Genomic DNA, 55,054 nt, shown 5'->3' with positions numbered 1-55,054 from the left:
CTGCACTCGGCGATCGACGTCCTGCTGGACGGTGTGGTGAGTGCGCGCGGGCGGGTGTGGCTGGCCACCCAGCCCGGGGAAGTGGTGTGGCTGGAGTCCGCCGGTGGGGGGATGCGGATCGGCGGGGCCGGAAAGTGGCTGGCCGCCATGACTTCCGAGGAACTCGAGCAGGTCGATCCGGAGCGCCGGACCATGGCCGCGCTGCGCTGGCACGAGCACTTCGGCGATCGGCACACCTCGATGGTGGTGCTGGTCCACGAGGCCGACGCCCAGGAGATCCGGCACGCCCTGCACTGGGCGCTGGTGGACGAGGACGAACTGCGCCAGGTGCGGTTCGCGCCCGAGCGGGTCGCGCTGTGGGAGGACCCGTTCGGTGATCAGCACGAGGAACCGTGCGACACAACGAAATCGACTCCGGTGTCCGGTGACGGCAACACCCGGAAGAACGAAAGGTGATGCGATGAAGCCAGGAATCCACCCCGATTACCATCCGGTCGTCTTCCAGGACGGCAGTACCGGAAAGCAATTCCTCACGCGATCGACCGCGGTCTCGGATCGAACCGTCGAATGGTCGGACGGCAATACCTATCCGCTGCTCGTGGTCGACGTGACCGCCGATTCGCATCCGTTCTGGACGGGCGCGCAGCGACTGCTCGATACCGCGGGACGGGTGGAGAAGTTCGAACGCCGCTACGGCAAACGCGTACGCGCCGGTAACAATTCGACCGATCGACAGGAGAACTGAGAGATGGCTGTCCCGAAGCGGCGGATGTCGCGATCGAATACCCGCAGCCGCCGTTCGCAATGGAAGGCGACCCCGCCGGATCTGGTGCCGGTCACGGTTGCCGGTGTGGTGCGGCAGGTTCCGCGCCGCCTGGTGCGGGCGGTGCGCAGCGGTCTGATCGACCTCGACAGGATCTGATCGCGCGCGGCCGCCGCGGTGCGAGAGGCTCGGGGGTCCGGCCCCCGGGCCTCTCGCGTCTCCGACCGGGAGACGAGCCCGTGAAGTGGCTCAGCCCGCCTTGGTCTCGAGGTCGACCAGGGTCGCCGCGAGCCGGAAGAATTTGTTCTTGCCGAGGTCGGCGATGGTCTTCACACCGAGGGCCTCGAGCAGTTGGGTGTCGTGCTTCTCGGTGAGGCCGGCCAGAGCCGACGGCGGCGCGGCGAGAATCTCCGCGAGTTCTTTGCCTTCATAGGCCTTGTCGAGAGCCTTGTCGAGTACCACGCTGACGGCCACGGAATGCCTCCTGGGTTAGAGCATGATGGGACATGGCCGACGATAGCGGGAAAGTGGCTGCGTCACCATAGATCTGCCGATGTGTTGCTCGTCTGTGCGTCGGCTGTGAACCGGTCGCCCGGTGATGTGAAGGGTTTGAAAAAGTCTTCTCAAAGTTGTGAATTCGTGCCCTTGCGACGGTATTCTCGTGCACTGAGGGCGGGTTCTTCTGAATACAGAAGAACCCGCTCATCGCCACTTCAGGGGGCGGTTCACCGACCTCATCGCCGACGCGTGCGGCGGCACATCCCGCTCGCACATCCCTCGCGCACAAGGCATTTGCGACAGCGCCGTACTAAATCCGGCATTTCAACCAAAACGGCTGTCCTAGACCTCTATCCGGTCGTCCGATCCGGCAATCTGTCCGCTTTGAGCGACTTTGGTGGAATGTCCGTTAGGGCCCTCGCCCCAGCCGGGCAGCGGCAGGTCGGGAAGCAGCTGTTCCAGCTTCGCCAACTGTTCGGCCACCACGGTGGCCGGACCCTCGATGAGCGAGAAGGGGAACGGCCAGTGCCGACCGGACAGACGTGCGACCTCGTCCGACAGCTCGGCGGTCGTCGCCTCGAGGTCGCTGACCTCCGTGCGTAATTCGTCGATGCGGGTCAGCGCCGCGCCGAGCGCGTCCACCACGGTGCGATGGTGGCCCTGCGCGTCGTCACCGAGCTGTGGCCAGCCCGAGAGTCCCGGGCCGCGCAGCTGCGTCTGAATGTCGCGCAGAATTTCGTCCTGTTCGGGCGTCAAGTCTGCTTCCTCCTGTTCGAAATCCCACTGGCCGAAATCGAGTCGATCGGTCTCGTTCACGTCGCACTCGACGCCGTCCACGTACACCTGCCGGCCGGTCTGCAGGATCGACCGGCGTGGCTCGAGATTCGCGCCGGACCAGGCGATGGTCTGCCACGCCCAGGTCGCGGTGCCGGCGTCCAAGGCCCGGCTCAACGGCCAATACCCGCCGTAGATGCCGACATTCGCGCGACCGATCACGGTCGCGGCGCCGTCGAGGTAGGCGTTGATCGGCCCCTGCTGCTGCGGGGTGGCGTCGAAATCGGCGGAGAAGTAGATCGGGCGGTCCGTGCGGCCGCCGCACCGCAGCACCTGCGCCTGCGCGGCCCGCGCGTCGGTGACGCCGGCGCCGAAGCCGTCCAGCATGCGCGCCGCGGTGGTCTCCCAGTTGGACACGATCGAAACACCGTGTGCGCGTAAATCGTCCGCCTCGGCGGGCGTGAGGAGTTTGCCCGGCAGGCTCGGCCCGCCCGAAGACAGATAGCGCACCACGAAATCGAAACCGGCCGCGCGGATCGCGCTCGCGGCGGGACGGCCTGCGGCGTAATCCAGCCCGAAACGCATGACACCCACTGTAATTCGCCCGGCGCGGCGGCGGGGAGGCAATCGATAAGTCCGATTCCTGCCGAAAGACCTCAACTTGGGCGAAGCCCTCTCGCACCTGTACCAGCGTGGTTGACTGGCCGCCACAGGAGACCGCGACAACCTTTTTCGCATGGTCGGGGTGGTTCGACCGGGACGGTCGAGATGTGATCGGCCGCAACCGGACGCAGGCATGCACGAGTGGCGGCCGGCTCAGAGCCGGTGCCGAAGTCGCGGAGAGGCGGAACGAGACGAGGAGGACCGATGCCGGTACGCGGTGACGCGTGGCCCCCTGGCACACCGTGCTGGATCGATTGCCAGGTCGACGACCCGGTCAAGGCGGGTGAGTTCTATTCGGAACTCTTCGGCTGGGACATCCGGGGCGGCGGCGAGGAGAACGGGCTGTATCTCATGGCCCTGCGCGACGGCCAGGCCGCCGCGGGGATCGGCCCGAAACCCGAGGCGGGCGCGCCCTCGGCCTGGACCACCTACTTCGCGGTCGACGCCGCCGATGCCTGCGCCGAGCGGATCACGGCGGCCGGTGGGCGAATGCTGGTGCCGCCCTTCGACGTCATGGAGTTCGGGCGCATGTTCGTGGCCGCCGATCCGGCCGGTGCGCCCTTCGCGGTGTGGGAGGCGCGGGCGCACAACGGCGCGGCGGTGCACAACGAGCACGGCGCGTACATCTGGAACGATCTGCACACCGGCGACTTCGAGGCGGCGAAGACGTTCTACGCCAGGGTGTTCGACTTCACCTTCACCGAATTCGACGATCCGGCACTGGCTTACGTGGCGTTCACGCCGCCCGGCCGGTCCGAGGCGGTCGGCGGCATCAGCGACGACACCGTGAACGGCGAACTCCCGGGACCGCCCTACTGGCTCAGCTGGTTCCAGTACGACGGCATCGACGAGGGGCTCACGCGGGCGGCCGAACTCGGCGCGACCGTGCTCGTGCCCGCCGAGGACGGTCCGTGGGGCCGCATGGCGATCCTGGCCGCGCCGCAGGGCGAACCGTTCGCACTGCTGGAGCCGAAACAGGTCTGAGCACCGCGCGGTGTCCTGACATGCTCTGCGCCGCCACATGATTCGGGCCGGGTCGCCATGGCGACCCGGCCCGGGGTACGGCACGCACTGCGTGCCGAAGTGGTGATCAGCGCACTGATTGTGCGGGCCGCGCGCCCTGCTGTGCCGCCGCGTTCTGCGACGCCACCGCCAGCGAAGGGCTGTGTGTGGCTTCGGGATCGGCGAGGACCGGCGCCTGCCGGGCCTCGCGCCGGTCGGGGGCGACCAGGATGGCGGTGATCGGAATCGTGAGCGCCATCGAGCCGACGATGAAGAACGGCACGAAGAAGTCGAAGAGCGCCTGGCCCTCCGGTGTCGCGGCGGTGCCGTTGAGGTGGACCTCGAGTCCGGTCAGCCCGGCGTAGTGCATGCCGAGCACCAGGATCGCGTACGCGACGGCGCCGGCCATCAGGATCGGCACCGAGCGCGCCGTGAGGCTGAACCACAGCATCAGGGCCGAGAGCGCGAGTGCGATCACGTACACCGCGACGAGCGAGACCACACTGCGATCGGTGCTGCCCTGCACCTGAATTCCGGACAGCAGCAGCAGGTGTGCGGTGCCGATTCCGGCCGCCATCACCACCGCGCCGATGCCGAGCCGGATCCAGTTCACGGACCTGCCCGCGATGACCAGCGCGGCCAGCACCGCGACGCCGGACAGCACGGTGAACACCGTGGTCAGCACGGTGTCATAGCGCAACTGCCCGCCGCGCATCTCGAAGCCGAGCATGGTGATGAACACCGGCATGGCCACCCCGACGCCGCCGATGGAGCTGGCCGCGACGAACACCCAGACCAGCCGGAATCGGGCTGTCACCGATTTGGTCGATTGGCGGATGCAGGCGAACCCGCAGGACGCCCCCGCCACCGAGACGATCAGTGCCAGACCGATGACCCAGTAGCCCATCGAGAAGTAGATCACCCAGAACCCCTGCCTTCTTTGCGCGTGCGTCCTACTTCACGCGTCCATCGTCCCGAGCTGCCGAATTCCTAGCCGCGCCGGGCTGTTTCGCGCTGCGCGGCCATCAGCCGTTCGATCGCGTACTCGGTGACCGCCGCCAGTGCCCTCCGCACCTCGACGGGATCACGGGCGTCGATGTCCACGATCGGCACGGTGTCGCGGACACTGAGCGCCTCGCGCAGTTCCGCGACCGGGAAGCGGGGCGCGTCCGGGAAGCGGTTGACCGCGATGAGGAACGGCAGCGACTTGGACTCGAAGAAGTCCACGGCCGCGAAGCTGTCCTCGATGCGCCGGGTGTCGACCAGGACCACCGCGCCGATGGCGCCCTTGATCAGGTCGTCCCACATGAACCAGAAGCGGCGCTGTCCGGGCGTGCCGAACAGGTACAGCACCAGGTTCCCCGGCAGGATGATGCGCCCGAAATCCATGGCCACCGTGGTGGTTTCCTTGCCGGGCGTGGCGGCGAGGTCGTCGACGCCGTCCGACATGCCGGTGACCATGGCCTCGGTGCGCAGCGGCACGATCTCGGTGACCGCGCCTACGAAGGTGGTCTTGCCCGCGCCGAAGCCACCGGCCACCACGATCTTGGTCGAGGCCACGCGGACCTCTTCGCCCGGCCGCGGCGGGTATTGCGGTGCGATCGCGTTGCCACCGCCGGGGTAGCCCGGCGCGCCGCTGTAGCCCCCGCCGTCAAAGGGCCCGGAGTCCATGCAGAGTCCTCTCCATCAGGGATCGGCGCTCGTCGACGCTTGCCTGGTCGCTCAAAGTTGAATGCACACGCAGGGTTCCGGCGACGACGAGATCACCGATGACGACCCGGATCATGCCGAGCGGACGCTGCAGGTGGGCCGCGATTTCCGCGACCGACAGCCGGGCGGTGCCCATCCGCAGGATCTCGGTGCGAACGTCACCCGCGGGCCAGTCGAAATGCGCGGTGTAGGAAAGGGTTTCGACGACCGCCTCGAGCGGCAGTTCGACCGCCGGCTCGGTGCGGCCGGAGGTCAAGGCATAGGGGCGAACGCGTGTCGGCGGCCGGCCACCGCCCGCCCCATTGGGAGTGCTCATGTTCGCCTCATCAGGCAGTGCGGGCGGTGGCCTGAACCACAGACCCGACCCGGTCGACCAGCAACGCCATCTCGTAGCCGATCCGACCGATGTCGTGCTGCTTGTTGGCCAGCACCGCGAGGTGCGAGCCGTTGCCGACGGTCATGACCAGTAGGTAGCCGCGTTGCATCTCGACGATGGACTGCATCACCTTGCCGCCCTCGAACAGCTGGGCCGCACCCGCGGACAGGCTGGCCAGTCCGGCGGTGACCGCGGCCAGCTGCTCGCCGCGATCGGCCGGTAGGTGCGGGCTGGTGGCCTGTAGCAGACCGTCGGCCGAGACCAGGACAGCGTGCGAGACGCCCGGAACCTCCCGGGTGAATCGAGTGACCAGCCAGTTCAGATTCTCATCTGTCGTGGTGCGCTGAGTGTCGGTCATGCATGCCCTCCGTCGTTGTACTGGGAGTCGGCCCGTCCGGAGCGGACGCCGCTCAGATGCCTGGTCAGGCTGTTGCGGATCTCGTCCGGATTCAGGGGGGCGCTTTCGTCTTCCTGCGTCACCGCGCCCGGCACGAGCTGCGCGCCCGGCCTGCGGATCGGAAGCCCACCCTGGGTGCGGTCGGTGGTGGCCGGATTGGCGGCCTCCTCGGCCGCCGCCCACCCGGCGTCCGAGGACGACGACCAGGCCGCGCCGGACTGGCCACCCGCCGCGGGTTCCACCAGCCACTCGGAAACCATTCGCTGATAGATCGGGGTCGGCGCCTCGCCGACCGGGCGCAGCCCGGGCTGCGGTGCACCGGGACGCTGCTGCGCCGCGGGCGCGGCGGCGTCACCGCGAGTGCTGTTCGCGCCGTTGCCGTTTCCGGCGGGAGCGGCACCGCCGTTTCCGGCAGGGGCGAATCCACCGTTCCCGGTATCGACGTTGTCCCCACGGAACGAGCCGGTGACGTAGGAACCGTTCGCGGGAGTGCCGCCGTTTCCGGTGCTGCTCCCGGCCCCGGCGCTCACCGGTGTTCCGCCGCCGAACGCGCTGTAGCCGTTCTCGAACGAGCTGCCGTAGCCGTCTTCGCTACCGCCGCGGTTGCCACCGGCGGGAGGCACGGTGTCGGGCCGCTGATCGGCCTGTCCGCCGTTGCCCCAGAAGTCGACCTGCGGTTCCGGCTGTGCCGCAGCCGTTTCCGGCTGCGGGGTGACGATGTTGTAGACGCTGGTGTCGGTCGAGTCGCTGAACGCGTCGGTGAATCCGTCGGAGAAGCGATCGAACTTCTCGCTGCGGATCTCCGAGTACACCGGCTGCTCACCGGTGTCGCCCGGCGATTTGCGTTGCGGCAGTCCCGAACTGGTGACGCCGAAGCGTCCGGTGTTCGGACCGCCGGCCGAAACCGGTTCGGGCTGGTTCGGCAGGTTCGGCACCGGCATGAGCCGCGGCGGCGTGATGGCGGGCTGCGGTCCGGAGGCCGCTCCCGCTCCGGCGGTCGCCACGCTGGGCGAGATCGGCAGTGCGGCGGTGACCGGGAACTGCCCGGTGTTGTCCCCGCCGCGATCCGGCGCGGGCGAGACCAGGGTGCCCGGCAGATGCACGCTCGCGGTGATGCCCGGCTGCTGCACCATCGCCGAGGTGCGGCGCAGGCTGACGGTGATGTTGTGCCGCTTGGCGAGTCGGCCGACGACGAAGAGACCCATGCGGCGGGCCGTTTCGACATTGACCTCGCCACCGGAGGCGAGCCGGTCGTTGATCGACTGCAGGTCTTCGGCGTTCATGCCGAGGCCGCGGTCGGTGATCTCGATCAGATAGCCGCCGTCCACCGCGCGTGCCACCGAGACCGCGACCGGGGTCGAGGGCGGGGAGTAGCGCAGCGCGTTGTCGATCAGCTCGGCCAGCAGGTGCTCGATATCGACGGCCGGTTCGCCGGCGACGATGCCGTCGGGCACGGTGCCGATCTCGACGCGCTGGTAGTCCTCCACCTGGGAGACCGAGGACCAGAGCATGTCCGACAGCGGCACCGGCGCCAGATGGCCACGGCGCAGCGCGGTTCCGGCCAGCACCAGCAGGTTGTCGCCGTTACGGCGCATGCGGGTGGCGAGGTGGTCCAGACGGAACAGGCTCTGCAGGCGTTCGGAGTCGTCCTCGTCGCGTTCCAGTTCCTCGATCAGCGTCAGCTGCTGTTCGACGAGCGATTGGCTACGGCGGGAAAGGGTCTCGAACATGCTGCCGATCTGCAGGCGCAATCGCGCCTGATCGGCGGCGAGGTGCAGCGCCTGGGCGTGGATGTCGTCGACGGCTCGGGCCAGCTGGCCGATTTCCTCGGTGGTGTGCACGTCGACCGGCGTGATGTCGGGCGTGACGCCACCGGCGCGCACGAGTTCCAACTCCTGCGGCAGGTCGATGTGCGCGACCTGCAGCGCGTCGCGCCGCAGGCGGCGAACCGGGACGACCAGCGAGCGGGCCACCACGAGGGCGATGGCCAGACCCGCGAGCAGCACGCCGATCACCAGCGAGGTGTCACGGAGCACGTTGTTGCGCGCCTCGGTGGTCAGCACGCCCAGCTTGGCGTCCATCGAGGCGGAGACCCGCGTGACTTCTTCGGTGTACGCGTCGACGCTCTTGCGCAGCGAATCCTGCATCACGGGCAGCAGGCCCGGATCCGGGATGCCCTGCATCAGAATGCCGATGCGGGTGCTCGCGGCGTCCTTGAGCACGTCCGCGTTGGCCGCGTCGCCCGGGATCAGGCCGCGATAGACCTCGATCATGGTGAGCTCGGCGCCGATGGTGGTGAGCAGTTTGGTGCTCAGGACGGGGTTCTTGCTTCCGTCCGGAATAGCGAGCATGACGCGTTCCTGCGTCAGGGTCGATCGTGCGGCCAGCGCGGAACCGAACTGCAGGAACGACTGCTGCACGCGCATATCGCCGATCGAGGGCGAACTGGCGAGCGCGGTCTGAACCAGAGACGAGACTTCCGCCGCCTGATCCCCGAGCGCCTGGGGAGAACTGGAGCGCAGACCGTTGCGCATGGTCTGGGCGCTGGTGACGGCCTGGCTCACCTGCTTGGTGATCGCCGGATCGAGATTGGTGACCCGCAACTGGGATTCCAGTTTGGCGACGGCCTGATCGAACTTCGTAGTGGCGGTGGCCATGGCGGGGCTGGTGTCTTGACTGCCCCAGTCCGAGATGGCGGTGACCGCGAGATCGTCTGTGGTGGTTATGAAATTAACGATTGGCATCAGCACTTCGGACTGATCCGAACCCGCACCGAGCTTCGAGAGAACCTGCAACTCGGAGTTGATTCGCAGAACCGCGAAGGTTGCGGCCAAGAGCACCGGCAGGACCAGCACGATGCCGACCTTGCGGGTTACGGGCCAGTTGGACAGGCTGAATTGCCAAGACCGAGGGGCAGCTTCCATCCCGCTTCCGTCGCCTCCGCTTTCAAGAAGTGACCCCCGGGTCTTATGCGGTTGTACGGCTTTGGGGCAGATACCCGCGCGGAACCAACTAGAGGTCTTTTTGTACGGCCTGCAACATACCGCGTGAGCTGAGTAACGGCAATTCGAGCAACTCGTTGTAAGAGACTCCGAATGCGGCGTTGCCACAACGTGTTTCGAACAGCGACAGGTGCGCACACGAAGGCTTTCCGGAGGACTCCGTGAAACACGCAGGTCACCCGCCCAAGTCACTCGGCGTGTCGAAGTGACCCTTCTCAGTCACCTCTCAGTCGCTGTGGGCAGACTGGAAGCCATGCGCATTCTGGTAGTCGACGACGACAGGGCGGTTCGCGAATCCCTGCGTCGTTCGCTGACCTTCAACGGGTACACGGTCGATCTCGCCGTCGACGGTCTCGATGCCCTCGAGAAGACCGCCGGTCAGCGCCCTGATGCCCTGGTTCTCGATGTGATGATGCCCCGCCTGGACGGCCTCGAGGTGTGCCGTCGGCTGCGCAGCACCGGCGACGATCTGCCGATTCTGGTACTCACGGCGCGGGATTCGGTGTCCGAGCGGGTGGCCGGACTGGACGCGGGCGCCGACGACTACCTGCCCAAGCCCTTCGCTCTGGAGGAACTGCTGGCCCGGTTGCGCGCCCTGCTGCGCCGCACCACCGTCGACAACGCCGAATCGTCGGAGACCATGACGTTCGGGGACCTGTCGTTGGACCCGGTCACGCGCGAGATCTGGCGCGGCGAACGGCAGATCAGCCTCACCCGCACCGAGTTCTCGCTGCTGGAGATGTTGATGGCCAATCCGCGCCGGGTGCTCACCCGCAGCCGCATCCTGGAGGAGGTGTGGGGCTACGACTTCCCCACGTCCGGCAACGCCCTCGAGGTGTACATCGGCTATCTGCGCCGTAAGACCGAGGCCGAGAGCGAACCGCGGCTCATCCACACCGTGCGCGGCGTCGGTTACGTGCTGCGCGAGACCCCGCCGTAGGGATCGGGCTCGTGGGTAGAACCGTTCCACGACGTCCGGTGGTCGCCGGGCTCGCGCAACAGCGTGGCGAGGCGGTCGAACTCCGGCCGCCCATGCCGCTGACCAGGTCGGTGTCGCTGCGCTGGCGGGTGACGCTGCTGGCGGCCTCGGTGGTGGCGGTGGCCGTCGCCTTCACCTCCATCGCCGCCTACGCGATGGTGGCGCGCTCGCTGTACGCGGATGTGGATTCGCAATTGCGCGCGCGGGCGTCGCTGATGATCGACAACAACTTCGACAGTCTCGGCTTCCAGTCGATCGTGCTGGCGGGGCTGTACTCCAACGACGTCGGCGTCGCGCTGATCTTCCCGGACCTGTCGCCGTACGTCCCGCCGCAGACCACGAATCCGCCTGTGGGCACACAGGAATTGGCGGTGGCGCGCGGTGAGATCGATTCCTCGCTGCGCACCGTCGACAATCAGCGGGTGCTGGCCCGGCGCACGCATTCCGGTTCCACCCTGGTGGTGTCGCAGCGCCTGCAGCCCACCCGGGAGGTGCTCGACCGGCTGGCGTGGCTGCTGTTCGTGGTCGGCGGCTGCGGCGTCATGCTGGCCGCCGCGGCCGGAACCGCGGTGGGGCGCACCGGTTTGCGGCCGATCGCCCGGCTCACCGCCGCCACCGAACGCGTGGCCCGCACCGACGATCTGACCCCCATTCCGGTGACCGGCGACGACGAACTCGCCAGGCTCACAGAGAGTTTCAACGCCATGCTGCGCGCGCTGGCCGAATCCCGGGAGCGGCAGCGAAGATTGGTGGCCGACGCGGGTCATGAGCTCAAGACGCCGCTCACCTCGTTGCGCACGAACATGGAACTGCTCATCGCCTCCTCGCGTCCGGGCGCACCGCGCATCCCGGACGAGGACATGGCCGAACTGCGCTCGGACGTGATGGCGCAGATCGAGGAATTGTCCACGCTGGTGGGCGATCTGGTGGATCTGGCGCGGGAGGACGCACCCGACACCACCTACGAGCAGGTCGATATCGGTGAGGTGGCCGAGCGCGCGCTCGAGCGGGCTCGCCGCCGGCGCACCGGCATCGAGTTCGAGGCGCAATTGCGACCGTGGTTCGTCTACGGACACGAGGCCGCACTCGAGCGGGCCATCCTGAACGTGCTCGACAACGCCGCCAAATGGAGCCCTGCGGGCGGAATCGTGTCGGTCCGCATGCAGGAGTCCGGACGCGGCCTGCTGGAGTTCACCGTCGACGACGCCGGGCCCGGCATCCCGCCCGCCGAACGCGAACTGGTCTTCGAGCGCTTCTATCGGACCACGGTGTCCCGCTCGATGCCCGGTTCCGGCCTCGGCCTGGCCATCGTGAAACAGGTGGTGACCAAGCACGGTGGCACCATCACGATCGACGGTTCCGAACGCGGCGGCGCGCTGATCCGTATCGTTCTGCCTGGCGAAGGTGTACCGCCGGCGGTCCCTGGGACCTGAGCCGACCCCACAAGGGGTGCTCGGCACGGAAAAAGCTCGGCGAAATGCAAGCACGGTCTCAGTCCACTCTCAGTCGTCACCGCCAGGCTTGGCACGAGACTCGAGGAGAAGCGAGAACATGACCGAGGATTCGAAGACCGACGGCCCCGGCGCCGACGAGCCGCAGGGCAACCCGCAGGGCGAGCAGCCCCAGGCACGGCAGCCCGCGCCGTCCGAGGCGCAGCCGGACACTCCTCGCCTCGCACGGCGAGAGCCCGGCGCCGAGGCTCAGGAACCCGCGTCGCCGTTCGACGGCTTCGCCGCCCCGGGCGCGGGGGAGTCCGGCACCCATCAGTACGGCGCGACTCCCTCGGAGCACAGCGCGACGCCGCCCGAACAGCACAGCGCGACGCCGCCGGAACAGCACAGCGCGACGCCCGCGAGTCAGGGCGGCGCCGCGGCGGGTTTCGGCGCGGCACAGGCTGCGTACGGCGCGCAGGCGGGCCACAGCGCAAGCCAGTCGAACCAGCCCGGCTACAGCGCGACCCAGCCCGGGTACGGGGGTGGTCAGTCCGGCCCCGGCGCGAGCCAGGCCGGTTACGGCGCCGCGCAGACCTCGGGTGATCCTGCGACACAACAGTTTCCGTCCGGCGCCGGGCAGCACCACACCGGCACCGCGCAGATTCCCGCGGGCCAGTATCAGGCGTACGGCCAGCCGTACCCGGCGTCGGGGGCCGGGTACGGCCAGGCCGCACCGGGGCACAACCCGACCGAGCCGATCTTCGGCATGGGCAGCGGTCCGGGACAGCCCGGGGGTCCGGGCGCACCGTACGCGGGCGCACCGGGCGCGCCGGCGAAGAAGCGGTCCTTCAGCACCGGACTGGTCGCGGGCGCGGTGGCGCTGGCGCTGGTCAGCGGCGGCATCGGCGGCGCGGTGGGCTCGCTGGCCACCCGTTCCGACAACGGCGGCACGTCGGTGACCAATGCCCTCGACGCCCCGGTGAAGGGCAAGGACGTCGCCAACGCCCCGGCGGGATCGGTCCAGTCGGTGGCGCAGAAGGTGCTCCCGAGCGTGGTCATGATCCGGGTCGCGGGCAACCGGGCCGAGGGGGAGGGCTCGGGTGTGGTGCTCTCCACCGACGGGCTCATCCTCACCAACAATCACGTCGTCAACGGCGCGGGCCCGAACGCCAAGATGGAGGTGGCCTTCAGCGACGGCACCACCGCCGCGGCCACCCTGGTCGGCGCGGATTCGGTGTCGGATCTGGCGGTCATCAAGGTCACCGACAAGCAGGGCCTGGTCCCGGTCGATCTCGGTACCTCGGGCGGTCTGCAGGTCGGGCAGTCGGTGGTGGCGATCGGTTCGCCGCTCGGCCTGGCCGGCACCGTGACCACCGGCATCGTCTCCTCGCTCAACCGTCCGGTGTCCACCAGCGGTGAACCGGGCGCGCAGGGCACCGTCATCGACGCGATCCAGACCGATGCCGCCATCAACCCGGGCAACTCCGGTGGTGCGCTGGTCGATATGAACGGCAAGCTGATCGGCATCAACACCGCCATCGCGACGCTCGGCACCGCCGAGGCGGCCGGTTCGCAGAGCGGTTCGATCGGCCTCGGTTTCGCGATTCCGGTCGACACCGCGCGCCGGGTGGCCGATGAGCTGATCAAGACCGGCAAGGCCACCTACGCGCAGATCGGCGTGAAGGTCCGGGCGCAGGACGACGTGAACGGCGCCCGCGTGCTCGAGGTGACCGCCGACGGTCCGGCCGCCAAGGCGGGCGTTCCGAACAACGTCATCGTCACGAAACTCGATGACCAGGTGGTGGATTCGGGCAACGCGCTCATCGCCGCCGTGCGGTCGCACCGACCGGGTGACAAGGTCAAGCTGACCTACACCGACGATCAGGGCAAGAACCAGAAAACTGTCGAGGTCACCCTCGGCGAGGCAGTAGTGGAGGGCGGCCGATGATGAATCGCGGAGCTGGACGGGAGCCGATCCCGGCGATCCACGTCACGCGGGACGGGGGCTGGGAGCTGTTGTCGGACAATGGCGCTACGGTGAGCACCATGGAAATCGATGCCGCTGTCGCGGGCCGTGCTCTTGTCGTGGTCGTGGACGATCGAACCGCTCACGGCGGCGTGGATTCACTGGGCCCGCTGGTCACCGAGCTACTCACCGAGGCCGGCTTCCTGGTGGACGCCTCGGTGTCGGTCCAGGCCGACGAGGTGGAGATCCGCAACGCGCTCAACACCGCGGTCATCGGCGGCGTCGATCTGGTGATCTCCGTCGGCGGCACCGGCTCCTCACCGCGCGATGTCACGCCCGAGGCCACCGAGGAGGTGCTCGATCGCGAGATTCTGGGCATCAGCGAGGCGCTGCGCGCGTCCGGCCTGGCGTCGGGTTCGCTGGACGCGGGTCTGTCCCGAGGTCTGGCCGGCGTCTCGGGCAGCACCCTGGTGGTGAATCTGGCCGGTTCGCGCGCCGCGATCCGCGACGGCATGGTCACCCTGACTCCCTTGGCTATCAAGGTCATCGACGAGTTGTCCGGTCTGGAATGACCTCCGAGCCGGACCGTTCCACCCACGAGCCCCGCCCGGCCCAGCGCCGGGCGGGGTCCTCGCGTCTGACCCCCGAGGAGCGGGCCCGGCTGGCTCGCGTCTTCGGTGACGATCTCCCGTCCACCACCAAGGACGAGCGGACGCCCGAGCCGGACTCCGGGCAGTCCGGAGACGAATGGCTGCGCTCCCAGGTGCCCCCGCACCACGGTTGAGCCGCTATCACGGTCGGATCTCGACCTATCACGGTTGCATCTCGCACATCACGCCGATCGCGCTGAGTGTGCTCATTCTCTAATTCCCGTCGGTGGTGTCCCGGGCTTTCTTCCCGATCAGCGGCGCGAATCACAGTCGCGCGGAAACATTGTCCGTTTCGCATGAGCGACCCACTGTTGCCAATCAATTGCTGCTGTGGCTAAGGTCTCGGTCGGGTCAACAAACCTACGGGTCTATTAGTTTTGGTAAGCACGCTCGAGCTTTGCTCGAGCGGCGTTCGACGCCGTGGTGACCCTCTTTTCGGCTTCGGTGGTCGGAGCCGTACGCATCAACCTGATGAGGGAAAGAATGAGGGAGAACCGCACCAGCGGAATGCGTCACGCGGCTCGAATCGCGGGCGCGGGAGCCGCTGTGTCCGTGGCCTTCGGGCTGTTTTCTACCGGCGCCGCCAACGCTGACACCTTCGTACCGTTGCCGGACGGTTCGAAGTCGAGTCCGGCGGGCGTCACCATCAACCGGGTCGGCGAGCACGCCGTGCTCTCGCCGTCGCTGTCCGCCAATGGCGCGGGCCGCACCGCGTGGGTCTCGGGCAAGGTCTTCGCCGACGTCGCGAACACCCCCGAGGGCGAGGTCGGCCCCTGGAACGGCGCGGCCAACGGACCCGGTTCCAACAACTCCTCCACCCATGGCACCTCGCGCCTGACCACCGGCTACATCGTCGGTTGCCAGGTGAACATCGCCGACAACGCCATCTCGGCCGGTGTGTCCGGCGGCGTCAACCTCTCGGGCGGCAGCCTGGGCGCCTCGGTCGGCCTGAATCTCGGCCCGGGCGAGGTCAAGTTCGTGGCCCTCAACGGCAAGGACATCCTGAAGGCCGGCACGTACTCGGTCGAATACCAGGATGTTCCGATCGAGGTCCAGGGGTGCGCGGGCTACGCCCAGGCCCGGGCCTTCACCGTGGTCGAGATCATCGGCGACGACTACTCCAAGACCACCCTCTACGGGCAGCCGTTCAGCATCGGCTGACGTTGGTCAACCCCGATTCATTTCTCGCGTAAGCGAATTCGACCGCAGAGGGAAACAACGATGAACTTCCGAAAGACCGCGGCCCGCGCCGCCGGCGTCGGCTTCGCCGCCACCGCCGCCCTTGGCCTGTTCTCCACCGGCGCCGCCAACGCCGATACCTTCGTGCCGCTGCCGGGTGGCGAGATCACCCAGACGCTGTCCGACGGCACCGTGGTAACGGTTCGCCTGGTCGGCGAGTCCGCCAACATCAATCCGTCGCTGGGCTCCACCCCGGTCCACCGCAACGCGTGGGCCTCGGGCAGCGCGCAGGTGCAGATCTCGGGAGCCAACGACAACGTCGGCGGCAAGATCGTGCCGGGTTACGTCGTGGGTTGCCAGGTCAACATCTCCGGTGGCGGCGCCACCGGGGGTGCGACCGCGGGCGCCGACTACCAGGGCGCGATCGATCAGGGCGGAACCGGCGCGACCAGCGGCGCCAACCTGACCCTGGGCCCCGGCCAGTCCAAGGCGTTCTACGTCCTGGATCAGGAAGCCGCCGATGACTTCGGCAGCGAGACGCACTACGTCCGCAACAAGTTCCAGGGCTCCAACGGCTCGGTCACATGGGCCGACGAGACCATCGGCCTGACCGGTTGCGGTGGATACGCTCAGGCCCGCGCGTTCGTCGCGGTGCAGGTGGAAACCGACAATGTCATGAGCACGGTCACCCTGTGGGGACAGCCCTTCAGCCTCGGCTGACAGCTCGATCCGAACAGAACCCGAAGGGGCTCGGCGCTATTCGCGCCGGGCCCCTTTCGCTATCCACGGCAATTGGCACTTACCTGCGGGTAGGAGTACGAGCTCTATCGATCATCTTCTCTCCGGCCTCATGGACCACTCTTGTGATGTAAAGTGCCCCACGTCGCATCACATAAAGAATTTGTTAGCAGTAACACAGCGGCAACAATGTGGCGACACACTTACCTGGGTCTCGGAGAGCTTGCTTGACAAGACCCATTTCGGCTCCGGTGGTCGGGGCTGAACGCAAGAAACCTGATGAGGGGAAGTATGAGCGAGAACCGCTCCATCGGTCTGCGTCGCGGTGCCCGTTTCGCGGGTGTCGGCGCGGCCGCGGCCGTGGCCATCGGCCTGTTTTCGACAGGTGCCGCAAATGCAGATACCTTCGTTCCGTTGCCGGACGGACAGAAGGTCGCTCCGAGTGGAACCGTAACCATCACGCGCACAGGCGAACACGCAACCGTGTCGCCGTCGCTCTCCGCCAATGGCGCGGGTCGAGTCGTGTGGGTCAGCGGTAATGCCGTAGCTGAAGTCACTCAAACACCGGAAGGCACGGTCGGCCCGAACAACGGCGCCGCGAACGGCCCCGGTTCGAACAACTCGTCCACCCATGGTGCGTCGCAGCTGAGCACCGGTTACATCGTCGGTTGCCAGGTGAACATCGGTGAGGACGCCATTTCCGCGGGCGTCTCCGCGGGCGTCTCGCTCAGCGATGCCTCCGTGGGCGGTTCGCTCGGAATCAACCTCGGACCGGGCGATGTCAAGTTCGTGCAGATCGACTACAAGGACATCCTGAAGCCGGGTACCTACTCGGTGGAGTACATGGATGCCGAGATCCAGATCCAGGGTTGCGCGGGCTATGCCCAGGCGCGGTCGTACACCGTCGTCGAGGTCATCGGCGATCACTACTCGAAGACCACCCTCTACGGCCAGCCGTTCAGCATCGGCTGATGTGGTCTTGACCCGCCAAATCATCTCTCGCGCAAGCGATTCAACCCCTGAGGGACAAAAGATATGAACATCCGTAAGACCGTGGCGCGGGTGGCCGGTATCGGCTTCGTCGCAACTGCCGCCCTTGGCTTGTTCTCCACCGGCGCCGCCAACGCCGATACCTTCGTGCCGCTGCCGGGCGGCGAAATCACCAAGACCCTCTCCGACGGCACGGTCGTGACCGTCAAGCTCGTCGGCGAGTCCGCCAACATCAGCCCGTCGATGGGTGCCACCCCTGTGCACCGCAACGCCTGGGTTTCCGCTTCGGCGCAGGTCGAGATCTCCGGTGACACCTCTGCCACCGGTGGCAAGATCTTCCCGGGTTACGTTGTGGGCTGCCAGGTTACGCTCAACGGCGGCGGCGCCGAAGGCGGCGTTTCCGGCGGTGCGTCCTGGGACAGCTCGGGCAACGTCACCCCGTCCGCCGGTGCGACCACCGGTGGCAACCTGAGCCTGGGCCCCGGCCAGGCCAAGTCGTTCTACGTGCTCGACCTGGAGCAGGCCGACGACTTCGGTAGCGAAACCCACAAGGTCCGCAACGCCTTCAAGGGTGGCAGCGGCTCCGTGACCTGGGCCGATGAGACCATCGGCCTCAGCGGCTGTGGCGGCTACGCCCAGGCGCGCTCCTTCGTGAGCGTCGAGGTCGAGACCGACAACGTCATCAGCTGGGTCACCCTCTGGGGCCAGCCCTTCAGCCTCGGCTGAGAAGTAACGGCTGATCGTACGTAAGACCAACGGGCCCGGCGCATTTCGCGTCGGGCCCGTTCACGTTGCGCGGCAGGCTATCCGGCCCTTCGGGTGAGCGTGCCGCGCGCCTTCAGAATTCGTGCTTGCCGCCGCCGGAGTTGTTCTGCTGGGCGAGCAGATCCCGGATCTCTTGCAGCAGTTCGTTGTCCGTCGGCGCGGCGACGTCCGAACCCAGGAACCGGGCCTTGGCGTGATTCGCGGGCAGGACCACGACGAAGTACAGCAGTGCCGCGATGATCACGAAGTTCAGGCCCGCGGTGATGATCGGCCCGATGGCGATGAAGGTGGCGGGTTTGTCCGCTATCAGTTGGAAGCCGAGCCCGAGATTGTTGGTTCCGCCGAAGACGGCCAGCAGCGGGTTGATCACCCCGTCGCTGAATGCTGTGACGATGGCCACGAAGGCCGTGCCCATGACGACCGCCACGGCCAGATCGACGACATTTCCGCGAAGCAGGAATTGCTTGAAACCCTTGAGCATTGCCGATAACTCCTCTGCGTGATGACCCACGTGAGCAGGCCGGATAGCGAGTGTCGGACGGCTGGTCCGGGTGGAGAAATGAAGTTGTGCGGTATCGGGATCGTAGATCAACTCGTGCCGCGTGCGGTGTACCCGACACCCGGGTTCAGCGGAAGGTGACCGTCAGCACCGCGTGTAGTGACGCGGCCGCGACGGCGGTGGCGTGCCGCGAGTCCAGGGCCACCAGCACCACCCGTTCGCCCTGGTCGCGTGGGTTGCGGGCCTCGGGAACCAGCACCACGGCGGCATCGGAGGCCAGCAGGCGCGCGGGCCGCCCGTCCGCGCCCGGCTCGGCCGCGGCCACCACGTCCACCCGGTCGCCCGCGCGCAGAATGTCGGCAACGGCGTTGTCCGCCAAGCGAATCGGAACGATGCGAGCATCGGGCGCACCCGCCGCCAGGGCGGCCAGCCGGGGCCCGACCACCCGCAGATCGGTGAGGATCTCACCCGCCGCGACCGCGCCGGACAGGGTGGCCCCGCGCAGCCGATCGGGTTCGCGAACGGCCCCGGCGGGCAGGGTGGCGCTCTCGCGCGACGCGCTGCGCACATCGTCCAGGCCCAGCGTCAGCCCGGGCGGTAGATCTCGCACCGCCACCAGCACCTGGATCCGGTCGTCGGAGGAGGTGTCGTGAAATGCCGAGAATGCGGCGATGACCAGCAGGGCGACCGCGGTCACCCGGCGCAGCAGTACGGCATCGGCCCAGGTGGGGCGCAGCCGAGCCAGGAATTCGATGCGGGAACCACGACCGAGTTCGGAGTTCCCGCCGGTGCCGCCCCGCAGTCGACTCATGCCTGCAGACTAGGACCCCGCGCTATCGCCGAGCCCGGGAAAAGTCCCGCCTGTGGATAACCGAATGCGATGTGGAAAACGCCTGGTGCAACTATGAATTCGGAATGCGCGGACTCAGGCCGCGGAGGTGCTGGAGCTGCTCGCGCTGGTGGACGGCGCCGGAGTGCTCGCGGTGGAACCGTTCGAGCTGCTCTCGGAGGACTTCGAGCTGCCCTCGGAGGACGCCGAGGTCTTGGCCGGCTCGGTCGAGGTCGAGCCGTTGCGGCTGTCGGTGCGGTAGAAGCCGCTGCCCTTGAAGACGATGCCGACGGAGTTGAACAGCTTGCGCAGCTTGCCGTTGCACTGATCGCAGACCGTCAGCGTGTCATCGGAGAAGGACTGCACGATGTCGAACTTGTTGTCGCACTCGGTGCACGCATACGAGTAAGTAGGCATCGCTGAACCCTCCACGGTCAAAGTCTTTTAGCACTCTACAGCCGACACTGCCAACACTGCCAATCGGGCTTCAATTCCCGGACTGTTCTTCCAGCTTCCGCAATCCGCCCGACGGTGTCAGCACCCACCCCATTCGATGGTCGTGCGCTTCCTCCGGCAAATGGTGTACGAGTTCATCGTCGCGTACGACCGCGACCAACCTGGCATCGGCCCGGCACTCGCTCAAACTGCGATCGTAATAGCCGGCTCCGCGCCCCAATCGCACACCGCGCCGGTCTACCGCGAGTGCCGGAACGAGAATCACCTCCGCCGAGGAAAGCGCGTCCGAGATCGTCTCGCCGTCCGGCTCGCGCAGCCCGAACCGACCGCGCCGCAGATGTTCCGGACCCGTGTATTCGGCCCACTTCAGCGGACCCGGCTCCCCGGTAACCGGCAGCAGCACCCGGGCCCCGGCGGCGCGCAGCGCGTCCAGCATGGCGAGCGAGCCGGGTTCGCCACCGACCGGCACGTAGGCGCAGACCGTCCGCGCCTCGATGGTCGCGGTCGCGGCGGCCAGCGCGGCGGCTTCCCGCTCGCGTACATCGGCGGGGACGGCCTTGCGACGCGCGAGGATCAGCGCCCGCCACTGCGGTTTGCCGGGAACCTCGACTCCGTCTTCGCCGACTCCCGGTTCGCCGACCCCTCCTGGTTCGCCGAACCTGCCCAGCTCATCGCCATCGATCACCGGACAACGATATGCGCAGGTGGTGGGACCCACAGGTTTGCGGGTATGTGCCTGCGGTTAGAACTCAGACAAAGCGGTATACCGAGAAAACGGCAATACCCGACGAATCGAGCATTACCGAACATCGCGATCGGGATCCCAGACATCTCGCGCGTTCGAGCGATAGCGGCGCCACCCGGCTAAGAGCCGTGTGGCGCTTCGCACCCTTCGGAAGGTGTGGCGCACCGCACTCTCCGGGGCATCGCCGCGGCGCGGGAAAGGGTCCGATGCGGTCCCGAGGGTGCGAAGTTCATGGGGCAGTGCTGCGTTCACTGCGCTCCGCGCGGCCCGGAGCCTTAGGCTCTCGGGGACATCGAGACGGCGTGAGCGCCGCGTCGATAGGCATGACGAATGGATAGGGTGAGTTCATGACAGCGAATGGCGGCGGAGCTACGTCGTGCTTCCGCACCGCGGTAGTGCCCGCGGCGGGGCTCGGCACCAGGTTCCTGCCCGCGACCAAGACGGTGCCCAAGGAGTTGCTGCCGGTGGTCGACACCCCGGGCATCGAACTGGTCGCCGCCGAGGCCGCGGAATCCGGCGCCGAACGGCTGGTGATCGTGACGTCCCCCGGAAAAGACGGTGTGGTCGCGCATTTCGTCGAGGATCTGGTGCTCGAGGGAACCCTCGCCGAGCGCGGCAAGTTCCACCTGCTGGAGAAGGTCCGCAAGGCCCCCGGTCTGCTGGACGTGACCTCGGTCGTGCAGGAGGAGCCGCTGGGCCTGGGTCACGCGGTGGCGCAGGCGGAGTCGGTGCTCGACGAGGACGAGTCCGCCATCGCGGTGCTGCTGCCGGACGATCTGGTGCTGCCCACCGGCGTGCTGGGACTGATGGCCCGCGTGCGTGAGTCCTACGGCGGTTCGGTGCTGTGCGCGATCGACGTGCCCAAGGATCAGGTCAGCGCCTACGGCGTCTTCGACGTCGAGCCGGTGCCCGGCGCGCGCCCGGATGTGCTCAAGGTCAACGGCATGGTGGAGAAGCCCGCCCTGGCCGATGCCCCGTCCACGTACGCCGCCGCCGGCCGATACCTGTTGGACCGCGCCGTCTTCGACGCGCTGCGCCGGATCACGCCGGGCGCGGGCGGCGAATTGCAGCTGACCGACGCCATCGCGTTGCTGATCGCGGAGGGACATCCGGTGCACGTGGTGGTGCATCGCGGGTCGCGACACGATCTGGGCAACCCGGGCGGATATCTTCGTGCTGCGGTCGATTTCGCTTTGGAACGAGAGGAATACGGCCCCGCCCTGCGCGAGTGGCTCGAGCAGCGGCTCGGGCCGGGCTGGAATCCGCAGCCCACCTCGTACGAATAACGAAGTCTCCGTTGACGGGGTGTGCAGTGCGCGAGACCAGGGAAGGGCGGAATGCGCTCGGTTGAGGATCAGCAGATCAAGGTGACCGCGGCCGCAGTCGCGCCGCGGCCGGTCCGGGTCGCGATCTCGGAGGCTCAGGGATTACTGTGCGCCGAGGACGTGGTCACCGAGCGTCCGCTACCGGGTTTCGACCAGGCGGCCATCGACGGCTACGCGGTGCGCAGCGTCGATGTGTCCGGTGCGGGTGCGAACATTCGCGGCGAGGACGGTGAGGCCGTCGACCTGACGCTGCCGGTGGTCGGGGAGGTCGCGGCCGGTTCGCGGCAGCCGATTCGCCTGCAGCCCAGGCAGACCGTGCGCGTCGACACCGGCGCGCCGTTGCCGACCCTCGCGGATGCCGTTCTGCCACTGGACTTCACCGACGGCGGACGTGCGCGCGTGAAGGTGTACGAGCCGGTGCGTTCGGGCGACTACGTGCGCCGCATCGGCGACGACGTGCAGCCGGGTGATCTGGCCGTGCGCGCGGGCACCATCATCGGCCCCGCTCAGGTGGGTCTGCTGGCCGCGGTGGGCCGGGACAAGGTGCTGGTGCACCCGCGTCCGCGGCTGTCGGTGATCTCGGTCGGTGGTGAGCTGGTCGATATCGATCGCACGCCCGGTCCGGGGCAGGTCTACGACGTGAATTCCTACGCGCTGGCGGCCGCCGCGCGGGACGCGGGCGCGGACGTGAACCGGGTCGGCATCGTCAGCGGCGATCCCAAGCGGCTGCGAGATGTGGTGGAGGGCCAGCTGGTTCGCTCCGAGGTCGTGGTGATCGCGGGTGCGGTCGGCGGCTGGGCGTCCGAGCAGGTTCGCGAGGCGCTCGAGGGACTGGGCGAGTTGGAGATCACCCGGGTCGCCATGCATCCGGGATCGGTGCAGGGTTTCGGTCTGCTGGGCCGCGACGAGGTGCCGACCTTCCTGCTGCCGTCGAATCCGGTTGGCGCGCTGGTGGTTTTCGAGGTCATGGTGCGTCCGCTGATCCGGATCGCGCTGGGCCGCCGTCATCCCATGCGCCGGGTGGTGCGCGCGCGGACCATCCTGCCGATCGCCTCGATTCCGGGGCGGCGCGGTTATCTGCGCGCCCAGCTCATGCGTGACGAGCAGACCGGTGACTATCTGGTGCAGCCGCTGGGCGGGCCGAACGGGGCCTCCTCGCATCTGCTGGCCACCATGGCGGAGGCCAACAGCCTCATCGTGGTGGATCCGGATGTCACCGAGGTGCGAACCGGTGACGAGGTTCGGGTCGCCTTCCTCGCGCAGCGTGGGTGAAGTGTTGGACATGAACGTCTTCCGGGCCACCCAGCATCCGGGGTGGCCCGCGCATCTGGGCCCGGTGCAGGTGGCGGCCGGTCAGGTGACACTGCGGCCGATCCGGCTGCGCGATGCGGCGGCATGGTCCCGGATTCGCACCCGGGACCGGGATTATCTGGAGTTGTGGGAGCCGACCGGGCGCGGTGCCTGGGAGGCGCGCAACCATGCCTCGAACTGGCCGTCGCTGTGGTCCTCGCTGAAGGCCGAGGCCCGGCGGGGTTCGATGATTCCCCTGGTCATCGAGGTGAACGGGAGTTTCGCCGGGCAGATCACGGTCGGCAACATCGTGCGCGGCGCCCTGCGTTCGGCGTGGATCGGCTACTGGGTCGCCAAGGATCTGAGCGGTCAGGGCGTGGCCACGGCCGCGCTGGCGCTGGGGCTCGATCACTGCTTCGGTGAGGTGGGCCTGCATCGCGTGGAGGCGACGGTGCGCCCGGAAAACCTTGCCAGCCAGGCTGTTCTGCGCAATGTGGGGTTCCGGGAGGAGGGGCTACTGCGCCGCTACCTGGATGTGGACGGGGCATGGCGCGATCATCTGCTGGTGGCTATGACGGTGGAAGAGGTGTCGGGCACGGTGGTGGATCGGCTGATTCGCGCGGGGCGAGCAACCAGAGCCGTGTGACTACTGTGGCAGGTGTTGTCGGCGCGCCTGCGGGATATTCCTGGGGTGTGAAACTAGCCTACGGACGTCGGTGGTGCGTCCGGACGCCTGCCGGAAGCTGCTGCGGTGCACGTCGAAAGGCAGTGCACGTCAGAAGATCTGTACACATCGGAAGGGCAGTCGGTCAGGCGGGGACGGAGGTGTGAGTGCGATGCCGAATTCGATCTTGTGGATCGGTCTGGTCGTCCTCTGGGTGTTCGTGCTGTTTCCGATGTTGACCTCGCGTCATCCGCGTATTCGTCAACACACCGATGCCGCGTTGTCCACGAGGGTGCTGCATCGCGGCGACGACACCGAGCGACGCATCAGAAAAGGTCCGGCTTCCGGACATGACACCGATCCGGACTACGTGCCGGTTCGCAGGAAGCATCACCACAGCGATGATCCGGAGGATCGGATGACCAAATCGGACGACAGCACAGCTGGATCGGACGACGAGGATTTCGAGACCGCCCGCGAACGCCACACGGAGAGCTCGGCTTCCGTGGCGACACAGGTCGAGGTGATCGCAGAGCCCGCCGAACCGGTCGAGCCGGAGCGCGAGTCCAGGGTGCGGGACGCCGGTGAATCCCAGCCAGAGGCAGCGATATTCGATTCTCGATCCGATATCGGCGAACCGGACCGGCAACTCGGCGACGAGCCCGAGAATGAAGCGATAGAGCACAGCGCGACAGCATCCGAATCCGACCTCGCCGAGCCCGCGACGCCCTCCGGCGGCGCCGAGCCCGAGGAGCCCGTCCGGCGGGCGCGGCACAAGGTCGCGCCACCGCAGCAGGCCACCAGGGTTCCGGCGCTGCGCGACCCCGAACCCGAGCACGAGGAGTTCGACGAATCCGATTCCGAGGACCCGGATTTCGTTCCCAGCCGACGTGGCCGAGGCGGCTACGACCCCGAAGCCGACGCCATCGCCCGTGTGGCCCGCTACACCTTCCGCCAGCGCGCGGTGCTCGGTCTGGTGCTGGGCGCCCTGCTGTTCGCCGCCGCTGGTCTGGCGCTCTCGCCGGTGCTGTGGTGGCTCTCGGCGCTGTCCGGCACGGTGCTGGTGGGCTATCTGGCCTATCTACGCAGACAGGTGCATCTGGAGGAGGAGATCCGTCGCCGCCGGACCTCTCGGTTGCGCAAGCACGAGGACGACGCCGAGCAGGAGCAGGATCAGGCGCCCGATCGCCCGCGCCCGGACAAGGAGACCGCGCGCAGCCAGCTGCGCCGCGCCGTGCTCGTCGAACCCGATGACGAGGACCCGGTTTTCGAGAATCTCGAACTCTTCGACGCGGCCTCGGCCCGCGCCACCCGCCAGCGCGCCGCGGGCAGCCGCGACCGCCGCGCGGTCGGCGAATAACCACACCGCACACGACGACCAACGGGCACCCGGTTCACCGGGTGCCCGTTCTCGTTGTGCGCCGGATCATTTCATTGCCGGTCGTCCGGAATCTCATTGCGGTCGGAACGAGTGAGGGGGCCCGGCGTACGCCGGGCCCCCTCACGAAGTCGGAGAAGCTCTACCGCACCGGTGTGGCGGGCAGCTGCTGCTCGATCAGCTCGGCCAGGGTGCGCATCTTCGCCGCGAATTCCCGGGCCGCTGCCGGATCCGTGCCCGACCCCTTGACCACCTTCCGGGCCAGTGCGGTGAGCCGGGATTCGGCCGTGCTGAACACATCCGAACCGAGCGCGCGCGAGGGATCCTCGGGCAGATCACCGCGCAGCCAGGCGTGCAGCCGATGCATGACCTCGCCGCGGTCGGCCCCGCTGGGCAGCACCGCCACGGCCTCGCGCAGACGGCTCGCGGTGACCTTCCCGTCGGCGGCGAGCGTCGTGTAGACGGTGACGGCCACGTCCTCACCGTGCGCCACCACGATCGGCAGCAGCTCGCGCACCTGGCCCTCGTTGATGGACGGCGCCATCGGGTGCAGCCGGGCCGCGAGCGGCCAGGCGCGAATCAGTTTGTGCGCGTAGGACCGCTGCATGTCCCATCGCTTCTCGACGTAGTCGTCGAAGGTGCCGTGCTCGCTGCGGTAGAGCCGCCCGTCGCGCACGATCTGCAGGGCCCGCCCCGCCGTCCAGAACGCCACCCGCAGTGCGTCGATGGAGGACTCGCACAGCTCGAGTTGTTCCTGCTCACGCGAGCTCAGCGGGCCGTCCCCGGGGGTGGGGAGCGGGATGGAGAGAATGTCCTCGTTCGTATCCCGCTGTGCCGGGGCGGGTTTCGCCGTCGCCATCACCGGTTCGGCGGCGGGCTTCGAGGACGGCGGCACCGCCGGGTCGGCCGTGTGCGGCGTGCGAATCGGCAGCGCGATCGGAGCCGTCGGTTTCGTCGGTTGCTCGGCAAGCCGCTTGGCGATCAGCCCGTCGGTCCGCAGCAGGCGGGTGGAATCGGCGGGCTGCGCGGCGGCGGGTCGTGCGGCCGTCGGCTCGGCGGGTGCGGGTCGTGCGGCGGCGGGTTGGGCGGCGGCGGTGGGCTGCCATTCGGCATCGCGCAGCGGGGATACCGGCGGGGTGTGCTCGGCCTCGTCCGCGAGCGGGTTGCGAGGCAGGGTCGAACCGCCTCCGATGGAACTCTTACGGCGTTGCGGGGGCATCAGGCGGGGACCTCCACGGCTAGTCGGGCCGGGCCGTCGGCGGCGGCCAGGTAGGGGCTGATCAGTTCGTCGCCGACCCGGCGGTATTCGCCGAGGTCCTCGATCGGGTTCTCCGCGCCGTCGCCGACCTCGCCATCGGCGGCCTCGCGGTACCACTTCCAGCCGCTGACATAGGACTCGAACACGTCGTAGCCGGCGTCTTCGAGATTGCCGCGCTGCGAACGATATTCGGTGGAGACGTTGACGCCGCTCTTCATGGTGACCGGCACCTTGGTCATGAGCACCCGCACCCGGATGGCCTTGGAGCTCTCGCTCGCGGCCTCCTCGGCGGCCCGGTAGGTGCTGGGTACGCGTTTGACCTCCGACGGGCTCACGCTGGTCACCAGGATGAGTTCATCGGTCTCGGGGACGGCCGCCTTGAAGATATCGGCCGATTCACCGCCCGCGTCCACGACGATCACGTCGTACTTCGCGCCGTTGTCGGTGATGCAGTCCCCGACGTGCCGGGACGGAAAGGCGATCAGATCGAAGGGCACGCTCACCTCGGCCTGCCGCAGTCGCCGGTACCAGGAGTAGCCGGTCTGACTCAGCGGGTCGGCGTCGATCACCAGCACCCGGTGTTCGTGCACCGTCGCGAAATACGAGGCGAGGAAGAACGCGGAGGTCGTCTTGCCGACCCCGCCCTTGAGATTTCCGAGCGTGATGACGAGCGGTTCGGGGAGATTCGGGGCGGTCGCGGATGTGGTCATGAACATCCTCCTGACGATGTGGGAGGGGATGGAAACTCGCGTTTCAGTCTCACATGAGCGACTTGTATTGCCTCGGATTGTCGGCGTGTTTTCGCATTTCCTCGCCCGAAATCGGCCGAGAAATGGCTGTGTCCAATTGGACACAGCCGGGGATGTTTATCATTCCGTTATGAATTACACGCGTGTCATTCGTTGCGGTAATTCGAGATCCAGCGAACTATCCATTCTCGGAACGACTGCAATACCGAGATGTTCGAGTGTGATGAACGGAAGCCGGATAGCTGACCGCTTGATCGGAGGACCGCATCATGGAAAGTATCGGTGATAGACAGTTGGTTCGACTTCTCGACCGCGTGAGCTGGAGGGGCCTGGTCACAGGCGTACTGGGTGCAGCCGCCGTAGGCGCCGCCCTCCTCTGCACCGCGGGCCAGGCCGACGCTCGACCGGTGACGATTCCCGTGATCGGTGATATCGAGATCCCGAACGAGATCACGGCACAACTCGTAATTCCCGCCCCCATCGATTCGGCCCCGGTCATCGATATGACCCCGGCATTCGAATTCGCGCCGGCGCAAATTCCGCTCGATGATCCCGAGGTCGCGGGCCGCTTCGAATTCCGTCCCGTGACGTTTCCGGGGCGGGGTGAGTCCGAGGCGACCGGCCTGATTTCCATCCCCGAGACGGCGATTCGGGACCTGATCACCCCCGCGATCGGGACGCGGCCGATTCCGGCCGCCGCACCGGTCGAGCCTGCTCCCGTCGCCGCCCCGACCGCGGCGACATCGGATTCTCGCTCGGTGTCCATTGCCGGAGTCGGTGAATTCCTCGTCCCGAACGGCATTCCGGCCCTGACCGGAATTCCGGGACTGACCGACTCGGCCGCGGTGCCCGCGCCGATGCCCGGCGTGACGCCGCAGAAGACGCACGGCCAGCGCGCGGTCGAGGCGGCTCGCTCCAAACTCGGCGCGAATTATCGAACCGGCGGGGCGGGGCCCGACTCCTTCGACTGCTCGGGTTTCGTGCAGTGGTCGTATCGCGAGGCCGGTGTCGACCTGCCGCGCACCAGCTATTCGCAGCTGGAGGCCGGAACCCCGGTACCACTGGACGAATTGGAGCCGGGTGATCTGGTTTCCTACTACGGCGGCGGTCACTCCGCCCTGTATGCCGGTGAGGGGCAGGTCATTCACGCCAGTACCTACGGGTCCGGGGTGAAGATGTCGCCCGTGGACAACATGCCGGTGACCGGGGCCCGTCGTTTCTGATCACGGCGACGGCGCGGCATATGGGCCGATGCCGCCTCGCGGACGGGAGGTCCGGCCGCTGGGAAGTCTGCGGGGCGGCCGGCGCCTGTCCCGTCGCGACGCCCATGCCGACGTCCCCGGCCACAATGTCGGTCCGATGCGAACGGGCTGTTTCACTGGGCGTGAATTCGGTACTCGTCAGGAAAAATACTGTCGTGTAATCGAACCCGTAGTGATCTCGATCCGTCCTACGGTAAACAGCCTTCCGACACACCGAGGTGCGAAATGAGCACGAGGAAATCCGCGGCGATCGCCTTCACATCGCTCACCATCGCGGCCCTGTCGACCTTCGCGGCCGCTCCCGCCCAGGCCGCGCCGGTCTGCGCCGGGGCCGGGCAGCCGACCGCCATCGTCGCGTCCGCTCCGGGTAGCGCCTTCGAAGGTCTGACGGTGGACGCGGCCGGCCGGGCCTACACCACCGATCTGGTCAGCGGCCGGGTCTATCGATTCGACTTCCCGGGGGCGGCCCCGGTCACCATCGCCACCGTGCCCAGCGGCGGTGGCGGCGCGCTGGCCTGGGCTCCCGACGGGAAACTGCTCGTCGGGTACGGCGCGGACGCGCGGGCGCTGGTCGGGGATTCGCTGCGGCACGCGGGAATCATCAAGGTCGACCCGGACAGCGGCGCCGTGGAACCCTTCGCCGCCGGACTCAGCGCCGCGGACGGGATGGATGTGGCCTCGGACGGAACCGTCTACGCCACCAACGATTTCGGCAGTCTGGTCGGCCGGGTGTATCCGAACGGTGTGGTGCAGGCGGATTGGGGCAGCTTCCCCAGTGCGAACGGCGCGGTGCTCGGCGGGGACGACGGATACCTTTACGTCTCACGAACTTTCGTGAACCCTGGCGTGAGCCGAATCCCCACCAACGCGCCCGGTGCGCCGCAGTCGCTGCTGGATCTCGGAGGTCTCGACGCTCCCGACGGCCTCACCCTGGATTCGGCCGACCGCCCGGTCGTGCCGCTGAATCCGTCCGGTCAGGTGATTCGGATCGACGCCCCCGGTCAGTTCTGCGTGCTCGGCTCCGGCCCGAATTTGACCAGCGTGGTCAGCTACGGCCGCGGTGACCGGGGCTTCTCCGCCGGTCGCCTCTTCGGCGCCACCTTCACCGGCCTGGTCTACGAGATCCCCGGCGGCTTCGACCCGAACGCCCGCACGGCAACGCCCTAGCCGGGCGCGGTAGAGCCCGAACTCCCCGAGGCGTCGGGCTCTACTCGGCGACGGGTTCGGTGAGGAGGCCGACCAGCATGGCGACGATGTTGTCCTGCACCGCTTTCCGGTCGGTCTCCCCGGTGAATTCCTGCCGCTCGTAGTCGGCGAGCAGGGCGAACATCACCGTGGTCATGGCCTGCATCCGGTACCGCTTGAGCGCGGGGGAGCGGTGCGGCAACGTCTTGAACAGCCGCGCCACCAGGGCCCGCGTGCCGTGCCAGCGCGGTTCGTTCAGGTCCGGTCCGCCGACGGCCGGGTGCGTGCGGGCCTGTTCCAGGAAGCGCGCGTAGTGCGTGGAGCCCTCGGCGTAGGGCACCTCGAACATGGGCCGCAGCAAGATCTCCACCAGCGCGGCGACCGTATCGGGCGAACCGGAGGCCTCGTGGTCGGCCAGCAGTGCGCTGCGCCGCGTTTCCATGGCGGGCTGGTGCCGTTCGATGATCGCGACGAAGAGCCCGTCCCGGGATCCGAAGTGATAGTGGACGGCCGAATTGTTGCGCTGGCCCGCCGCGACCGCGATATCGCGCAGCGCCACATCGGGTCCGTGTTCGGCGATCGTCCGCTCGCCCGCGAACAGAATCAGTTGCCGGGCATCAGGGCTGGTCACCGGGCCACTATACGGAGGTGGGCGCCGCATCGGAATCTCGTCGCCGGATGCTCGCTCGTACCGGCTCGACCGCGACCGACCTGCGCACCGGCGTGCCGACGGGCAGTATCCGCCAACTCTTTGTGGCGGTATTGCGATGTGGGTCACAAACATGACATAGTTGCGCCGCAATACTGAGACTAGGCAGTCTCACAAACGGGGTAATCAGGGTAAGGAAGTGGGTCGATGACGACCAGGCGTTTTCCCAGGCGGATGCTGCGGCTCTGCACGGTGACGATCAGTGCACTGCTGGTCGCGGCAGCATTGGGGGCGCCCGCGCAGGCGGATCCCGAGACGCCCCCGGTGCAGCCGGTGACGGCGCTTCCGCTTCCGCCGGAACTGGATCCCGGGTTCTACAACCCGCCCGCCGAGACTGTCGCAGCCACCGCGCCCGGCGCGATCATCGCGGTGCGGCAGGTCGATGTCGCCAACTTCGGGATCATCCCGCTCAATGTCGACGCCTGGCAGGTGTCCTACCGCTCCAACAACAGCCGTGACGAAGCCATCCCCGCCGTGGCCACCCTGATCAAGCCGCGTGGTACCTCGCCGACCCCGCGCAAACTGCTCTCGGTGCAGATCGCGGAGGACTCGACCGCCGGGTACTGCGCGCCCTCCTATGCGCTGCAGCATCTTTCGGCCTCGGCCCTGCTGGGGCAGATCGTCGCGCCCGCCGAGTTCCTCTTCGCGCAGTCCGCGTTGCAGATGGGCTGGGCCGTGGTGATCCCTGATCACGAGGGCCCGAACTCGGCGTACGCGGCCGGGCCGCTCGCCGGTCGCATTACCCTCGACGGCATCCGTGCCGCCACCGACTTCGGCCCGCTCGGCGTCGGTCATACCGCGCCGATCGGCATGTACGGGTACTCGGGCGGATCGATTCCGACCGGCCACGCCGCCGAACTGCACAAAACCTATGCGCCCGAACTGAATATCGTCGCCGCCGCCGCCGGCGGCGTGGGCGCGGATCTCGGTGCCGCGCTGGAGATGGCCAACAATCAGGCGACCTCGGGTCTGGTGCTGGGTGCGGTACTGGGCCTGGCGCGTGAATACCCCGACTTCGACCGCTTCCTGGATCAGCGACTGAACCCGCTCGGCCAGGCGCTCAAGGCGATCAAGGCCCCGCTGTGCGTGCAGTACCAGTCCGCGCTGGTGCCGTTCCTGAATATCAAAGGCCTGATCAACAGCCCGGATCCGCTGCGCGAGCCGGTGGTTCAGGCCATGGTGGAGGACACTCGCCTGGGCAGGACGCTCCCCGATATGCCGCTGTTCCTGTGGCATTCGCAGTGGGACGAGATCTTGCCGCTGCACTCGACCAACCAGTTGGTCGACACCTATTGCAAGGACCCGAACGCGTCGGTGCAGTACACCCGCGACGGGGCGAGCGAGCACGTGGTGGCCGAGGTGGTCGGCGGTCCGGCGGCCATCCTGTGGCTGCGTGACCGGCTCGACGGTGTTCCGGCGCAGTCCGGTTGCACCACCACCGATATGCCGTCCATGCTCGGCACCCCCGGTGAACTGGAGATGCTGAACTCGACTCTGGGCGAGACCGTCGCTTCGTTCTTCGGGAAGCCGATCGGCGCCGCGTAGCCATTGCCGAAGCTGTGACCCCCGGACCTTCCTCAGGTCCGGGGGGTTTTCCTGACCGGGGGCTGTCCGTGCGGTGAACGATGCGGCAGGATCGGGGAGTCCGACTTGTCGCTATCGGTGGTGGGAGACGCAATGAGGCCCGAACTCGAGGACTGGAAAGCCCGGGGGACCACCTTCGAGCACGATGGTCGGCGGATCTTCTACATCAGGGAGGGCACCGGCCCGACCCTGCTGCTCGTTCACGGTTATCCGTACAACTCGTTCGACTGGCATCGGATCTGGCCGGACCTCACCGCCAACTATGACGTCATCGCCCCCGACATGCTCGGAATGGGCTTCTCCGACAAGCCGATTCGGCATCGGTACAGCGTGTTCGAGCACGCCGACATGCACGATGCGCTGCTCGAACACCTCGGTGTCGGCAAGACTTTGCTGCTCGCGCACGACCTCGGGGTCAGCGTCGCGCAGGAGATGCTGGCCCGCCGCCGCGAGGGTGCTCTCGCGCCACGGATCCAGGCCGTGGTGCTGCTCAACGGTGGACTGTTCTACGAGGTCTACCGCCCGCGCCTGGTGCAGAAGCTGCTCACCTCACCGTTCGGGCATGTGCTCGGCCCGCTCATGAACGACACCGTGGTGAAGGCGGCGACCCGCGAGATGTTCGGGCCGGACACTAAACCCACCGACGAGGACATGAAGCCGCTGCTGGAAGTGCTGTACTACAACCACGGTCGCTTCACCTCCCATCTAGTCGGCCGATTCGTCTTGGAGCGCAAGGAGTTTCGCGATCGCTGGGCCGAGCCGCTGATCGATCCGGCGGTGCCGATCCGGTTGATCAACGGTCCGCTGGATCCGAATTCCGGCGCCCATCTGGCGGCGCGCTATCGCGAACTGGTTCCGGCCCCGGACATCGTGAGCCTGGACGAAATCGGGCACTGGCCGCAGCTCGAGGATCCCGCCCGGACTTTCGAGGCCGCACACGCATTTCTGCGCGGAGTGAATTCCGCGTAATCGCACTCCGATTGCGCGGCGGCACCGGCGCTCGCGTGGAATACTCCGCGTTATGCAGTACAGGGGATTCGATGATCCCGACGCAGGTGAGGACCCTGAGGCAGCTCAGGCCCGAATTTTTCTCAGCGAGTTGGAAAAGCATGCCGCCACACTGACCCGGGGGTTGCAGAGCGCTCCCACGCCCGAGGCTCGGCAATCGATCACCGCCGAACTGTCCGCGCTGCGCAGATATGTCGATCGCATTCATCGGCGATTTCCGGAAATCGCGGTCGCGCATCCGTTTCGCGGAAATCAACCCGGAGCGCCCACGCTCTGAATTGCGGTGTGTCCGCGGTGGTCAGGTGCGCATGATTCCGGCGATCAGCAGTAGCAGCGATTGCTGTGCCTCGGCCTGCGCGGTTTCCGCGTCGGCCGCGTGCGCCACGATCAACGAGGCCTCGATGATCGCGCTGAACAACAGCTGCGCCATGACCTTGACCGGAACATCGGCGATCAACCCTGCGGCGCGGGCGTTTTCGAGCTGCGTGGTGACCAGCCCCAGACCGTGTGAGACCTCGAATTCCCGCCACACCTCCCACCCGAGAACGGTGGGGGCGTCGGTCATGACGATGCGCAGCATGTCGGGTCGTCGGCAGATCCGAAGGAAGGTGCCCAGGCCGACGGCCATCGCGGACAGCACGTCGTCGGGATCGATTGCCGCGATGGCGGTTTCGATCTCCGCGGTGCTCTCGGTTTCGATCTGCTCCAGGATGACCAGGAACAGGCCGCGTTTGTCGCCGTAGTGGTGGTGCAGCGCGCCCCGGGTGACGCCGGCCGCCGAGACCAGATCCTCGGCGGAGGTGCCGGCGAACCCGCGCTCGGTGAACAGCCGGCGTCCGGCGTCCTCGAGCGCGGTCCGGGTGGCGCGCGATCGATCCTCCTGGCTACGGCGTGGCATGCAGCCGAGTGAACTCCAGGATCGCGGTGGTGAGCAACTCGGGCTGGTCTTCGGGCAGGAATGTGTAGGAATCGTCGATGAGCGTCAGGGTCGCGTTCGGCAGGTCCCGCGCCAGGCGCTCGGCGAAGGACACCGGGAACAGGCGGTCCTCGCTGGCCCAGGCCAGCAGGACCGGGATGTCGATCTCGCCGAAATGCTTCGCGGCCTCGAGTGTGTAGGTGTTCTTCAAGCTGGGCAGCAGCCGCCGCAGGTCCTTGCGAATGGCGGCCGAATTGCGGCTGGGCAGCAGATAGGAGTCGGCGATCTCCTTCGGCACCGGGCGCTTGGTGACCCACCCGAATGCGATCGGCAGCCGGTGCAGCGCGCGAATTCGCAGCGATTCGGTCAGCGGGCGCATGCTGCCCGGAATCCGGGCCAGCCAGGGCAGTGCGGTGAACGGCTGCGGCAGGAAACCCTCGTAGCTGTCGACCGTGGCCAGCACGACGCGGCCGATTCGCGAGCGGTCGCGGCTCAGCCACACCTGGGTGAGCGCGCCGCCGGTGTCGTTGGCGACGACGGTGACGTCGGTCAGATCGAGTTGTCGCACGAAGGACGCCATCAGGTCGGCGATGCCGGTCGGTGTGAGATCTGCTGCGGGGAGCGGGATTTCGTGAGATCCGAGCGGCCAGTCCGGGACGATGCAGCGATATCCGGCCGCCACCATCCCCGGCACCACCTTGCGCCACAGATCCGCGTTGACGAGCAGGCCGTGCACGAACACGACCGGTGCACCCTCCCCGATGTCGTAGTACCTGATTCGGCCGCCGGGCAGGTCCACCTCGTGAGCCGGGCCGAGCGAAGCGCTGATTGCCATCGTGTCTCCAATGCTGGGGTACCCCGACACTGTTACATACATACGGTATGTATGTCTATGGAAGAGCGCGTTTTTCCCGTGCTCACGACGCGGATCAGGCAGCGTGGACGTCAGTGTCCGACGCGGTCCAGCCATGCCAGCAGCGCAGGAATCGCGAGATACGCGATGGTGGCATGGGTCGCGCCGGGAATCTGCTCGTAGGTGAGGTCGATCCCGAGTCCCTTCTCGTGCGCGACGAAGGCATCGGTGTCGGCGGGCACGACCAGTTCGTCGTCGCGGCCCTGCGCGATGAACAGCGGCGCCGCGAATCCCTGTGCGCCGGCGGAGTTCTGCGCCAGCAGCCCGTCCCAGGGAGCCGTCGTCGTCGGATCGTGGGTGGTGAAATCGCCGATCAGCGGTTGCCCGAGTTCGTGCAGGCGCGTCAGATTGCTCAGCAGGCACAGCTGATTCATCTGCGGCACAACCGCTCTGGCCTGAGTGGTGAGGATGTCCTGAAGCTGCGCACCGTATGCCTCGGAGAAGGCGGTGAACGCGTACGCGCCGATGGTGACTCCGGAGATGTCGTTCGCGTGGGTGCGCATGAGCGCGGTCAGATCGGCAGCCGGAGCCGCGGCCGCCACCGCCACCACCGACAGTTCCGGTGCGTAGGCGTGGGCGTTCTCGGCGGCGAACAACACGGCCTGACCACCCTGGGAGTGCCCCCACAACACCACCGATGTTCCGGCCTCCGCGTCCGGGATCGTGCGTGCCGCACGCACCGCGTCGAGCACCGAGTGCGCCTCGGTCTGTCCGATCAGGTAGGAATCGGGGCCGTCGGTGCCCATGCCCGCGTAGTCGGTGGCCACCACGGTGTAGCCGCGATCCAGCAGAAAACGCAGGCCCTCGATGCCGAGGAACGGGTCGAAGCCGCGCGACGGGGCGCAGTCGGGCGCCGCGCCGGTGGTTGGGTGTCCCCAGGCGAGCACGGTGCGCCCGCCCTTCGGGGCCGGTCCGACCGGGGTGATCACGGTCCCGGTCACCACGACCGGTTCGCCCTTCGCGTCGGTCGAGCGATACATGATCCGCCAAGCTCGGGCTCCGACCGGATTTCCGATCAGCGCTTCGCTTTTCACCACCGTGCCCGGCATTCCCTCGGCCGCGCCGGGCGGCTGTTGATAGAACGCGGCGATGCCGGGACGTTCTTCTTCGTCACCGCGTATTCGGAGCAACTCCAGTGAGACCAGGGTCAGCGCGAGCGCCAGTGCGACCACCGCGACAACGGCTACGACCCGCAGAATTCGACGCATGATCGACCTCCGGTCCTGAATTCACAGCAAAAAGCGCCGGGAATGCATTGTCACGCTCGCTCTCTCGCTCGCGCAGGCATATGCGGCAACTCGGCGAGAACTGGTGCAACTCGTGGGCCGCCGCGTGTGGACGGTGTCGTTTCTGATTCGAGCTATCCGGTAGCGATCGAATCGGAGCGAAAGTGGTGCGTGAGGCCGCCCAGCGCGGGCTGCTCGAACTCAGCCGGTCGGTTCGGCCAGGTAATGGCGTAGTAGCGCGATGAGGTGCTGATGGGCCTCGTCCAGTGGGTGGACCGATTTCAGTGCGCGGGATTGGATGATCGCGCCCTCGATGACCGTGAGGGTGAAGCCGCCCAGTGAGCGGGCGGCCTCATCGGAGAACCCGGCTCTGGTCAGTGATTTCGAGATCTGGGCGCTCCACTCGACGAAGGCCTGGCCCGCGACTGCCTGCACATTCGGATCCGACTCGGCGAGGGCGGCGGCCATCATGAACGATCCCTCGCGATACGCGCTGGATTCGAGCGGGCCGCGCCAGAAGCTGATCAGGAAGTCGAGCCACTGACCGAGGTCGCCCGTGCTCTCGAGAGTCTGGTCGGCGCGGGCGATGTGGGAGTTCACGATCCTGGACACGATCTTCGCCGCGTTCTCGACGAGTTCGCTCTTGCCTGCGGGGAAGTGCTGGTAGAGCGAATTTCGTGAGGCATTGCTGCGCTTGAGCAACTCGGCGAGCCCGGCCGCGTGCACGCCCTGTTCCTGCACGACCGCGATCGTGCTGGCGATGAGTCGTGACCGTGGACCCGCCGTCATGTGGTTGCCTCCGCACCCTTGCCTGAACCGATCGGTCCATGATAGTCATATCTCAGTGTGAACCAATTGGTCCACATCGAGGGAGGAACCTTTCATGACCGCTCGAATCGCCACGGCCGAGACCGTCCCCCACGCCCGCATCATGGGCCTGGGCGCTTACCGACCCCGCCGAGTGGTCCCGAACTCGGAGATCATCGAGGCGATCGAATCCAGCGACGAGTGGATCCAGACTCGGTCCGGCATCAAGGCCCGCGGCTTCGCGAGCGATGACGAGACCATCGTCGGCATGAGCGTCGCGGCCTCCCGCCAAGCCCTCGAGGCCGCCGGAATCGGCGCGGACGAAATCGGCTGCGTGGTCCTGGCGACCTCGTCGCTGATGGTGCTCGGCCCGTCGGCCGGCGCCATCGTCGCCACCGAACTCGGCATGACCGACTGCGCCGCCTTCGATGTCTCCGCGGGATGCGCGGGCTTTTGCTACGCCCTCGCCAATGCCGCCGACCTGGTCCGTTCCGGCTCCGCGCGCTACGTTCTGGTGATCGGCGTCGAGCGCCTCACCGATCTGCTCGACCCCACCGACCGCACCTGCGCGTTCATCTTCGCCGACGGTGCGGGCGCGGCCGTGGTGGGACCGTCGGACGTCGAGGGCATCGGTCCCGTCGCTTGGGGTTCGGACGGCAGCCAGACCGATGCGATCAAGCAGGACAAGGACTTCCAGCAGTACTTCGCCGAGGTCGCTGCGGCCGAGGCCACGGGCGGCACCACGGTTCGCCCCTACATCCGCATGCAGGGCACCGCCGTATTCCGCTGGGCCGTAACCTTCTTGGAGAAGGCGTGCCGAGATGCCGTGGGCCGCGCCGGAATCACCATGGAGGACCTCGACGTCTTCGTGCCCCACCAGGCCAACATCCGGATCACCGAGGCCCTCACCCGAGTCCTGCACATGCCCGAAACCACGGTCATCGCCAAGGACATCCAGGATTCCGGCAACACCAGCGCCGCCTCCATCCCCATGGCGATGGAGCAGCTCCTGCGCAGCGGCGAAGCCAAGCCCGGCGACACCGCCCTGCTCCTCGGCTTCGGCGCGGGCCTGGCCTACGCGGGCCAGGTGGTAACCCTGCCCCCGATCGCCGACTGACGAATTACGCTGTGCTCCCGCCCTTTTCCGGGGTGGGGGCACCCTGTAACTCAGCTCTGCCAGACACTGCTGTCGATGAACCGCGACCACGCGCCGGGCGTGAAACGCAGGCCCGACGCCTTCGTCCTTGGTATCGCGCACGAGTGTCGCGTCGTCATGGCGTACTTCGACGCACTGTTTGCCCGCGTCGCGACGGCTGGATTTGTACCACGTGCCTTTGGCTGCGCGCGGCAGGCATCGTGACTGGTGAATCGGTGTATTCCACGGTCTCGCACTTCCGGGTTCCGCTTACCCGGGAGTTGACTGCGATGGCACGTGCGCGCTGCTCGTCCGGCATGCGAACTGTGTCGCCGGGTTCGGGCATACTCCTGAATCATGCAGCGGCAGAGCGCAATTACTTCAGATTCGGGTTGACTGCGGTCAGTCTCCGAGTGGCTCCGGGGAATTGCTACCTGATCGTCGGGCGGGAGAATTGCCGGAGGATGAACGCGTCTACGGCGGTGCGCATTTCGGGACTCAGCTCGGTATGGCTACCGAGGCCGACGACGCTTTCGTAGTCCACTCCATTGGCGGTGAATTGCGCCAGCAGGGCCGCGTGCAGCGGGGAGGGCACCGTGGTGTCGCGGGCGTTCATCAGCAGCAGGATCGGTGCGTCGTAGCCGGAGACCGGCACCCCCATGTAATCGGTGAGGGTCGTGTTGAATTCGGGCGTCGTCAGGGGCCGGGAGAGGAGGTCGCCGATCGACATGCCGTCCGCCAGGGGAGTGATCCTGTTAGAGCACAGGGAACCGATGGCGTCGACGAACGCGCGACCTCGGGGGCTGAGATAGCTGTTCACGTCGAGGGCGGGGCGGGCGGCGCGCACGCCGGTGAGCATCATCCCGACCAGGCCGGTGACATCCTGCGAGATGCCGGGAACCCACGGACCCGCCAGCGGCAACACCTTCTCGACATCGGATTCCGGGTCTATCGCGATCGTGCCTCGGAAGTCGAGTTCCGGAGCGTAGGTCGACTGGAGATTGCCCGCCCCCAGAGCGGCCTGCCCGCCTTGCGAACCACCGAAAACCGCCCAGGTCCGCGACAATTCGCTGTTCGCCTCGCGAGCGGCGCGAACCAGATCGATGGTGGCAGTGGCCTCGGTGCGGATTTCGAGGTACGGGTGGGGACCGGTGTCGAAGCGCCCCAGCCCCAGGTAGTCGGGCAGCACCACGGCGAAGCCCCGGGACACCCAGTCGCGCTCCAGCCCGCCGACGGCCGGCGCGCCCGGTCCGGTCTGGCCGCCGCATCCGGGCCCGAGTCCGCTGGTCCCGTGGTCGTACGCGATGATCGGCCAGCCACCCGGCGGCGGGCTGCCCGGCGGCACGAACAGTGCGCCACTGGCTCTTTCGAGTTCACCCTGTGAACCGGTCATCCAGTAGTCGATGACCGTGCCCCCGCTCATCTCCCGCCAGCCATCGGCCTGCGCGAGCGCGTCGATGAGTGTTCCGGGCGCGGTCGCGGCGGATGCGGGAGCCGCCGGAGTCAGCAGGGCCGCCACGACAGCCATCGCACATCCGGCCACCTGCCCGACCCGCACGGCGAAACGGGCCCGCGCAGCGCGGCGAAGCATCGAAACACGAAGCGATGAAGCCGGTCCGGCGCGCATCGCCCGATCCTGACACGCGACGGTCACTTTCCGGGTGAGGTGACCGACCGGGCGGGTCACAGGATGGGAACATCGCCCACCCTCTCCCTATCCGCCGAGGGTGGGCCCGTCCCACCCCAATAGCGCCTTCCCTCCGAACCGGCTGTGCTCCAGCAGATCCGCGACCCGCAGGAGCGGAGCGGCATACCCGAGCACCAGGTTCGGATCTCCCCACTTGCCCGAAGCCGGTATCGAGGTGGGCTTCTTCGGGAGGAGAAGACCTTGGATAGGTCAGTTCCTTATGAAAGGTTGTGCGACAACCTTTCATAAGGACGATCCACAGTGAAGGTTATCCGGCTGTGCACCGCGAACCCGAGGCTCGGTTCGCCGATGTCAGGCGCGGCGGTCGACGGTGGCCCAGGCGGCTACCGCGACCGCGGTGGAGACGACCGCTACCGAGGGCCAGGGGCCGATCTTCTTCGACAGTGGGTGGGATGCGCCCATGGCTCCGATGGAGAGGCCGGTGAGGGCGGCGGCCGTGGCGGGGCCGGCTGTTCTGGTCCAGCGGGGAATGGCGGCGGCGGTGGCGGCGAGGAAGACGGCTCCGCCGAGTTGGCGCTTCTCGGTGGCCTGGGCGAGGGCGAAACCGCCGGTGAGGCCGCCGGCTGCCAGCAGTGCGGTGGGGACCGTGGGAATCCGAGCCATATGCGACTACCTCCAGAGAAAAATCCGGCGCGGGCGTAGGGCACACCCGCGTTGTGAAACACGATCGAACCTACTCGCCTGCCGGAAATTGCCTGCTCCAGCCCTCGCCACTGGGCAGTGCGGCATCAGACCGGGCCGCCGGCGGTCGTGCGCCTACCTGGTGTAGACCGGCACTCCGCCGACGAAGGTGTGGGTGACGGAGATTTCCGCGATGTCGGCGGGGGAGACGGTGAACGGGTCGGTGTCCAGCACCACCAGGTCGGCCAGCGCTCCGGGGCGCAGGGTTCCGGTGTCGTTGTTCCGGTTCACGTAGGCGGAGCCCGCGGTGTACGCGGCGAGGGCGGTCATCAGGTCGAGGCGTTGATCGGGCAGCAGTGGCGGGAGCTCGGATTCGGGTGCGACGCGGTTGACGGCGACGTGGATTCCGGCCAGGGGATTGGGATCGCTCACGGGCCAATCACTTCCACACGCGAGCGTCGCTCCGGCCCGGACGAGATCGCCGAAAAGGTATTGGCGGGAAGCGAGATCACCCCCGAGGAACGGGAGGGTGAGGTCATCGAGTTGCGGTTCGTGTGCGGCCCAGAGGGGTTGGAGGTTCGCGATCGCGCCGAGGCGGTGAAAGCGTGGGATGTCCTGTGCGTGCACCACCTGCAGGTGCGCGAGATGGTGGCGATTGCCGCGCGGCCCGTTGGCCCGAAGCGCCACGTCTACCGAGTCCAGGGCCTCACGAACGGCGCGGTCGCCCAGCGCGTGGAAGTGCACTTGAAAGTCGTTGGCGTCCAACTCGGTGACGAACGAGCGCAGCGCCACGGGATCGACGAAACTGAGCCCGGAGTTGTCCGTGCAGCAGCCGTGAATGTCCCGGTAGGGAACCGTCATCGCGGCGGTGCCGTTCTCGGCGATCCCATCGAGCATGATCTTGACGGCATCGAGCCGAAACCGTCCGGACTCGAAATCCCTGCGGCGCTGCACCATTCCCGCGATCTGTGCGGAATCCCCGGTGCGATCCCACCACTGCGCCCCTCGGACTCGCCCGGTGAGCAGGCCCTTCTCCGCCACGGTGAAATAGGCGTCCGCACAGTCGAACGCCGCACCGTACGACCCGACGATGGCCTCCTGCCACCCGGTGATCCCCAGCGAGTGCAGCCGATCCTGCGCGCGCAGCAAACCCGTCGATCGCTCCCGGGGAGTGATAGCCGGAAGCACGCGCTCGATCAGTTCGGTAGCCCCCTCCTGAAGCATTCCCGATGGCGTGCCGTCGAATTCACGCTCGATGCGCCCATCGTCCGGATCGGCGGTGTCCGCCGTGATCCCCGCCAGCTCGAGCGCCCGAGTATTGGCCCACCCGCCGTGATGATCCCGATTGGTCAGGTAGACGGGCCGATCCGCGACAACGGCATCGAGCTGCCCACGCGTCGGCACACCCCCGGGGAAACTCTCCAGCGACCACCCACTGCCGGTGATCCATTGTCGTTCAGGGTATTTCGCCGCGTAGGCCGCGACCCGTCGCAGATACTCACCGAGATCCGTGGTCCCGGTGAGGTCGCAGGCCGCCAGCTCGAGCCCGGCCGCCGCCGCGTGCACGTGCGCGTCCTGGAACCCGGGCAGCAGCGCCCGCCCACTCAGCTCCACCACCTCGGTGCGCGGCCCGATCAGCGCACGCACCTCGAGATCGCCCACCGCCGTGATCCGCTCGCCGGTCACCGCCACCGTCGTGGCCCGGCTCCGCGCAGGGTCCATGGTGAGCACCGTGCCGCCGGTGAAAACCAAGTCGGCGTGCGACATTCGATCACTCCTCGCGGGGCGAATTTCCGGGCGTCTTCTCACCGTCGACGGTAGTCCTACCTGCGGCAACCCACGATCCCCGGCCGGTGCTCACGCGTGTGGCCCCGCAGTTTCCGGCACCCGAGTCCGGACCGTCGCACACAGCGGATCCACTCCGATGCAGAGGGTTCCAGCAACGCCGCCTCGCCTCGGCCGACCCCGACGTAGCGCGGCCCACGCCACCACTATCCGTCAGCGCAGTGACCCGGCAGGGTCTGTCCGGCCGCTGTGTAGCTCGCCCGATCCACATTCGACCGGCAGGTCAGCGGACTTTCAGCGCGTCGAGGATCATCGGGTGCGCCGTGGTCAACGCCTGCTGCCAGTACGGCCAGTTGTGCGTCCCGTTGCCGATGTCGATGCGGACCGGAATGCCCAGGGCGGCGACCCGGCCACGGAAGATCTGCGCCGCGGCCATGGTCATCGCCTCCAGGCCCATGGCATTGAAGGTGTTGACCAGGCCGAACGGGAGGTCGAGCGGGCCCGGGACACCGTTGCCGGAGGTGACGTACATCGGCAGCCCGCGCAGGCTCTCGGCCTGTTCGGTGGCGTCGTTGCGAATCCAGGCGGGATCGGAGGCCGGCCCCCACATGTCGGTGACGTTGAAGCGGCCCTCATCCCACATGGCCGCCCGCATTCCCTCGTTCCACATGGGGAAGGTCGGGTGCACGTAGCCGGAGAACGACCCGGCGAACTTGAATTGATTGCGATGTTTACCCGCCAGCACCAGCGCGGCGTTGCCGCCCATGGACGCGCCGACGATCGCGTTGTTCGTGCGCGAAACCCCGTAACGGGCAAGGAAATCGGGTAGTTCCTTGGTGAGGAAGGTTTCCCACTTGTAGGTGACGGATTGGCGGTTCGTGCTGCTCGGGCGATACCAGTCCGTATAGAAACTCGAATGCCCGCCGACCGGGAACACCAGGGTGACGTTGTCCCCGGCGAATTGACGCAGTGCGTCGGTGTCGGTCGTCCACTGGCTGTGGTCGTCGGGCGCGCGCAGGCCGTCCAGCAGGTAGAGGGCCGAGCTGCCGCCGCGGGCCGCCCATTGCACCTGAACCTTGATCTTCCCCATGCTCGACGGCACCCAGAGATCCTGGGTTCCCCCGGACGGAGTCTGGTGAATCGGCGCGTGAACAGGTTGTGCCGCAGCCACTGCCGCGCCGGCGGAGGTCACCAGCGTGCCCGCCGCGACCACGGTGACCGCCTTGCGCAGCCAGCCGCGAACAGCCCGCCGGTTTCCGAATCGCAGGTTTCCGAATCGCGCTGCCGTATCCACCTGTGCACCTCCCCGAGGGTCCACAAACAAGTTACCGAACCGCTCCGAATTTCGCTGTCGCTCAGCGCTGTTTGCTCGTTGCCCATTTGCGCCGCGAGAATCCGGAAGGCGTGTCCGGCCACCCGGTACCCCTACCGGTGGTACCGCTCCGCCGCGAATATCCGCCCGAGGGCACCGCGACCGCGGGCTGCTCATGATTGGGGTAGCCGAGCGGTTGCAAAGCGAAGCCCCCCGTTCAATATTTGCGGAGTGAATTCAACGCGATGCGACAGAGCGGCGGCGAATTACCTTGCGCGGCAATCGTTCGACGCATCTACCGCGACACGAATGCACATTCCGATCCGCACTCGTCGAATGCGCACCGGAGGCATCCGGTGACGGTGGTGACCGCTCTCCGGCTCAACATGACCACCCTCGGCGACCCGGCAGCCCGGCAGGCGAACCGATATCAGGCCGCCCTGGATATGGCGGAGTACGCCGACCGGTGCGGTTTCACGGCCGTCAGCTGCGAGGAACACCATCTCTCGGGCACCGGCTGGCTGCCCTCGCCCCTGCTGCTGGCCGCGGCCGTGGCCGCCCGCACTCGTCACCTCACCGTGAGCATCTGCGCACTGCTGGTGCCCCTGTACGACCCGATCCGGCTGGCCGAGGATCTCGCGGTGCTGGACAACATCTCGAACGGCCGGATCGCGATCATCGCCGGAATCGGTTACCGCCCCGCGGAATACGCCGCGATGGGCCGCGACTGGTCCCGCCGGGGACGGTTGATGGACCGGGCCCTCGAAGTCATGCTGGCCGCCTGGCGCGACGAGCCCTTCGAGTACGACGGCGCGCTGGTGAACGTCACTCCGAAACCCGCCACGAAGCCGCACCCCCAGCTGCTCGTAGGCGGCATGAGCGAGGCCGCCGCCCGCCGCGCCGCCCGCTTCGGATTGCCCTTCGCTCCGCCGATGTGCCTCCCGGAACTCGAAGCCCTGTACCTGAGCGAACTGCGGCGTCTCGGCGTCGACGGGTTCGTGCACCGCCCCGAACCCGGCAGCAGAATCACACTGCTGCACGAAGATCCGGACGCCGCGTGGCGCGAGTACGGCCCGTACGTACTGAACGAGGCCCGGGAATACGGCTCGTGGCGTCACGCCGGACTGCCCCGGCCCCATGAGGCCGCGGTCGACTCGATCGAGGCCCTGCGCGCGCACGGCTACGCCGAGATCGTGACCCCGGCCCAGCTGCTCGCCCAAATCGATTCCGGCCGAACCGAAATCGTGATGAACCCGCTGATCGGCGGCCTGCCCGTCGAGGCGGGCTGGGCCGGTCTGCGGCTGCTCGGAGACGAAGTGCTGCCCCGCCTCGCCTCGACAGCCGCACCGGCCCCGACCCCCGCCGCCTCCGATGTCCGCACCACGAAAGGGGTCATCGCATGATCTCCGAACTCATGACCTATCGGGAGAGCCTCGCGGTCGACGGTCTGCGCATTCGGCGCGCGCGCGAGGACGACTGGAACGCACTGCGCGACTGCTATTCCCGCGCCTTCGGCGGAGTGCACACCAAGGACTTCGAGAGCTGGAAACAACAATTCAGGCTCACCGACATCGTGGTGGGCGAGGATGTCTCGGATCCCGACGCGCCCTTCATCGCCGGCACGGCGGCGATTCTGCGCACCCTGGTCACGGTCCCCGGCGGCGCGCAGCTCGAGGTCGCGGCCTGCGCGCAGGGCATGGTCGCCACCACGCACCAGAAGCGCGGGCTCTACTCCAAGATCCAGGCCGAGATGATGTACGTCGCACTCGAATCGGGCGCGGATCTGTTCGCCGCCATGCCGGGACCCGGCGGCAGTTACGGGGGAGTCGGCGTCGCCGGTCATACGCGGCATCTGGTCATCGACCGTCGGCGCGCCGAACTCCGTGCCGGACAGGACGATGCGTCCCCCGCCCGCGAGCTGCGCCCCGGCATCGCCCGCTCGCGCATGCGCGAGGTGTACGACCGCTGGCAGCACGCGACGCCGGGTTCCCTTGCCCGCGGCGAGTTCTACTGGCCCGCGACCTACGACGACGACTCGTGCGTGATCCTGCACCCGGACGGCTACGTGGTCTTCGACCTCATCGGAAAAACGGTGCGTGTCCATGACTTCTGCGCCCTGACGGTCAGCGCGCATCGAGAGCTACTGCGCTGCCTGCTCGGTCACGGCGAGTATCTCGAAATCCATATGGACACAGCCGTCGACGACCCCACCCAACTTCTGCTGCGGGACCCGCGCGCCGCCACCGTCACCGGCATCGACCCCGGCGTCTGGATGTGGATTCTGAACGCGGCCAAAGCCTTCGAATTGCGTTCCTACCGTGCCGACTTCCACGGTGTGATCGAGGTGGCCGACCCGTACGGCATGTCGGCGGGCCTGTTCACCCTGGACGTCACCGGCGGCAGCGGCAGCTGGAAACCCGCCCCCGACAACGTGACCCCGGATGTGCGCCTGAGCACGGTCGAACTGGCCGGCTGCTACTTCGGTGCGCACACTCCGCTGGAACTGCACCGCGCGGGCCGCCTCGACGAGCTGACCGCCGGTGCGGTCGCGGCCCTGGATCAGGCGCTGGCTCCGATCAAGCGGCCCTTCAACATCACCCCCTTCTGACCCTTCGTGACGAGGACACCATGACGACCCTGCGCCCGGCGCGGCTGACCGCCGCCGCCAAGAAGTTCCTGATGTGGGATCCGAATCCGGCCCTGTTCGGGATCACCATCCCGTGCCCGGTTCCGGTCACGATGGGTCTGCACGACGCACAGCATCTGATCAACGCGCTCATCGACAACCACGAATCGCTGCGCAGCCGGTACAGCTACGGCATGGACGCGCGGTGCCTCATCGAACTGCCGTCCGACGGCGGAATCGACACGGACAGAATCGATGTGCGCGTGATCGACATCGAGCATGTCGCCCCCGAATCGATCGAGCAGGTGATCGAGGAGACCACGGTCGCGAGCAATCTCCGCCTCGACCCGCCCGCGGGCAAGGTCGTCACCGCCGCTCTGCTCACCCGGTCCACGGACGTCAACATCCTGCTGCTCACCATTCATCATGTCGCCATCGACGGCGTCGCCATGTGGGTGATGTGGGACGACGTCGCCACCTACGTTCGCCAATGGGAGGCGGGCGAACCGATCGTCCTGCCACCGGAATCGACGACCGGCGCGGAATGGGCCGAATTCCTGGACGAGTACGCGCTGACCCGCTCCGGTGAGTTCGACTACTGGGTCGCGGCCTCGGATATCGAACCGTATGTCACCGAGCGCCCCGACTCGCCGGAGTCGGCCTTCCTGGACGGTGTGATCGAAGGCCCGCTCGCGGAGCGGCTGCTCGACGAACTCCCCGCCGCCCTCGACGTCTCCTTCACTCGAATCCTGCTCATCGCACTGGGTTTGGCCATCGAGGACGTTACCGGCGTCGCCCGTCCGGTGCAGGTGCAGAAGCACGGCCGCTACAGCCGACTGCGTCCCGGCACCGATCTCAGCCGTACCGTCGCCTGGCTCTCCGACGACTATCCGTGGCTGCTGCGCCCGGCGACCGGCAGCCACGGCGATCGAATGCTGGACGCGATCGCCGGTTACCCACAGCATCCCGAGGACTTCACGCTGCTGTTCTGGCATCACCCCGAAGGCTTCGCGCGGGTCGTCGAATTCAACACTCCGAAGTTCTATTTCAACTATCTCGGCGATGTGGGCGTCTGGATTCCGGGTGCGCACTCGCGTGAACAAGCCCGTCTGACCGTGTTCGATCTGAGCATGTTCCTCGGGGCCAGCCAGAACGACGGCGTCCGCCGCGTGCACTACTCGGTCCATTCGCCCACCGGCGGCATCGGCATAGCGCGAGTGAAAGAGATTGTCGCGCAATGGCTGTCGATCCTGGAGACCGTCGAGATCGGGGTCAGCGCATGAGCAGAATAGTCATGACCGGCATCGGCAGCCGCGGAGACATCGCCCCGCTGACCGGACTCGGCGTGCGGCTGAAGGAGGCCGGGCACGAGGTCACGGTGGCCGCGCACTCGGTGTTCGCCGAGCTGATCTCCGGTTGCGGACTGAACTTCCGGCAGATGGAGACCAATGTCGATGTCGACATGGAGGATCCGGACGTCGATCGGCAGAAGGCGGCCTGGCAGTTCGCCTCGCCCAAAGGGGTTCGCGCCACCGGCCAGGGCATGATCGACGCCCTGCGGGACATCCCCGCCGACGCGCTGTTGATCTCGCAACTGACCGAGTTCGCGGGCTTCCCGCTCGCCGAGGCCAAGGGCATCCCCGCCATCGGAGTGCGGTTCCAGCCGATGTCGGCGACCGCCGCGCATCCGCCCGCCTCGATGGGCGCGCAGTCGATGGGCGCGCGCGGCAATCGACTGGCCGCGGACATCGGCGGGTGGATCACCGATCACGTCTACGGCGGAGCCGTGAGCGCGTTCCGTCGCGAGCTCGGCCTGCCGAAGGTGGGCGTCCGCGAACTGCGGCGTCGTCGCACGGCCGCGGAATGGGTGATCCTGCACGGCTATTCGCCCAGCGTGCTGCCCCGGCCCGCCGACTGGCGGCCGGGTCTCGAGGTCACCGGCTACTGGTGGCCGCCCCGTCCACACGAGTGGCAGCCGCCCGCCGAGCTCGTGGAATTCCTCGCCGCGGGACCGCCGCCGGTGTTCGTCGGGTTCGGCAGCGTGGTCAACAGCGCCGAGCACAGCGCCCGCATGTCGGAAATCGTCGGCAGCGCACTGAAACAGGCGGGTGTGCGCGGCATCGTGCAGGCGGGCTGGCTGCAATTGGACGTGAGCGGGGACAGCCTCATGACGATCGGCGAAGTGCCGCACGACTGGCTCTTCCCGCAGATGGCGGCCGTCGTGCATCACTGCGGCGCGGGCACGACGGCGGCGGGTCTGCGCGCGGGCGTTCCCGCCATCGGCGTGCCGGTCTACTCGGATCAGCCGTTCTGGGCGCGTCGCCTGGTCGACCTGGGCGTCAGCAGTGCGACCATCCCGCACCAGAAGCTCTCCGCGGACAACCTGGCCGCTGCCATCCGCGACACCGTCGCCGATACTTCGCTGCGCGCCAACGCTTCTCGGCTCGCCGCGAGAATCGCCGAGGAGGACGGCGCGGGGGAGGCATTGAAGATCATCGAAGCGCGGCTCGACGCGGCGGGATAACTCCGGTCTCCGTTTCCCGGACACGGCCGTCGCTCGGTGCGCGGGGCGCGCATATCTCGAGGGGATGTGCGCCCCGCCGCGCCTATTCGGCGTCCGGAGTGCGTAGGTCCTCGATGCGCTGCCGCAGATGATCCAGCAGCTTGTCGGGATCGTCGAATCCGGCGGGATCGATGGGCTCCCCGAAATGAATGGTGACCCGCTGGCTCCGGTCGAACGCCGGCCCGTCTCCCCGAGATTTCCGCATCGGCAACACCCGATCGGTTCCCGAGGTCCCCACCGGAACGATCGGAATCCCGGTCGCCAGCGCAAGTTTCGCCACCCCCGGCTTGTACGGCTCGACTTCGCCCCGCGTGACCAGCCGCCCCTCCGGATAGATGATCAGCACGCCGCCGTGCCGCAGTACCCGCTCCGCCTGCGACATCGCCTCCTGCCCCGACTCGCTGTCGCGCCGCACCACCGGAATCTGCCCGAGCCGCTTCACCAGCCACCCCACCACCGGCCACGTCCACAACTCCGCCATGGCGATAGCGACCGCCCGCCGCCGCAAAGCCCCCCACAGAAACACCGCATCCAACATCGAAATGTGATTGCTGGCCACGATGACCGGCCCACTCCCCGGCACCAACTCCCGCCCGACCACACTCACCCGCACGAATCTCGACCAGGCCAATCCCCGCAGCACCCGCCGAACCACTTTCGTGGTCACCCAAGCCCGCTTCCCCAACCCCTTGGGCCGCCCATCCTCACCCACCACGATCCCACCAATCCCTAGTCCGAATTCCCCATCCTCGTCCCCGCCTCCCATCCCCGGCAGCGTGAAACTACGCAATCCGGCCACAGCAGCTCAGGCCGCGTCCATCCGCTTCCCTCTGCCACGGAATTCATCTGGGCTTCACGCGGAGCAAACCTCTCGCGACTTAGGTGTCGGTCATGGACCGCGTACGGGTGTCGACCGTCGATGAACTCATGGAACTGCTCTCGGACTGCGAGGACGTCTGGGATATGCCGGACCGCAGCGGTGACCCCGTCGACATCCTCGACCACGACCGCCAGTGCGCGGAGCTGCTGCGGGAGCGATTTCCCGATGACGAGCAACTCCAGGTCGCCGGGCTCGTGCACGACATCGGTCACATGCTGGTCCCCGGCGACGACGCCGGGCACGGGCGTCACGGCGCGGACGCGGTCCGAGACCTGCTCGGCGATCGAGTGGCGCGCCTCGTGGAACTGCACGTCACCGCGAAACGCTATCTGGCAGCGACCGATTCGGTGCACACCGCCGCCCTGTCCGAATCCAGCCGGCGAACCCTGATCGCCCAGGGCGGCCCCATGACCACCACCGAGATCGCAGAATTCGAAGCCGACCCCGATTTCCACGCCGCCCTGGCCCTGCGCAAGGCCGACGACGCGGGCAAGGTGATCGACCTGAGGGTCAGCGCCCTCCCCGCCTGGCGCCCCGTCATCGAACGGGTGGCCGCCGCACGCTGAGCCTCGACGCCGATTCGGCACTGCCGGATCAGCACACTCGCATCGGGGAGAGTGCCGGACTCGGTGTCAGCGACCGTGTCAGAGGACTGTCAGTGCGCTGTCAGCTGCCCCCGCCACAGTGTGTACATCAACGAAAACGACCGGCTCCGAACGGATCCGAGTCACCACTTCGAAGGAGTACACATCATGTCCCTCAACCTCACCGCCCAGGATCAGCAGACCGTTCGCACCGCCGCCTACGGCGCCGTGTCCCTGCTGGCCTCCACCGGTGGCAAGCCCAGCAAAGCCGCCACCGAGGGCAGCCTCGCCCTGATGTCCGCGACCGGTCCCATCGGCCATGTTCTCGCCGCCAAGTCCAAGGACATCAAGCTGAAGGGCAAGTCCGTGGCCGAACTCGCCGACCAGGTGCTGCCCGCACTGACCGCCGCCGTCGCCCTCCTCGAGCAAAAGGACCCCGCGGAGGCCGGCAACTTCCGCACCACCGTCCTGATCGCCGTGGACTCCGCCGCCCGCATCTCCCAGGGCAACCCCGCGCCCGCCACCGCCGAGATGGCTCGAAAGATCACCGCCGCCCTCGATGCGGCCTGACCTGGACTCCCGTGGATTCGACGCCTGGTAGCGTGGGTGTGTGCTCATAGAGGAAGTGGACAGACTCTAGCCGCCCGGTCGAAGGCGGCCTCTGAACGCACACACTCACGCGGGTGTCCGTATTCCGGACCGTCCGTGAGGTTTTCGCCTTCGCCCATCCGCAAAGTTCCGAGATCACGCGCGCCCGATTGCATATCCGGGCGCGATATTTGCGGCCGCTCGTACGCGAGCAGGAAAGAGTCGACAACCCATGTCCACATCCATGCCCTCTGCGGTTCTGCTGCAGAATCTGTCATTCGAATGGCCGGACGGGACCGTTGCCCTCGCCGGTCTCGACGGCGCCCTGACCGCCGGGCGCACCGGCCTCGTCGGGCGCAACGGCTCGGGAAAATCCACGCTGTTGCGATTGATCGCCGGAGAGCTGACGCCGACCTCCGGGCACATCGACACCACCGGTGAGGTGGGGTACCTACCGCAGACGCTCACCCTCGGCCGAGACGACACCATCGCGCAATTGCTCGGCGTCGCAGACGAACTCGCGGCTCTGCGCGCGATCGAGTCCGGCGACACCGCGGACGAACACTTCGACACCATCGGCGACGACTGGGACATCGAAGCGCGCGCCGCGGAGGCACTGGACGAAATAGGCTTCCGGGCAGCAGATCTCGATCGTCGAGTCGGCGAGATCTCCGGCGGCGAGGCCGTTCTGATCGCGATCACGGGTCTGCGGATCCGCCGCACTCCGATCACCCTTCTCGACGAGCCGACCAACAACCTGGATCGCGAAACCCGTGCCAAGCTGGCCGAATTCGTCGACACGTGGCCCGGCACGCTCGTGGTGGTGAGCCACGACCTCGAGCTGCTCGAGCACATGGACGCGACCGCCGAACTGCACGGCGCGACCCTGGATGTGTTCGGCGGCCCCTACAGCGCCTGGAAACAGCACATCGAGCACGAGCAGGCCGCCGCCGCGCAAGCCGCGCGAACCGCCGAGCAAGCCCTGAAGGTCGAGAAGCGCCAGCGCATCGACGCCGAGACCAAACTCGCCCGGCGAGAGCGCACCGGCAAAGCGACGCAGCGCGACGGCGGCATACCTCGCATTCTGGCGGGCAATCGCGCCAGCAGGGCGCAGGGTTCGGCAGGGGCCATGCGGACCACACTCGATGCGAAAGTCGTTGCCGCACAAGAGGCACTGAACTCCGCCGCAGCTCGTGTACGGCGCGAGGAACACATTCACCTCGAACTCCCGGACCCCGACGTGCCTCGCAGTCGCCGCATCGCCGAATTGCGTGACGGCGAGCGGACCCTCGTCATCCAGGGACCGGAGCGAGTGGCGCTGATCGGGCCCAACGGCGTCGGAAAATCCACTCTGCTCGACGACCTGCTCCACGATCGCCGCCCCGACCGCGCCACCCTCCTCACCGACCGGGTCGGCTACCTGCCACAGCGCCTCGACAACCTGGACGAGCAGGCCAGCGCCCTGGAGAACGTCCACTCGGTCGCCGCCACCGCCTCTCCCGGCGACATTCGCAATCGGCTGGCCCGGCTACTGCTGCGCGGCAGCAGCGTCGAACGACCGGTCCGCACCCTCTCGGGTGGCGAACGCTTCCGAGTATCGCTGGCTCGCTTGCTGTTCGCGGACCCGCCCGCGCAACTGCTGATTCTCGACGAGCCCACGAACAACCTCGACATCCCCAGCGTGGAGCAACTCGTCGAAGCCCTGTCCGACTATCGTGGCGCGATTCTCGTTGTCAGCCACGACCATCCGTTCCTGCGCCGCATCGGCATCGATACGGTCCTGGAACTCGAGCCCGGTGGCGGCATCCACCGCCGAAGCTCCCTCTAGAGAGAGCATGCCGAGCCCTGCCACGGGGCTCGGCATTGCTCCTGAGCGAGCCGGGGTACCCGGGTGGAGCCCGTCCGCGGAGCGACACCGCGGTCGGAAACACCCCCGGCGTCCTCGACCCTCAGAGATGGTCCGCGTCGATGACCGCCTGCGCGAACGGTTTCGGAGCCTCCTGCGGCACGTTGTGCCCGATGCCGTCCAGCACCCGGTGCTCGTACCTGCCGGTGTACTTGGCGGCGTACGGCTTTCCATCCTTGGCCGCGCCGTCGAAATCACTGCCGATCGTGATGGCGGGCACGGTGATCGCCGGTCCCGTGGCAAGGCGCTGTTCGTATGCGTCGTACTGCGGCTCCCCGGGAGCCAGGCTCAATCGCCACCGGTAGTTCGAGATCACGACATCGACGTGATCCGGATTGTCGAACGAGGCGGCGCTTCGATCGAAGGTCGCGGCGTCGAAATTCCATGCGGGAGAGGCGCGCTTCCAGATCAGCTCGTTGAAGTCGTGGCGATTCTCGGCGTATCCGGCGCGCCCGCGCTCGGTCGCGAAGTAGTACTGGTACCACCAGCCGAGCTCGGCGTCCGGTGACAGCGGCTGCTGCTGCGCCGCCTGCTGAGTGACGATGTACCCGCTCACCGCGACCATCGCCTTGACGCGCTCGGGCCACAGCGCGGCGATGATGTCGACCGTGCGTGCGCCCCAATCGAATCCGCCGAGCACGGCCTTGTCGATGTGCAGCGCATCCATGAAATCGACGATGTCGCGGGCGATGGCCGACTGCTGCCCGTTCCGTACGGTCTGGGGGGACAGGAATGTGGTGGATCCATACCCGCGCAGGAACGGAATCAGGACGCGGTAACCGGCATCGGCGAGCAGCGGCGCCACATCGGCGTAGCTGTAGGGATCGTAGGGCCACCCGTGCAGCAGGATCACCGGCTGCCCGGTGCTGGGCCCGAACTCGAAGTACCCGACATCCAGCGCCCCGGCCACGATCTGTTTGACCGGCCCGAGCGTGGTGTGGGCCCCGGATCCGGCCCGCAGATCCGCGCCCGCCGCAGTCGTCACCGTGGCGGGCGTGCTCGACGACTCCGCCCCGCACGCGGCCAGTGTCGCCGCGGTCAGCCCCGTCACCAGCGCCGCACCGAGAAATCTTCTGCTCTTGTTCATGCCCTCGACGCTATGGAGGGCCGGGATGGCGCGGCGAGCGTCGGATGACGTAATGAGTGTCTGTCAGGCCGCCGGGTCGTCCGTGGCGGGCAGCAGTCCGGCGAGGTCGCCGCGCGAGCTGATCCCGAGCTTCGGGAAGATCCGATGCAGATGGGTGCTGACCGTGCGATGGGACAGGTACAACCGCTGACCGATCTCCCGATTGGTCAGACCTTGCGCCGCCAGCTGCGCGATGCTCAACTCGTGTGGAGTGAGGCGCTCGCGGGCATCCGGATCGCGATTCGGGCTGGACTCACCGGCGCTGCGCAGTTCCAACCGGGCCCGCTCGCTCCAGGCGGCGAACCCGAGCGCGTCGAAAACCTCTCGGGCCGTGCGCAAATGGGTACGAGACTCCACGACTCGGCGCTGCCTGCGCAGCCATTCGCCGTAAGCCAGATGCAGTCGGCCACGCTCCGCGGGCCAGGCGGTGAGATCCGCCGCCAATGCCTCGGCGAACAGCGGATCGGCCGCATCACCCGCGAGAACCGCGCGGGCATAACGCATTCCGATGTGCAGCGCCGGTGACGAGCTGGACGCGACAGCGCCATCCAGGCCATCCAGTAGTTCCGTGAGTGGCTTCATCTGCCTGGCGCGCACCGCGGCCTCGGCGAGTTCGGTGAGGAAATACGCCCGCAGCGAGGCCGAATACGACGGGTCGAGCGGATCGTGCAGCCGAGCCAGATCGGTGAAGGCATCGTCGAATCGACCCTCCCCGAGGGCGATGAGCCCGCGGCTGAGCTGGACCGTGGCAAGCACCGGTCGTGCGCCCGCCGCCAGCCCGGTCCGCTCGGCCTCCGCCGCCAGCGCCGACGCCTGCGTGTAATCGCCTCGCAGAGCGGCGATTTCGGACTGCACGGCAACCATCACCGCGTGCATGAACGGCTGCCCGATCTCCTGGGCGAAGGCCGCGGCCTCGGCGGCGATGGGCGCGGCGGTCGCGAGGTCGCCGAGCCGCGCCAGGCTCCAGGCGTGGATCGCCAGCGCGCGGGTCAGCAGGCCCAGTCGTCCGGAGGAGCGGAATCCGGGTGTGGCGGCGGCGGAGAAGGTGGCGGCGAGGTCGAAGGCGCCGACCTGGAACGCGGCGCTGCTCAGGAAGTGATCGACCTCGGTATCTCGCCCGGTCGTCGCCGCGAGCGTATGCAGTTGGCGCAGAACGGGTTCGCCACGTTCGATCGGCGCGACGATCGAGTCGATCGCGACCTTGCGCGGATCGCTTTCGGGCAGGCCGAATGTGTCCGCCATCTCCAGCACCGCGCGCCGGGTCTCGATGCCGGGCTCGGACCAGAAGCACCGCATGGCCGCACCCCACATGATCCGCATCGCGGCATCGGGATACCCGTCGGCGGCGACAGTGGACGCGAGTGCGGTCAGTTCGCCTATGCGCGTCGGACTTTCACGCAGCCCGTCCTCGAACCCGCTGAGCAGCCAGTTCGCGGTGGCGTCCTGCGCGGGTGTGAGAGGAAGTGCGCGCGCGGCGCCCACCAGCCGTTCGGCGGTGCCGCGGTGTCCGGCGTCCACGGCCAGCTCCGCCG

General features: G+C 67.7%; 54 protein-coding genes and 1 pseudogene (1 of these 55 cut by a window edge). 29 read left to right on the top strand and 26 right to left on the bottom strand.

Going from position 1 to position 55,054, the window contains the following annotated elements:
* The 3 genes in view from mrf to rpmF are tightly spaced (at most 4 nt apart) and all read left to right on the top strand, a layout consistent with a single transcriptional unit that may run on beyond the window.
* A protein-coding gene (gene mrf, locus NJ1_RS23865) for a ribosome hibernation factor-recruiting GTPase MRF (RefSeq protein ID WP_245717558.1) crosses the window boundary here: on the top strand, positions 1–456 show its 3' end. Its footprint begins 882 nt before the window's first position; 456 of the gene's 1,338 nt are visible here — the last part of the coding sequence; the start codon falls outside the window, past its left edge; the stop codon is at positions 454–456.
* Between the two features lie 4 nt (positions 457–460).
* A complete protein-coding gene (locus tag NJ1_RS23860; protein ID WP_067698125.1) occupies positions 461–745 on the top strand; it encodes a type B 50S ribosomal protein L31 in 285 nt (94 codons plus the stop codon).
* A gap of 3 nt (positions 746–748) precedes the next feature.
* Positions 749–922, top strand: coding sequence for a 50S ribosomal protein L32 (rpmF, locus tag NJ1_RS23855; protein WP_067698123.1), 174 nt, complete (start codon positions 749–751; stop codon positions 920–922).
* 90 nt (positions 923–1,012) lie between these two features.
* Here the strand turns inward: rpmF and NJ1_RS23850 are convergent, their stop codons facing one another.
* Positions 1,013–1,237: a hypothetical protein gene (locus tag NJ1_RS23850; RefSeq protein ID WP_067698121.1), complete on the bottom strand. Its 225-nt coding sequence runs from the start codon at positions 1,235–1,237 to the stop codon at positions 1,013–1,015.
* Between the two features lie 366 nt (positions 1,238–1,603).
* The gene (locus NJ1_RS23845; RefSeq protein WP_169813192.1) at positions 1,604–2,620 is read right to left on the bottom strand and encodes a DUF1906 domain-containing protein; all 1,017 of its coding nucleotides are present in this window, start codon (positions 2,618–2,620) and stop codon (positions 1,604–1,606) included.
* Positions 2,621–2,902: 282 nt separating this feature from the next.
* Here NJ1_RS23845 and NJ1_RS23840 point away from each other — a divergent pair, with 282 nt between their 5' ends.
* Positions 2,903–3,682 carry a VOC family protein gene (locus NJ1_RS23840; protein WP_067698117.1) on the top strand — a complete coding sequence of 260 codons (780 nt, stop codon included), beginning with the start codon at positions 2,903–2,905 and terminating at the stop codon, positions 3,680–3,682.
* Between the two features lie 106 nt (positions 3,683–3,788).
* Here NJ1_RS23840 and NJ1_RS39345 read toward each other — a convergent pair whose 3' ends face one another.
* The 5 genes from NJ1_RS39345 to NJ1_RS23815 all read right to left on the bottom strand — a co-directional run bounded on the left by NJ1_RS39345 (position 3,789) and on the right by NJ1_RS23815 (position 9,107).
* Positions 3,789–4,622 carry an MHYT domain-containing protein gene (locus NJ1_RS39345; protein WP_067698115.1) on the bottom strand — a complete coding sequence of 278 codons (834 nt, stop codon included), beginning with the start codon at positions 4,620–4,622 and terminating at the stop codon, positions 3,789–3,791.
* 68 nt (positions 4,623–4,690) lie between these two features.
* Positions 4,691–5,260, bottom strand: coding sequence for a GTP-binding protein (locus NJ1_RS23830; RefSeq protein WP_067698175.1), 570 nt, complete (start codon positions 5,258–5,260; stop codon positions 4,691–4,693).
* Positions 5,261–5,351: 91 nt separating this feature from the next.
* Positions 5,352–5,726: a DUF742 domain-containing protein gene (locus NJ1_RS23825; protein WP_067698113.1), complete on the bottom strand. Its 375-nt coding sequence runs from the start codon at positions 5,724–5,726 to the stop codon at positions 5,352–5,354.
* A gap of 10 nt (positions 5,727–5,736) precedes the next feature.
* On the bottom strand, positions 5,737–6,144 hold the full coding sequence (locus NJ1_RS23820) for a roadblock/LC7 domain-containing protein (RefSeq protein WP_067698111.1): 408 nt from the start codon (positions 6,142–6,144) through the stop codon (positions 5,737–5,739).
* Entirely contained in the window at positions 6,141–9,107 is a 2,967-nt protein-coding gene (locus tag NJ1_RS23815) for a sensor histidine kinase (protein WP_245717557.1), read from the bottom strand. Before NJ1_RS23815 ends, NJ1_RS23820 begins: the two co-directional genes overlap by 4 nt.
* A 331-nt stretch (positions 9,108–9,438) precedes the next feature.
* Here NJ1_RS23815 and NJ1_RS23810 point away from each other — a divergent pair, with 331 nt between their 5' ends.
* The 9 genes from NJ1_RS23810 to NJ1_RS23770 all read left to right on the top strand — a co-directional run bounded on the left by NJ1_RS23810 (position 9,439) and on the right by NJ1_RS23770 (position 17,846).
* Positions 9,439–10,125, top strand: coding sequence for a response regulator transcription factor (locus NJ1_RS23810; RefSeq protein WP_067698173.1), 687 nt, complete (start codon positions 9,439–9,441; stop codon positions 10,123–10,125).
* Between the two features lie 92 nt (positions 10,126–10,217).
* Positions 10,218–11,597 carry a sensor histidine kinase gene (locus NJ1_RS23805; RefSeq protein WP_084478712.1) on the top strand — a complete coding sequence of 460 codons (1,380 nt, stop codon included), beginning with the start codon at positions 10,218–10,220 and terminating at the stop codon, positions 11,595–11,597.
* A gap of 766 nt (positions 11,598–12,363) precedes the next feature.
* Positions 12,364–13,545, top strand: a complete 1,182-nt coding sequence (locus NJ1_RS40245; RefSeq protein ID WP_157574182.1) for a S1C family serine protease — start codon at positions 12,364–12,366, stop codon at positions 13,543–13,545.
* A 98-nt stretch (positions 13,546–13,643) separates the two neighbouring features.
* Positions 13,644–14,135 (top strand): MogA/MoaB family molybdenum cofactor biosynthesis protein, encoded by a 492-nt coding sequence (locus tag NJ1_RS23795; protein WP_218025256.1) that lies wholly within the window; start codon positions 13,644–13,646, stop codon positions 14,133–14,135.
* Positions 14,132–14,347 carry a hypothetical protein gene (locus NJ1_RS23790; RefSeq protein WP_067698105.1) on the top strand — a complete coding sequence of 72 codons (216 nt, stop codon included), beginning with the start codon at positions 14,132–14,134 and terminating at the stop codon, positions 14,345–14,347. The genes NJ1_RS23795 and NJ1_RS23790 overlap by 4 nt, the downstream gene beginning before the upstream one ends.
* A gap of 349 nt (positions 14,348–14,696) precedes the next feature.
* On the top strand, positions 14,697–15,374 hold the full coding sequence (locus NJ1_RS23785; protein WP_067698166.1) for an MspA family porin: 678 nt from the start codon (positions 14,697–14,699) through the stop codon (positions 15,372–15,374).
* Between the two features lie 60 nt (positions 15,375–15,434).
* Entirely contained in the window at positions 15,435–16,112 is a 678-nt protein-coding gene (locus NJ1_RS23780) for an MspA family porin (RefSeq protein WP_067698103.1), read from the top strand.
* A gap of 309 nt (positions 16,113–16,421) precedes the next feature.
* Positions 16,422–17,102, top strand: a complete 681-nt coding sequence (locus NJ1_RS23775) for an MspA family porin (RefSeq protein WP_067698101.1) — start codon at positions 16,422–16,424, stop codon at positions 17,100–17,102.
* Between the two features lie 63 nt (positions 17,103–17,165).
* Positions 17,166–17,846, top strand: a complete 681-nt coding sequence (locus NJ1_RS23770; protein WP_067698099.1) for an MspA family porin — start codon at positions 17,166–17,168, stop codon at positions 17,844–17,846.
* A 112-nt stretch (positions 17,847–17,958) separates the two neighbouring features.
* Here NJ1_RS23770 and mscL read toward each other — a convergent pair whose 3' ends face one another.
* The 4 genes from mscL to NJ1_RS23750 form a co-directional block, all read right to left on the bottom strand.
* Complete coding sequence (mscL, locus tag NJ1_RS23765; RefSeq protein WP_067698097.1) at positions 17,959–18,366, bottom strand: large conductance mechanosensitive channel protein MscL; 408 nt, start codon at positions 18,364–18,366, stop codon at positions 17,959–17,961.
* Positions 18,367–18,511: 145 nt separating this feature from the next.
* A complete protein-coding gene (locus NJ1_RS23760) occupies positions 18,512–19,195 on the bottom strand; it encodes an SAF domain-containing protein (RefSeq protein ID WP_067698095.1) in 684 nt (227 codons plus the stop codon).
* A 114-nt stretch (positions 19,196–19,309) separates the two neighbouring features.
* Complete coding sequence (locus NJ1_RS23755) at positions 19,310–19,630, bottom strand: FmdB family zinc ribbon protein (protein ID WP_067698093.1); 321 nt, start codon at positions 19,628–19,630, stop codon at positions 19,310–19,312.
* A 70-nt stretch (positions 19,631–19,700) separates the two neighbouring features.
* Entirely contained in the window at positions 19,701–20,354 is a 654-nt protein-coding gene (locus NJ1_RS23750; protein ID WP_422615772.1) for a 5-formyltetrahydrofolate cyclo-ligase, read from the bottom strand.
* Between the two features lie 407 nt (positions 20,355–20,761).
* Here NJ1_RS23750 and NJ1_RS23745 point away from each other — a divergent pair, with 407 nt between their 5' ends.
* From NJ1_RS23745 to sepX, 4 genes are all read left to right on the top strand, one after another.
* Complete coding sequence (locus NJ1_RS23745) at positions 20,762–21,700, top strand: UTP--glucose-1-phosphate uridylyltransferase (RefSeq protein WP_067698091.1); 939 nt, start codon at positions 20,762–20,764, stop codon at positions 21,698–21,700.
* A gap of 51 nt (positions 21,701–21,751) precedes the next feature.
* A complete protein-coding gene (gene glp, locus NJ1_RS23740) occupies positions 21,752–23,011 on the top strand; it encodes a molybdotransferase-like divisome protein Glp (RefSeq protein ID WP_067698089.1) in 1,260 nt (419 codons plus the stop codon).
* A 10-nt stretch (positions 23,012–23,021) separates the two neighbouring features.
* Entirely contained in the window at positions 23,022–23,675 is a 654-nt protein-coding gene (locus tag NJ1_RS23735) for a GNAT family N-acetyltransferase (RefSeq protein WP_067698162.1), read from the top strand.
* A gap of 190 nt (positions 23,676–23,865) precedes the next feature.
* The gene (gene sepX / locus NJ1_RS23730; protein ID WP_067698160.1) at positions 23,866–25,053 is read left to right on the top strand and encodes a divisome protein SepX/GlpR; all 1,188 of its coding nucleotides are present in this window, start codon (positions 23,866–23,868) and stop codon (positions 25,051–25,053) included.
* 160 nt (positions 25,054–25,213) lie between these two features.
* On the opposite strand, the gene NJ1_RS23725 is transcribed toward sepX, so the two are convergent.
* Both NJ1_RS23725 and NJ1_RS23720 read right to left on the bottom strand, forming a co-directional pair.
* A complete protein-coding gene (locus NJ1_RS23725; RefSeq protein ID WP_067698087.1) occupies positions 25,214–26,290 on the bottom strand; it encodes a hypothetical protein in 1,077 nt (358 codons plus the stop codon).
* On the bottom strand, positions 26,290–27,039 hold the full coding sequence (locus tag NJ1_RS23720; RefSeq protein WP_169813191.1) for a ParA family protein: 750 nt from the start codon (positions 27,037–27,039) through the stop codon (positions 26,290–26,292). The genes NJ1_RS23725 and NJ1_RS23720 overlap by 1 nt, the downstream gene beginning before the upstream one ends.
* A 446-nt stretch (positions 27,040–27,485) precedes the next feature.
* On the opposite strand from NJ1_RS23720, the gene NJ1_RS23715 reads away from it, so the two are divergent.
* Positions 27,486–28,301 carry a C40 family peptidase gene (locus tag NJ1_RS23715; protein ID WP_245717556.1) on the top strand — a complete coding sequence of 272 codons (816 nt, stop codon included), beginning with the start codon at positions 27,486–27,488 and terminating at the stop codon, positions 28,299–28,301.
* Between the two features lie 264 nt (positions 28,302–28,565).
* Positions 28,566–29,507, top strand: a complete 942-nt coding sequence (locus tag NJ1_RS23710) for an SMP-30/gluconolactonase/LRE family protein (RefSeq protein ID WP_067698083.1) — start codon at positions 28,566–28,568, stop codon at positions 29,505–29,507.
* Between the two features lie 40 nt (positions 29,508–29,547).
* Here the strand turns inward: NJ1_RS23710 and NJ1_RS23705 are convergent, their stop codons facing one another.
* Entirely contained in the window at positions 29,548–30,156 is a 609-nt protein-coding gene (locus NJ1_RS23705; RefSeq protein ID WP_218025255.1) for a TetR family transcriptional regulator, read from the bottom strand.
* 225 nt (positions 30,157–30,381) lie between these two features.
* Here NJ1_RS23705 and NJ1_RS23700 point away from each other — a divergent pair, with 225 nt between their 5' ends.
* Positions 30,382–31,779 carry a lipase family protein gene (locus NJ1_RS23700; RefSeq protein ID WP_067698079.1) on the top strand — a complete coding sequence of 466 codons (1,398 nt, stop codon included), beginning with the start codon at positions 30,382–30,384 and terminating at the stop codon, positions 31,777–31,779.
* Positions 31,780–31,911: 132 nt separating this feature from the next.
* Complete coding sequence (locus NJ1_RS23695; protein WP_067698077.1) at positions 31,912–32,787, top strand: alpha/beta fold hydrolase; 876 nt, start codon at positions 31,912–31,914, stop codon at positions 32,785–32,787.
* Between the two features lie 337 nt (positions 32,788–33,124).
* On the opposite strand, the gene NJ1_RS23685 is transcribed toward NJ1_RS23695, so the two are convergent.
* The 4 genes from NJ1_RS23685 to NJ1_RS23670 all read right to left on the bottom strand — a co-directional run bounded on the left by NJ1_RS23685 (position 33,125) and on the right by NJ1_RS23670 (position 36,670).
* A complete protein-coding gene (locus NJ1_RS23685; RefSeq protein ID WP_067698072.1) occupies positions 33,125–33,724 on the bottom strand; it encodes a TetR/AcrR family transcriptional regulator in 600 nt (199 codons plus the stop codon).
* The gene (locus tag NJ1_RS23680) at positions 33,711–34,577 is read right to left on the bottom strand and encodes an alpha/beta fold hydrolase (RefSeq protein WP_067698070.1); all 867 of its coding nucleotides are present in this window, start codon (positions 34,575–34,577) and stop codon (positions 33,711–33,713) included. The genes NJ1_RS23685 and NJ1_RS23680 overlap by 14 nt, the downstream gene beginning before the upstream one ends.
* Positions 34,578–34,687: 110 nt before the next feature.
* Positions 34,688–35,863, bottom strand: coding sequence for an alpha/beta fold hydrolase (locus NJ1_RS23675; protein WP_067698068.1), 1,176 nt, complete (start codon positions 35,861–35,863; stop codon positions 34,688–34,690).
* Between the two features lie 219 nt (positions 35,864–36,082).
* Positions 36,083–36,670 carry a TetR/AcrR family transcriptional regulator gene (locus NJ1_RS23670; RefSeq protein WP_067698066.1) on the bottom strand — a complete coding sequence of 196 codons (588 nt, stop codon included), beginning with the start codon at positions 36,668–36,670 and terminating at the stop codon, positions 36,083–36,085.
* 94 nt (positions 36,671–36,764) lie between these two features.
* On the opposite strand from NJ1_RS23670, the gene NJ1_RS23665 reads away from it, so the two are divergent.
* Positions 36,765–37,805, top strand: coding sequence for a beta-ketoacyl-ACP synthase III (locus NJ1_RS23665; protein WP_067698064.1), 1,041 nt, complete (start codon positions 36,765–36,767; stop codon positions 37,803–37,805).
* Between the two features lie 153 nt (positions 37,806–37,958).
* Here the strand turns inward: NJ1_RS23665 and NJ1_RS41045 are convergent.
* The 5 genes and pseudogenes from NJ1_RS41045 to NJ1_RS23645 all read right to left on the bottom strand — a co-directional run.
* Positions 37,959–38,039 (bottom strand): annotated as a pseudogene (locus tag NJ1_RS41045) (DUF397 domain-containing protein); the annotation flags it as partial.
* Positions 38,040–38,253: 214 nt separating this feature from the next.
* Positions 38,254–39,351 carry a lipase family protein gene (locus tag NJ1_RS23660; RefSeq protein ID WP_067698155.1) on the bottom strand — a complete coding sequence of 366 codons (1,098 nt, stop codon included), beginning with the start codon at positions 39,349–39,351 and terminating at the stop codon, positions 38,254–38,256.
* Between the two features lie 471 nt (positions 39,352–39,822).
* A complete protein-coding gene (locus tag NJ1_RS23655) occupies positions 39,823–40,134 on the bottom strand; it encodes a hypothetical protein (RefSeq protein WP_067698062.1) in 312 nt (103 codons plus the stop codon).
* Positions 40,135–40,287: 153 nt separating this feature from the next.
* Positions 40,288–41,919: an amidohydrolase gene (locus NJ1_RS23650; RefSeq protein ID WP_067698060.1), complete on the bottom strand. Its 1,632-nt coding sequence runs from the start codon at positions 41,917–41,919 to the stop codon at positions 40,288–40,290.
* A 301-nt stretch (positions 41,920–42,220) separates the two neighbouring features.
* Positions 42,221–43,204: an alpha/beta hydrolase gene (locus tag NJ1_RS23645; RefSeq protein WP_067698153.1), complete on the bottom strand. Its 984-nt coding sequence runs from the start codon at positions 43,202–43,204 to the stop codon at positions 42,221–42,223.
* 401 nt (positions 43,205–43,605) lie between these two features.
* On the opposite strand from NJ1_RS23645, the gene NJ1_RS23640 reads away from it, so the two are divergent.
* The 4 genes from NJ1_RS23640 to NJ1_RS23625 are packed head-to-tail and all read left to right on the top strand — an operon-like array spanning position 43,606 to position 48,399.
* Complete coding sequence (locus tag NJ1_RS23640; RefSeq protein ID WP_067698058.1) at positions 43,606–44,652, top strand: LLM class flavin-dependent oxidoreductase; 1,047 nt, start codon at positions 43,606–43,608, stop codon at positions 44,650–44,652.
* Positions 44,649–45,857 (top strand): GNAT family N-acetyltransferase, encoded by a 1,209-nt coding sequence (locus tag NJ1_RS23635; protein WP_067698056.1) that lies wholly within the window; start codon positions 44,649–44,651, stop codon positions 45,855–45,857. Before NJ1_RS23640 ends, NJ1_RS23635 begins: the two co-directional genes overlap by 4 nt.
* Before the next feature lie 20 nt (positions 45,858–45,877).
* Positions 45,878–47,158 carry a condensation domain-containing protein gene (locus NJ1_RS23630; RefSeq protein WP_067698054.1) on the top strand — a complete coding sequence of 427 codons (1,281 nt, stop codon included), beginning with the start codon at positions 45,878–45,880 and terminating at the stop codon, positions 47,156–47,158.
* Positions 47,155–48,399, top strand: a complete 1,245-nt coding sequence (locus tag NJ1_RS23625; RefSeq protein ID WP_067698052.1) for a glycosyltransferase — start codon at positions 47,155–47,157, stop codon at positions 48,397–48,399. The genes NJ1_RS23630 and NJ1_RS23625 overlap by 4 nt, the downstream gene beginning before the upstream one ends.
* Positions 48,400–48,481: 82 nt before the next feature.
* Here NJ1_RS23625 and NJ1_RS23620 read toward each other — a convergent pair whose 3' ends face one another.
* Positions 48,482–49,105 (bottom strand): lysophospholipid acyltransferase family protein, encoded by a 624-nt coding sequence (locus tag NJ1_RS23620; protein WP_245717553.1) that lies wholly within the window; start codon positions 49,103–49,105, stop codon positions 48,482–48,484.
* A gap of 224 nt (positions 49,106–49,329) precedes the next feature.
* On the opposite strand from NJ1_RS23620, the gene NJ1_RS23615 reads away from it, so the two are divergent.
* The 3 genes from NJ1_RS23615 to NJ1_RS23605 all read left to right on the top strand — a co-directional run bounded on the left by NJ1_RS23615 (position 49,330) and on the right by NJ1_RS23605 (position 52,318).
* Positions 49,330–49,884 carry an HD domain-containing protein gene (locus NJ1_RS23615; protein WP_067698048.1) on the top strand — a complete coding sequence of 185 codons (555 nt, stop codon included), beginning with the start codon at positions 49,330–49,332 and terminating at the stop codon, positions 49,882–49,884.
* A gap of 186 nt (positions 49,885–50,070) precedes the next feature.
* A complete protein-coding gene (locus tag NJ1_RS23610) occupies positions 50,071–50,472 on the top strand; it encodes a hypothetical protein (RefSeq protein WP_067698046.1) in 402 nt (133 codons plus the stop codon).
* A gap of 250 nt (positions 50,473–50,722) precedes the next feature.
* On the top strand, positions 50,723–52,318 hold the full coding sequence (locus NJ1_RS23605; RefSeq protein WP_067698044.1) for an ABC-F family ATP-binding cassette domain-containing protein: 1,596 nt from the start codon (positions 50,723–50,725) through the stop codon (positions 52,316–52,318).
* Positions 52,319–52,439: 121 nt separating this feature from the next.
* Here the strand turns inward: NJ1_RS23605 and NJ1_RS23600 are convergent, their stop codons facing one another.
* Together NJ1_RS23600 and NJ1_RS23595 are read right to left on the bottom strand one after the other, a co-directional pair.
* Positions 52,440–53,483 (bottom strand): alpha/beta fold hydrolase, encoded by a 1,044-nt coding sequence (locus tag NJ1_RS23600; RefSeq protein ID WP_067698042.1) that lies wholly within the window; start codon positions 53,481–53,483, stop codon positions 52,440–52,442.
* Between the two features lie 63 nt (positions 53,484–53,546).
* Positions 53,547–55,054 (bottom strand): LuxR C-terminal-related transcriptional regulator (locus NJ1_RS23595; RefSeq protein ID WP_169813190.1); only part of this gene is annotated, 1,508 nt, incomplete at its 5' end.

The organism is Nocardia jejuensis NBRC 103114 (genome assembly GCF_001613145.1).
GTDB lineage: Bacteria > Actinomycetota > Actinomycetes > Mycobacteriales > Mycobacteriaceae > Nocardia > Nocardia jejuensis.
This window is presented reverse-complemented; position numbering and strand designations above follow the sequence as displayed.

Excerpts from the sequence above, each read along its gene's own strand:
- NJ1_RS23770 (WP_067698099.1), top strand. The coding sequence starts at position 17,166 with ATGAACATCCGTAAGACCGTGGCGCGGGTGGCCGGTATCGGCTTCGTC.
- NJ1_RS23695 (WP_067698077.1), top strand. The coding sequence starts at position 31,912 with ATGAGGCCCGAACTCGAGGACTGGAAAGCCCGGGGGACCACCTTCGAG.
- NJ1_RS23725 (WP_067698087.1), bottom strand. The coding sequence starts at position 26,290 with ATGCCCCCGCAACGCCGTAAGAGTTCCATCGGAGGCGGTTCGACCCTG.
- NJ1_RS23780 (WP_067698103.1), top strand. The coding sequence starts at position 15,435 with ATGAACTTCCGAAAGACCGCGGCCCGCGCCGCCGGCGTCGGCTTCGCC.
- NJ1_RS23675 (WP_067698068.1), bottom strand. The coding sequence starts at position 35,863 with ATGCGTCGAATTCTGCGGGTCGTAGCCGTTGTCGCGGTGGTCGCACTG.
- NJ1_RS23700 (WP_067698079.1), top strand. The coding sequence starts at position 30,382 with ATGACGACCAGGCGTTTTCCCAGGCGGATGCTGCGGCTCTGCACGGTG.
- NJ1_RS23790 (WP_067698105.1), top strand. The coding sequence starts at position 14,132 with ATGACCTCCGAGCCGGACCGTTCCACCCACGAGCCCCGCCCGGCCCAG.
- NJ1_RS23680 (WP_067698070.1), bottom strand. The coding sequence starts at position 34,577 with ATGGCAATCAGCGCTTCGCTCGGCCCGGCTCACGAGGTGGACCTGCCC.
- rpmF (WP_067698123.1), top strand. The coding sequence starts at position 749 with ATGGCTGTCCCGAAGCGGCGGATGTCGCGATCGAATACCCGCAGCCGC.
- NJ1_RS23840 (WP_067698117.1), top strand. The coding sequence starts at position 2,903 with ATGCCGGTACGCGGTGACGCGTGGCCCCCTGGCACACCGTGCTGGATC.
- NJ1_RS40245 (WP_157574182.1), top strand. The coding sequence starts at position 12,364 with ATGGGCAGCGGTCCGGGACAGCCCGGGGGTCCGGGCGCACCGTACGCG.
- NJ1_RS23760 (WP_067698095.1), bottom strand. The coding sequence starts at position 19,195 with ATGAGTCGACTGCGGGGCGGCACCGGCGGGAACTCCGAACTCGGTCGT.
- NJ1_RS23670 (WP_067698066.1), bottom strand. The coding sequence starts at position 36,670 with ATGACGGCGGGTCCACGGTCACGACTCATCGCCAGCACGATCGCGGTC.
- NJ1_RS23650 (WP_067698060.1), bottom strand. The coding sequence starts at position 41,919 with ATGTCGCACGCCGACTTGGTTTTCACCGGCGGCACGGTGCTCACCATG.
- NJ1_RS23735 (WP_067698162.1), top strand. The coding sequence starts at position 23,022 with ATGAACGTCTTCCGGGCCACCCAGCATCCGGGGTGGCCCGCGCATCTG.
- sepX (WP_067698160.1), top strand. The coding sequence starts at position 23,866 with ATGCCGAATTCGATCTTGTGGATCGGTCTGGTCGTCCTCTGGGTGTTC.
- NJ1_RS23805 (WP_084478712.1), top strand. The coding sequence starts at position 10,218 with ATGCCGCTGACCAGGTCGGTGTCGCTGCGCTGGCGGGTGACGCTGCTG.
- NJ1_RS23820 (WP_067698111.1), bottom strand. The coding sequence starts at position 6,144 with ATGACCGACACTCAGCGCACCACGACAGATGAGAATCTGAACTGGCTG.
- NJ1_RS23720 (WP_169813191.1), bottom strand. The coding sequence starts at position 27,039 with ATGACCACATCCGCGACCGCCCCGAATCTCCCCGAACCGCTCGTCATC.
- NJ1_RS23625 (WP_067698052.1), top strand. The coding sequence starts at position 47,155 with ATGAGCAGAATAGTCATGACCGGCATCGGCAGCCGCGGAGACATCGCC.
- NJ1_RS23685 (WP_067698072.1), bottom strand. The coding sequence starts at position 33,724 with ATGCCACGCCGTAGCCAGGAGGATCGATCGCGCGCCACCCGGACCGCG.
- mscL (WP_067698097.1), bottom strand. The coding sequence starts at position 18,366 with ATGCTCAAGGGTTTCAAGCAATTCCTGCTTCGCGGAAATGTCGTCGAT.
- NJ1_RS23630 (WP_067698054.1), top strand. The coding sequence starts at position 45,878 with ATGACGACCCTGCGCCCGGCGCGGCTGACCGCCGCCGCCAAGAAGTTC.
- NJ1_RS23795 (WP_218025256.1), top strand. The coding sequence starts at position 13,644 with ATGGAAATCGATGCCGCTGTCGCGGGCCGTGCTCTTGTCGTGGTCGTG.
- NJ1_RS23615 (WP_067698048.1), top strand. The coding sequence starts at position 49,330 with ATGGACCGCGTACGGGTGTCGACCGTCGATGAACTCATGGAACTGCTC.
- NJ1_RS23825 (WP_067698113.1), bottom strand. The coding sequence starts at position 5,726 with ATGAGCACTCCCAATGGGGCGGGCGGTGGCCGGCCGCCGACACGCGTT.
- NJ1_RS23775 (WP_067698101.1), top strand. The coding sequence starts at position 16,422 with ATGAGCGAGAACCGCTCCATCGGTCTGCGTCGCGGTGCCCGTTTCGCG.
- NJ1_RS23635 (WP_067698056.1), top strand. The coding sequence starts at position 44,649 with ATGATCTCCGAACTCATGACCTATCGGGAGAGCCTCGCGGTCGACGGT.
- NJ1_RS23815 (WP_245717557.1), bottom strand. The coding sequence starts at position 9,107 with ATGGAAGCTGCCCCTCGGTCTTGGCAATTCAGCCTGTCCAACTGGCCC.
- NJ1_RS23810 (WP_067698173.1), top strand. The coding sequence starts at position 9,439 with ATGCGCATTCTGGTAGTCGACGACGACAGGGCGGTTCGCGAATCCCTG.
- NJ1_RS23755 (WP_067698093.1), bottom strand. The coding sequence starts at position 19,630 with ATGCCTACTTACTCGTATGCGTGCACCGAGTGCGACAACAAGTTCGAC.
- NJ1_RS23610 (WP_067698046.1), top strand. The coding sequence starts at position 50,071 with ATGTCCCTCAACCTCACCGCCCAGGATCAGCAGACCGTTCGCACCGCC.
- NJ1_RS23860 (WP_067698125.1), top strand. The coding sequence starts at position 461 with ATGAAGCCAGGAATCCACCCCGATTACCATCCGGTCGTCTTCCAGGAC.
- NJ1_RS23710 (WP_067698083.1), top strand. The coding sequence starts at position 28,566 with ATGAGCACGAGGAAATCCGCGGCGATCGCCTTCACATCGCTCACCATC.
- NJ1_RS23655 (WP_067698062.1), bottom strand. The coding sequence starts at position 40,134 with ATGGCTCGGATTCCCACGGTCCCCACCGCACTGCTGGCAGCCGGCGGC.
- NJ1_RS23600 (WP_067698042.1), bottom strand. The coding sequence starts at position 53,483 with ATGAACAAGAGCAGAAGATTTCTCGGTGCGGCGCTGGTGACGGGGCTG.
- NJ1_RS23660 (WP_067698155.1), bottom strand. The coding sequence starts at position 39,351 with ATGGCTGTCGTGGCGGCCCTGCTGACTCCGGCGGCTCCCGCATCCGCC.
- NJ1_RS23605 (WP_067698044.1), top strand. The coding sequence starts at position 50,723 with ATGTCCACATCCATGCCCTCTGCGGTTCTGCTGCAGAATCTGTCATTC.
- glp (WP_067698089.1), top strand. The coding sequence starts at position 21,752 with ATGCGCTCGGTTGAGGATCAGCAGATCAAGGTGACCGCGGCCGCAGTC.
- NJ1_RS23785 (WP_067698166.1), top strand. The coding sequence starts at position 14,697 with ATGAGGGAGAACCGCACCAGCGGAATGCGTCACGCGGCTCGAATCGCG.
- NJ1_RS23845 (WP_169813192.1), bottom strand. The coding sequence starts at position 2,620 with ATGCGTTTCGGGCTGGATTACGCCGCAGGCCGTCCCGCCGCGAGCGCG.
- NJ1_RS23665 (WP_067698064.1), top strand. The coding sequence starts at position 36,765 with ATGACCGCTCGAATCGCCACGGCCGAGACCGTCCCCCACGCCCGCATC.
- NJ1_RS23745 (WP_067698091.1), top strand. The coding sequence starts at position 20,762 with ATGACAGCGAATGGCGGCGGAGCTACGTCGTGCTTCCGCACCGCGGTA.